This is a genomic window from Microbacterium sp. Z10_103, assembly GCF_058310455.1.
In genome coordinates this window covers 2,867,494-2,923,803 of sequence record NZ_JBZEGK010000001.1, presented here as the reverse complement: position 1 = coordinate 2,923,803, position 56,310 = coordinate 2,867,494, and the positions used below count along the sequence as shown (strand labels likewise).

51 protein-coding genes (2 of these 51 cut by a window edge) are annotated in these 56,310 nt (G+C 70.7%); 27 read left to right on the top strand and 24 right to left on the bottom strand.

Features of this window, described 5'->3' with window-relative positions; translation table 11 throughout:
* From AC4FS2_RS14175 to AC4FS2_RS14100, 16 genes are all read left to right on the top strand, one after another.
* On the top strand, positions 1-648 hold the 3' portion of the coding sequence (locus tag AC4FS2_RS14175; RefSeq protein WP_491155936.1) for a LacI family DNA-binding transcriptional regulator. 459 nt of this gene lie to the left of the window's left edge; 648 of the gene's 1,107 nt are visible here — the last part of the coding sequence; its start codon lies off the left edge, out of view; its stop codon occupies positions 646-648.
* On the top strand, positions 645-1,691 hold the full coding sequence (locus AC4FS2_RS14170) for a class I mannose-6-phosphate isomerase (RefSeq protein WP_491155938.1): 1,047 nt from the start codon (positions 645-647) through the stop codon (positions 1,689-1,691). Before AC4FS2_RS14175 ends, AC4FS2_RS14170 begins: the two co-directional genes overlap by 4 nt.
* Complete coding sequence (locus AC4FS2_RS14165) at positions 1,688-3,121, top strand: FGGY-family carbohydrate kinase (protein ID WP_491155939.1); 1,434 nt, start codon at positions 1,688-1,690, stop codon at positions 3,119-3,121. Before AC4FS2_RS14170 ends, AC4FS2_RS14165 begins: the two co-directional genes overlap by 4 nt.
* A 54-nt stretch (positions 3,122-3,175) precedes the next feature.
* Positions 3,176-3,940, top strand: a complete 765-nt coding sequence (locus AC4FS2_RS14160) for an ATP-binding cassette domain-containing protein (protein ID WP_491155941.1) — start codon at positions 3,176-3,178, stop codon at positions 3,938-3,940.
* The gene (locus AC4FS2_RS14155) at positions 3,937-5,016 is read left to right on the top strand and encodes an ABC transporter permease (RefSeq protein WP_491155943.1); all 1,080 of its coding nucleotides are present in this window, start codon (positions 3,937-3,939) and stop codon (positions 5,014-5,016) included. The genes AC4FS2_RS14160 and AC4FS2_RS14155 overlap by 4 nt, the downstream gene beginning before the upstream one ends.
* 46 nt (positions 5,017-5,062) lie before the next feature.
* Positions 5,063-6,058 carry an ABC transporter substrate-binding protein gene (locus AC4FS2_RS14150; RefSeq protein ID WP_491155946.1) on the top strand — a complete coding sequence of 332 codons (996 nt, stop codon included), beginning with the start codon at positions 5,063-5,065 and terminating at the stop codon, positions 6,056-6,058.
* 7 nt (positions 6,059-6,065) lie between these two features.
* The gene (locus AC4FS2_RS14145) at positions 6,066-6,902 is read left to right on the top strand and encodes an SDR family oxidoreductase (RefSeq protein ID WP_491155948.1); all 837 of its coding nucleotides are present in this window, start codon (positions 6,066-6,068) and stop codon (positions 6,900-6,902) included.
* A 2-nt stretch (positions 6,903-6,904) separates the two neighbouring features.
* Positions 6,905-8,422 carry a rhamnulokinase gene (locus AC4FS2_RS14140; protein WP_491155950.1) on the top strand — a complete coding sequence of 506 codons (1,518 nt, stop codon included), beginning with the start codon at positions 6,905-6,907 and terminating at the stop codon, positions 8,420-8,422.
* Entirely contained in the window at positions 8,419-9,180 is a 762-nt protein-coding gene (locus tag AC4FS2_RS14135) for a class II aldolase/adducin family protein (RefSeq protein ID WP_491155952.1), read from the top strand. The genes AC4FS2_RS14140 and AC4FS2_RS14135 overlap by 4 nt, the downstream gene beginning before the upstream one ends.
* The gene (locus tag AC4FS2_RS14130) at positions 9,177-9,905 is read left to right on the top strand and encodes an SDR family oxidoreductase (protein WP_491155954.1); all 729 of its coding nucleotides are present in this window, start codon (positions 9,177-9,179) and stop codon (positions 9,903-9,905) included. Before AC4FS2_RS14135 ends, AC4FS2_RS14130 begins: the two co-directional genes overlap by 4 nt.
* Entirely contained in the window at positions 9,905-10,996 is a 1,092-nt protein-coding gene (locus AC4FS2_RS14125; protein WP_491155956.1) for a zinc-dependent alcohol dehydrogenase, read from the top strand. Before AC4FS2_RS14130 ends, AC4FS2_RS14125 begins: the two co-directional genes overlap by 1 nt.
* Positions 10,993-11,640, top strand: coding sequence for a nucleoside/nucleotide kinase family protein (locus tag AC4FS2_RS14120; protein ID WP_491155957.1), 648 nt, complete (start codon positions 10,993-10,995; stop codon positions 11,638-11,640). The genes AC4FS2_RS14125 and AC4FS2_RS14120 overlap by 4 nt, the downstream gene beginning before the upstream one ends.
* Positions 11,637-12,485: a class II fructose-bisphosphate aldolase gene (locus tag AC4FS2_RS14115; protein ID WP_491155959.1), complete on the top strand. Its 849-nt coding sequence runs from the start codon at positions 11,637-11,639 to the stop codon at positions 12,483-12,485. The genes AC4FS2_RS14120 and AC4FS2_RS14115 overlap by 4 nt, the downstream gene beginning before the upstream one ends.
* Positions 12,482-13,462, top strand: coding sequence for a 1-phosphofructokinase family hexose kinase (locus AC4FS2_RS14110; protein WP_491155961.1), 981 nt, complete (start codon positions 12,482-12,484; stop codon positions 13,460-13,462). Before AC4FS2_RS14115 ends, AC4FS2_RS14110 begins: the two co-directional genes overlap by 4 nt.
* 173 nt (positions 13,463-13,635) lie before the next feature.
* Complete coding sequence (locus AC4FS2_RS14105; protein WP_491155963.1) at positions 13,636-14,523, top strand: hypothetical protein; 888 nt, start codon at positions 13,636-13,638, stop codon at positions 14,521-14,523.
* Positions 14,524-14,634: 111 nt separating this feature from the next.
* Positions 14,635-15,606, top strand: a complete 972-nt coding sequence (locus AC4FS2_RS14100; RefSeq protein ID WP_491156771.1) for a LacI family DNA-binding transcriptional regulator — start codon at positions 14,635-14,637, stop codon at positions 15,604-15,606.
* Positions 15,607-15,715: 109 nt separating this feature from the next.
* On the opposite strand, the gene AC4FS2_RS14095 is transcribed toward AC4FS2_RS14100, so the two are convergent.
* The 6 genes from AC4FS2_RS14095 to AC4FS2_RS14070 all read right to left on the bottom strand — a co-directional run bounded on the left by AC4FS2_RS14095 (position 15,716) and on the right by AC4FS2_RS14070 (position 22,793).
* Positions 15,716-17,158 carry an aldehyde dehydrogenase (NADP(+)) gene (locus tag AC4FS2_RS14095; protein WP_491155965.1) on the bottom strand — a complete coding sequence of 481 codons (1,443 nt, stop codon included), beginning with the start codon at positions 17,156-17,158 and terminating at the stop codon, positions 15,716-15,718.
* Complete coding sequence (locus AC4FS2_RS14090) at positions 17,155-18,237, bottom strand: mandelate racemase/muconate lactonizing enzyme family protein (RefSeq protein ID WP_491155967.1); 1,083 nt, start codon at positions 18,235-18,237, stop codon at positions 17,155-17,157. The genes AC4FS2_RS14095 and AC4FS2_RS14090 overlap by 4 nt, the downstream gene beginning before the upstream one ends.
* Positions 18,234-19,133 carry a 5-dehydro-4-deoxyglucarate dehydratase gene (locus tag AC4FS2_RS14085; RefSeq protein WP_491155968.1) on the bottom strand — a complete coding sequence of 300 codons (900 nt, stop codon included), beginning with the start codon at positions 19,131-19,133 and terminating at the stop codon, positions 18,234-18,236. The genes AC4FS2_RS14090 and AC4FS2_RS14085 overlap by 4 nt, the downstream gene beginning before the upstream one ends.
* The gene (locus AC4FS2_RS14080; RefSeq protein WP_491155969.1) at positions 19,100-20,071 is read right to left on the bottom strand and encodes an NAD-dependent epimerase/dehydratase family protein; all 972 of its coding nucleotides are present in this window, start codon (positions 20,069-20,071) and stop codon (positions 19,100-19,102) included. The genes AC4FS2_RS14085 and AC4FS2_RS14080 overlap by 34 nt, the downstream gene beginning before the upstream one ends.
* Positions 20,068-21,405 (bottom strand): Gfo/Idh/MocA family protein, encoded by a 1,338-nt coding sequence (locus tag AC4FS2_RS14075; protein ID WP_491155971.1) that lies wholly within the window; start codon positions 21,403-21,405, stop codon positions 20,068-20,070. The genes AC4FS2_RS14080 and AC4FS2_RS14075 overlap by 4 nt, the downstream gene beginning before the upstream one ends.
* Before the next feature lie 383 nt (positions 21,406-21,788).
* Positions 21,789-22,793 (bottom strand): LacI family DNA-binding transcriptional regulator, encoded by a 1,005-nt coding sequence (locus AC4FS2_RS14070; RefSeq protein WP_491155973.1) that lies wholly within the window; start codon positions 22,791-22,793, stop codon positions 21,789-21,791.
* 138 nt (positions 22,794-22,931) lie between these two features.
* On the opposite strand from AC4FS2_RS14070, the gene AC4FS2_RS14065 reads away from it, so the two are divergent.
* Entirely contained in the window at positions 22,932-24,005 is a 1,074-nt protein-coding gene (locus tag AC4FS2_RS14065) for a M24 family metallopeptidase (protein ID WP_491155975.1), read from the top strand.
* Between the two features lie 396 nt (positions 24,006-24,401).
* On the opposite strand, the gene AC4FS2_RS14060 is transcribed toward AC4FS2_RS14065, so the two are convergent.
* From AC4FS2_RS14060 to AC4FS2_RS14045, 4 genes are all read right to left on the bottom strand, one after another.
* A complete protein-coding gene (locus tag AC4FS2_RS14060) occupies positions 24,402-25,811 on the bottom strand; it encodes a rhamnulokinase (RefSeq protein WP_491155978.1) in 1,410 nt (469 codons plus the stop codon).
* A gap of 214 nt (positions 25,812-26,025) precedes the next feature.
* Entirely contained in the window at positions 26,026-28,062 is a 2,037-nt protein-coding gene (locus AC4FS2_RS14055) for a bifunctional aldolase/short-chain dehydrogenase (RefSeq protein WP_491155981.1), read from the bottom strand.
* A gap of 111 nt (positions 28,063-28,173) precedes the next feature.
* Positions 28,174-29,340, bottom strand: a complete 1,167-nt coding sequence (gene rhaI / locus AC4FS2_RS14050; RefSeq protein WP_491155983.1) for an L-rhamnose isomerase — start codon at positions 29,338-29,340, stop codon at positions 28,174-28,176.
* Entirely contained in the window at positions 29,337-29,753 is a 417-nt protein-coding gene (locus AC4FS2_RS14045; RefSeq protein ID WP_491155984.1) for an L-rhamnose mutarotase, read from the bottom strand. Before AC4FS2_RS14045 ends, rhaI begins: the two co-directional genes overlap by 4 nt.
* 157 nt (positions 29,754-29,910) lie before the next feature.
* Here AC4FS2_RS14045 and AC4FS2_RS14040 point away from each other — a divergent pair, with 157 nt between their 5' ends.
* Positions 29,911-30,918, top strand: a complete 1,008-nt coding sequence (locus AC4FS2_RS14040) for a LacI family DNA-binding transcriptional regulator (protein WP_491155986.1) — start codon at positions 29,911-29,913, stop codon at positions 30,916-30,918.
* A 108-nt stretch (positions 30,919-31,026) separates the two neighbouring features.
* Here AC4FS2_RS14040 and AC4FS2_RS14035 read toward each other — a convergent pair whose 3' ends face one another.
* From AC4FS2_RS14035 to AC4FS2_RS14015, 5 genes are all read right to left on the bottom strand, one after another.
* Positions 31,027-32,640, bottom strand: a complete 1,614-nt coding sequence (locus AC4FS2_RS14035; RefSeq protein ID WP_491155988.1) for a DHA2 family efflux MFS transporter permease subunit — start codon at positions 32,638-32,640, stop codon at positions 31,027-31,029.
* 187 nt (positions 32,641-32,827) lie between these two features.
* On the bottom strand, positions 32,828-33,880 hold the full coding sequence (gene rhaS, locus AC4FS2_RS14030) for a rhamnose ABC transporter substrate-binding protein (RefSeq protein ID WP_491155991.1): 1,053 nt from the start codon (positions 33,878-33,880) through the stop codon (positions 32,828-32,830).
* Between the two features lie 30 nt (positions 33,881-33,910).
* The gene (locus AC4FS2_RS14025) at positions 33,911-34,987 is read right to left on the bottom strand and encodes an ABC transporter permease (protein WP_491155993.1); all 1,077 of its coding nucleotides are present in this window, start codon (positions 34,985-34,987) and stop codon (positions 33,911-33,913) included.
* Positions 34,984-36,033, bottom strand: a complete 1,050-nt coding sequence (locus tag AC4FS2_RS14020) for an ABC transporter permease (RefSeq protein WP_491155995.1) — start codon at positions 36,031-36,033, stop codon at positions 34,984-34,986. Before AC4FS2_RS14020 ends, AC4FS2_RS14025 begins: the two co-directional genes overlap by 4 nt.
* A complete protein-coding gene (locus AC4FS2_RS14015) occupies positions 36,030-37,559 on the bottom strand; it encodes a sugar ABC transporter ATP-binding protein (protein ID WP_491155997.1) in 1,530 nt (509 codons plus the stop codon). The genes AC4FS2_RS14020 and AC4FS2_RS14015 overlap by 4 nt, the downstream gene beginning before the upstream one ends.
* Before the next feature lie 135 nt (positions 37,560-37,694).
* On the opposite strand from AC4FS2_RS14015, the gene AC4FS2_RS14010 reads away from it, so the two are divergent.
* Positions 37,695-38,708, top strand: coding sequence for a LacI family DNA-binding transcriptional regulator (locus tag AC4FS2_RS14010; protein WP_491155999.1), 1,014 nt, complete (start codon positions 37,695-37,697; stop codon positions 38,706-38,708).
* 36 nt (positions 38,709-38,744) lie between these two features.
* On the opposite strand, the gene AC4FS2_RS14005 is transcribed toward AC4FS2_RS14010, so the two are convergent.
* A complete protein-coding gene (locus AC4FS2_RS14005; RefSeq protein ID WP_491156000.1) occupies positions 38,745-40,118 on the bottom strand; it encodes an MFS transporter in 1,374 nt (457 codons plus the stop codon).
* Positions 40,115-40,573, bottom strand: a complete 459-nt coding sequence (locus tag AC4FS2_RS14000; protein ID WP_491156003.1) for a MarR family winged helix-turn-helix transcriptional regulator — start codon at positions 40,571-40,573, stop codon at positions 40,115-40,117. The genes AC4FS2_RS14005 and AC4FS2_RS14000 overlap by 4 nt, the downstream gene beginning before the upstream one ends.
* 59 nt (positions 40,574-40,632) lie before the next feature.
* On the opposite strand from AC4FS2_RS14000, the gene AC4FS2_RS13995 reads away from it, so the two are divergent.
* The 4 genes from AC4FS2_RS13995 (at position 40,633) to AC4FS2_RS13980 (ending at position 44,750) form a co-directional block, all read left to right on the top strand.
* Positions 40,633-41,481: an alpha/beta fold hydrolase gene (locus tag AC4FS2_RS13995; RefSeq protein ID WP_491156005.1), complete on the top strand. Its 849-nt coding sequence runs from the start codon at positions 40,633-40,635 to the stop codon at positions 41,479-41,481.
* Between the two features lie 120 nt (positions 41,482-41,601).
* Positions 41,602-42,651 (top strand): lipoate-protein ligase LplAB, encoded by a 1,050-nt coding sequence (gene lplAB / locus AC4FS2_RS13990; protein WP_491156007.1) that lies wholly within the window; start codon positions 41,602-41,604, stop codon positions 42,649-42,651.
* The gene (locus tag AC4FS2_RS13985; protein ID WP_491177607.1) at positions 42,648-43,700 is read left to right on the top strand and encodes a DNA-methyltransferase; all 1,053 of its coding nucleotides are present in this window, start codon (positions 42,648-42,650) and stop codon (positions 43,698-43,700) included. The genes lplAB and AC4FS2_RS13985 overlap by 4 nt, the downstream gene beginning before the upstream one ends.
* 63 nt (positions 43,701-43,763) lie before the next feature.
* Positions 43,764-44,750, top strand: coding sequence for an LLM class F420-dependent oxidoreductase (locus AC4FS2_RS13980; RefSeq protein ID WP_491156010.1), 987 nt, complete (start codon positions 43,764-43,766; stop codon positions 44,748-44,750).
* An 81-nt stretch (positions 44,751-44,831) separates the two neighbouring features.
* Here the strand turns inward: AC4FS2_RS13980 and AC4FS2_RS13975 are convergent, their stop codons facing one another.
* The 5 genes from AC4FS2_RS13975 to AC4FS2_RS13955 all read right to left on the bottom strand — a co-directional run bounded on the left by AC4FS2_RS13975 (position 44,832) and on the right by AC4FS2_RS13955 (position 50,308).
* Entirely contained in the window at positions 44,832-45,674 is an 843-nt protein-coding gene (locus AC4FS2_RS13975) for an NAD-dependent epimerase/dehydratase family protein (protein WP_491177605.1), read from the bottom strand.
* Between the two features lie 16 nt (positions 45,675-45,690).
* Positions 45,691-46,665 (bottom strand): squalene cyclase, encoded by a 975-nt coding sequence (locus tag AC4FS2_RS13970; protein ID WP_491177602.1) that lies wholly within the window; start codon positions 46,663-46,665, stop codon positions 45,691-45,693.
* Positions 46,666-46,705: 40 nt separating this feature from the next.
* The gene (locus AC4FS2_RS13965; RefSeq protein ID WP_491156014.1) at positions 46,706-47,470 is read right to left on the bottom strand and encodes an SDR family NAD(P)-dependent oxidoreductase; all 765 of its coding nucleotides are present in this window, start codon (positions 47,468-47,470) and stop codon (positions 46,706-46,708) included.
* Between the two features lie 172 nt (positions 47,471-47,642).
* A complete protein-coding gene (locus AC4FS2_RS13960) occupies positions 47,643-49,115 on the bottom strand; it encodes a carboxylesterase/lipase family protein (protein WP_491156015.1) in 1,473 nt (490 codons plus the stop codon).
* A gap of 89 nt (positions 49,116-49,204) precedes the next feature.
* Complete coding sequence (locus tag AC4FS2_RS13955) at positions 49,205-50,308, bottom strand: SDR family NAD(P)-dependent oxidoreductase (RefSeq protein WP_491156017.1); 1,104 nt, start codon at positions 50,306-50,308, stop codon at positions 49,205-49,207.
* A 49-nt stretch (positions 50,309-50,357) separates the two neighbouring features.
* On the opposite strand from AC4FS2_RS13955, the gene AC4FS2_RS13950 reads away from it, so the two are divergent.
* Positions 50,358-50,924: a TetR family transcriptional regulator gene (locus tag AC4FS2_RS13950; RefSeq protein WP_491156018.1), complete on the top strand. Its 567-nt coding sequence runs from the start codon at positions 50,358-50,360 to the stop codon at positions 50,922-50,924.
* Positions 50,925-50,981: 57 nt separating this feature from the next.
* On the opposite strand, the gene AC4FS2_RS13945 is transcribed toward AC4FS2_RS13950, so the two are convergent.
* Positions 50,982-52,421, bottom strand: coding sequence for an amidohydrolase family protein (locus tag AC4FS2_RS13945; RefSeq protein WP_491156020.1), 1,440 nt, complete (start codon positions 52,419-52,421; stop codon positions 50,982-50,984).
* A gap of 272 nt (positions 52,422-52,693) precedes the next feature.
* Between AC4FS2_RS13945 and AC4FS2_RS13940 the strand changes: the two genes are divergently transcribed.
* Positions 52,694-53,926 (top strand): acyl-CoA dehydrogenase family protein, encoded by a 1,233-nt coding sequence (locus tag AC4FS2_RS13940; protein WP_491156022.1) that lies wholly within the window; start codon positions 52,694-52,696, stop codon positions 53,924-53,926.
* Between the two features lies 1 nt (position 53,927).
* Complete coding sequence (locus AC4FS2_RS13935) at positions 53,928-54,923, top strand: alpha/beta fold hydrolase (protein WP_491156024.1); 996 nt, start codon at positions 53,928-53,930, stop codon at positions 54,921-54,923.
* A gap of 48 nt (positions 54,924-54,971) precedes the next feature.
* On the opposite strand, the gene AC4FS2_RS13930 is transcribed toward AC4FS2_RS13935, so the two are convergent.
* Entirely contained in the window at positions 54,972-55,868 is an 897-nt protein-coding gene (locus AC4FS2_RS13930; RefSeq protein ID WP_491156026.1) for a helix-turn-helix transcriptional regulator, read from the bottom strand.
* Between the two features lie 91 nt (positions 55,869-55,959).
* Between AC4FS2_RS13930 and AC4FS2_RS13925 the strand changes: the two genes are divergently transcribed.
* Positions 55,960-56,310: the 5' portion of an SDR family NAD(P)-dependent oxidoreductase gene (locus AC4FS2_RS13925; protein ID WP_491156028.1), read on the top strand. 333 nt of this gene lie beyond the right edge of the window; the window shows 351 of its 684 coding nt (coding positions 1-351); the start codon lies at positions 55,960-55,962; its stop codon lies off the right edge, out of view.

Below are 56,310 nucleotides of genomic sequence, written 5' to 3'. Positions count from 1 at the left end.
GTGACGGCCGACGAGCTGCAGCTGCTCCGCCGGCGGTTCCCCATCGTCAGCGTCGACCGCGCCCGTGACGGCATCGACTCGGTGCTCGTCGATGACTTCGGCGCCGCGCGCGATGCGACCCGGCAGCTCGTGGCGAACGGACACCGCCGCATCGGTTTCATCGGCGAAGATCCCGAGTATCCGACGAACACCGCGCGGATGCAGGGGTTCCGCGCAGCGCTGGCCGAGGCCGGGATCCCCGTGGACGAGTCGCTCGTCGTTCACCACGCCCGCACCCGCGCCGCGATGGCTTCGGCCTCCGCCACGTTGCTGGCGCGACCGGATGCCCCGACCGCCGTGTTGTGCGCCACCTCGCGCGCGTCCATCGCGACCATCGACGCGATCCGCGCGGCCGGCATCGAAGGGCTGGCCATCATCTCCTTCGGCGATTTCGAGCTGGCCGACCTGTTCACCCCTGCCATCACCGTCGTCGACCACACCCCCCGTCCGATCGCCACGGCCGCTTTCCAGCGGCTGCTCGAGCTCATCGACGACCCGTCGTCCGAGCCGCAGCAGATCGTCCTGCCCACCTCGCTCGTCCTGCGGGGATCCGGCGAACTCCCGCCGCGCATCCCGCTTGCCGCAACCCTCTCCGGAGCCGAATCATGAAGCCCGTCCTCCTCCCGCCGAACCCCGTGCAGCACTTCTATCTCGGCGGTGACCGCATCGCCGCCCTCCGGGGAATCGTCCCCGAGACGGATCGTCAGCCCGAGGAGTGGCTCGGTTCCACGGTGACCCGTTTCGGCGACGCCGAGATCGGTCTCGCCATCACCTCCGACGGTGACTACCTGCGCGATCTCGTCGCCGCGGACCCCGCGGCATGGATCGGCCAGGGCGCCGGTCGCAACGCCTCCGACGTCGGCATCCTCGTGAAGCTCCTCGACGCGCGCCAGCGTCTCCCCGTCCATGTTCACCCGCAGCGGGGCTTCGCCGCCGCGCACCTGGACTGCCCGTACGGCAAGACGGAGGCGTGGTACGTGCTCGACACCGAGCCGGGCTGCGCCGTGTACGTCGGATGGAAGGAAGCCGTCGACCGCGACGAGCTCGACCGCCGCCGCGACGCACAGGACAGCGAATGGATGCTGGATCACCTCAACCGCATCGAGGTGCGGGAGGGCATGGGCGTGCTCGTGCCCGCCGGCACGGCCCACGCCATCGACGGGGGCATCTTCGTGGCCGAGGTCCAGGAACCCACGGACTTCTCGATCCTGCTGGAGTGGTCGGTCACGACCTCCACGCGCGAGGAATCGCACCTCGACCTGGGGTTCGACACGGTCATGCCCGCCGTCAGCACCGCCGCGCTCGGCGCCGAGGAGCTCGCCTCGCTCATCACGACCGCGGGTGCCGCGCGCCCGGGGCGCGACATCCGCAGCGTGCTGCCCGCTGCGGCTGACCCGTACTTCCGCCTGGCCGTGGCCACCGGCGCGGGCTCCGCATCCGACCCGGTGGATGCCGGGTTCGCGGTCGTGCTCGTCACCGACGGCTCCGGCGCCCTGGTGTCGGGCACGGAGACGCTGGCACTGGAGCGCGGTCAGGCCGTCGCGGTCCCGCACGCGTTCGGCGCATGGCACATCGAGGGCGACGCTGTCGTGCTGGTGTCCCGGCCCGGCGCGGGCTGGCCCGCCACCCTCTCCCGAGGGGAACTGCCGTGAGCGAATACGTCGTCGGCATCGACGTGGGGTCGACGAGCATCAAGATGCTCGTCGCCACTCCCGACGGGCGTGAGGTTCTCGTCGTCAGTCGCCGCTCGCCGTGGATCAGCCTCGACCACGGTCAGGCCGAGATGCCCGCCGAGCGGGTGCTCGGAGTCGTGCACGACCTGGCCTCCGAGGTGGACGCGGCCCTGTCGCCCGAAGGGTCATACCGGATCACCGCGCTCGCGGTCTCGGGCATGGCCGAAGCGGGCGTGCTGCTGGATGCTGCCGACGTGCCGGCCGCGCCGATCATGGCGTGGTTCGACCCCCGCGGCGGCGAGCAGATCCTGAACACGCCGCCGGAGTTCCGCGCCGAATTCCTGGGCCGCACCGGCCTGCCCGTCGGGCCGCTCGCGACCATTTCGAAGCTGCTGTACCTCCGTGACGCGGGGGTCGCGCTGCGCGGCCGCACCTTCCTCAACGTTCCCGAGTACGTCGTCCGCTCCCTCGGTGGCCCACGCGTGGCCGAGTACTCGCTCGTCTCCCGCACCGGCATGATCGACCAGGACGACAGCCGCCCGTGGGACGCCGCGCTGGAGGTCCTCGGCGTGGGTCCGGAGGTCCTCGCCGAACGCGTCGGCGCCGGAACTCCGGTCGGGGTCCTCTCCGACGAGCGGATGCCGCGGGCCTTCGCCGGGGCGGCACTCACCGTCGCCGGGCACGATCACCTCGTCTCGGCGGTCGCTGCGGGGGCCACGGCGAGCGACGAGCTCTACGACTCGATGGGAACCGCCGAGGCGCTCGTGCGGGTCCTCGACGCCGCGCTCCCCTTCGACGCCCGCGAACGCCTGGCCGTCGCCGGGATCAACACCGTCCGTCACGTTCTCCCCGGCAAATACGTGCTGCTGGCCGGCACCAAGTCGGGCCTGCTGATGAGGCGGGTCCTGCAGCTGCTCGGTGTGACCGACGAGCGCGGTCGCGGCGACCTCGACGCGCGAGTCATGACGCTGCCGGTGCGTGGTGCACTCTCCGACGGGGGGCTGGCCGTGAGCGGCGCACGCAACGACGACGGCGTTCTGAAGGTCGTCGCCAACAGTGATGGGCTCTCGCCCGAGGAGCTGTTCATCGCGGCACTTCTCCACGGCAACGACATGTGCGCCGAGGTCATGGAGGTCATGGACCGTGAAGTGCCGGCTCCCACGGCGACGCTCCTGACCGGCGGCTGGTCGAAGATGGCCAGCGTCGTCCGCGCCCGCGAGCTCGTCCTCCCCGGTGTCTCCCTGTCCACGCACGACGAGGGGACGGCCTACGGCGCCGCCCTGTTCGCGGCCTACGCCGCATCCGGCGCGACCGACGACTTCGCCGAGTTCGCCGCATCCTTCCTCGCCGCCTACTCCCCCCGCACGTACTCCGCTTCCGCCGCCGGGCCGGCGGGGCGGCTCGAATGAACGGAGCGATCGTGAACAACCAGCACATCACCCACCGCAGAGAAAGGAGCTGAGATGCCCACCCCAGTACTCGAGGCACGGGGACTGTCCCGCCAGTTCGGACACGTCCGCGCGCTCAACGAGGCCGATTTCGAGGTGTACCCCGGCGAAGTCACCGCACTGATCGGTGACAACGGCGCCGGAAAGTCCACCCTCGTCAAGGCCCTCTCCGGCAACCTCGCCGTGGACAGCGGCACGATCAAGTTCGACGGCGAACCGATCGAACTCACCTCCCCCTCCCAGGCCAGCGCGCTGGGGATCGAGACGGTGTACCAGGACCTCGCCCTCGCCCCCCACCTCGACCCCGTGCAGAACATGTACCTGGGCCGCGAGCTGCCGGCGTCGGGCATCGGCGGCGCCTTCGGCTTCATGAAGACCAAAGAGATGCGCGATCAGTCCCGCGCGGCCTTCGCCGATCTCGGGGCGACCGTCCGCTCGCTCACCTCGCCCGTCGGCGAGATGTCGGGCGGGCAGCGTCAGGCGATCGCGATCGCTCGCGCGGTGCACTGGGCCAACCGCCTGGTGTTCCTCGACGAGCCGACCGCGGCGCTGGGCGTGCGCCAGACCCAGAACGTGCTCGACACCATCCGTCGTGTCCGCGACAAGGGCATCGCCGTCGTGCTCATCAGCCACTCGATGCCGCACGTCATGGAGGTCGCCGACCGCATTCAGGTGCTCCGACTGGGCACCCGCGCCGCGGTCCTGGATGCCAAGAGCACATCAATGGAGGAGCTCGTCGGTCTCATGACCGGCGCGATCACGAAGGAGGGGAACCGATGAGCACGTCCAGTCCGCCGACGGAGACCATGGCCATCGGCACCGCCGAACCGAAGGAGAGCTTCCTCAAGCACCTCCTCAAGGCGCAGGCGTTCCAGATTCTGCTGGTGCTCCTGGTGATCGTCGCCATCTTCAGCGCCCTCGCGCCGGACACGTTCGCGCAGTGGTCGAACTTCCGCCTCATCATCCAGAACGCCTCCATCCTGGCCGTGCTGGGAATCGGGATGACCTTCGTCATCATCACGTCCGGCATCGACCTCTCGGTCGGTTCGGTCCTGGTGTTCTCCGGGGTCGTGTCGGCCATGGTCATGCGTGCCATGGGCGGGCAGGGATGGGGCGTCGCGATCGTGGGCATCCTCGTCGCGATCGCCTCGGGGGTCGCGTGGGGACTGTTCAACGGCTTCCTCATCGCCAAGGGCAAGATCCCGCCGCTGATCGTCACGCTGGGATCCCTCGGGATGGCGCTGGGCTTCTCGCAGATCCTCACCGGCGGTGTCGACATCCGCCAGGTGCCGACGGTCCTGACGACCTCGATCGGCTACGGGAACATCCTGGGCACCATTCCCACGATCTCCGTCATCGCACTCGTGCTCATCATCATCGGCGCGATCATCCTGCACTACACCCGCTTCGGCCTCCACACCTTCGCGGTGGGCTCGAGCGAGATCGCGGCACGGCGCGTGGGTGTGAAGGTCGACCGCCAGCTCATCGCCATCTACACCCTCTCGGGCGGCCTCGCCGGCTTCGCGGGCATCCTGTCGCTCTCGCAGTTCTCCACCACGGCGATCGCAGGACAGTCGCAGACCAACCTGAACGTCATCGCCGCGGTCGTCATCGGTGGCACGTCGCTGTTCGGCGGCATCGGCACGATCTTCGGCACGGTCGTGGGTCTGTTCATCCCCGCCGTGCTGCAGAACGGATTCGTCATCACCGGCGTGCAGCCCTTCTGGCAGCAGGTCGCCGTCGGCGCCGTCCTCATCACGGCGGTCTACATCGACCAGGCCCGCCGCTCCGCAGCGATGCGGGGCAACACCCAAAGCCTCTGGCGCAAGTTCGTCAGCGGAGGTCGACGCGGGTGACCGCGGCGACTGACACCACCCACCACAAGAGAAACGGTTGATCACAATGAAGTGGAGTAAGAAAGGTCTCGGCATCGCTGTCTTCGGCGCATCCGCCGCGCTCATGCTCGCGGGATGTTCGTCAGGCGGCGGAAACGCCGGCGGCTCCGGCGGAGGCGACTCGGACGAGGGCTACAGCATCGCCTTCGTTCAGGGCGTCGCCGGCGACGAGTTCTACATCTCGATGGAGTGCGGCATCAAGGAGGCGGCCGAGGCCGCCGGTGCCACCGTCACCGTGCAGGGCCCGGAGAAGTTCGACCCGACGCTGCAGAAGCCGCTCGTGGACTCCGTCGTGGCCTCCAAGCCCGACGCGCTGCTGGTCGCGCCCACCGACGTGACCGCGATGGCAGCGCCCATCCAGGCCGCCGCCGACGCCGGCATCAAGGTCGTCCTCGTCGACACCACGCTCGAGGACCCCTCGATGGCGGTATCGCAGATCTCCAGCGACAACGTCGGCGGTGGAGCTGCCGCTTTCGACGCCATCAAGGAGGCGCACCCCGAGGGTGGCAAGGTGCTCGTCGTCTCGATCGACCCGGGCATCTCGACGTCCGACGCTCGCGCGGAAGGCTTCGAGCAGGCGGTCGCGGAAGACGAGAACTTCGAGTTCCTCGGCATCCAGTACAGCCACAACGAGCCGGCCACCGCGGCAGAGATCGTGACGGCGGCGCTGCAGAAGGACCCCGACATCGTCGGCATCTTCGCGGCCAACCTGTTCGCCGCCGAGGGCACCGCCACCGGTGTGCAGCAGGCCGGCAAGACCGGTGACGTCACCATCGTCGGCTTCGACGCTGGTCCCGCCCAGGTCGAGCAGCTCCGGGGTGGCATCGTGCAGGCGCTCGTCGCGCAGGAGCCCGCCACCATCGGCAAGGACGGCGTCGAGCAGGCGATCGCGGCTCTGGACGGTGAGGAGACCGAGGAGAAGATCGAGACGGGCTTCACCATCATCACCGAGGACAACATCGACGGCGAGGGCGGCGAAGCCGCTTACGTTTCCTCCTGCTGATCCGGTCGTGGCGGCCGGAGCCTTCCGCTCCGGCCGCCACGGCATCTTCTGCGCGCAGCACCACCTACGGAGCAACATGAACTTCCCCGACCTGGCCGGACGCACGGCTGTCATCACCGGCGGCGCCCGAGGCATCGGCTACTCGCTCGCCTCCGCCCTCGCGCGCCAGGGCGTGCACATCGGCCTGCTCGATCTCCTGCCCGAGGTCGCGGACTCGGCCGAACAGCTCGCCGACGACTACGCGGTGCAGACGGCGTCGGCCGTCGTCGACGTCACCGACGCGGCGTCGGTGGATGCAGCGTTCGCCCGCGTGCAGGAGCGCCTGGGTGTCGCCGACATCCTCATCACCGCCGCCGGCATCACGATCTGGGGCGACTCGGCCGAGGTCGAGCCGGCCACCTGGCGGAAGGTGATCGACGTCAACCTCAGCGGCACGTTCTACAGCACCCAGGCCTTCGCTCGTCCGCTGCTGGCCGAAGGCCGGGAGGGATCGGCCATCCTCATCTCCTCCATGTCGGGCCGCATCGTCAACGTCCCGCAGCGCCAGGCGTCGTACAACGCCTCCAAGGCTGCGGTCGACCAGCTCACCAAGTCGCTCGCCGTGGAGTGGGCGCCGGCGCTGCGCGTCAACGCGATCGCGCCGGGCTACATCCTGTCCGACATGACGCGTCAGTTCACCGAGGCGAACCCCGACCTGGCAGCCCAGTGGGTCTCCGCGATCCCCGCCGGCCGCATGGGCGAGCCCGCGGACCTCGACGGCCTCGTTCTCCTTCTCGCCTCGTCGGCCTCGTCGTATCTCACCGGGCAGACGCTCGTGATCGACGGCGGCTACACCGCCATCTGAGCATGTCTGCGACGACGTCCGCCGCCTTTCTCGCCGTCGATCTGGGTTCGTCCAGCGGGCGGGTGATGCTCGGCGTCCTCGATGGGGAACACCGGCGGATGGCGGTCAGCGAGGTCGCCCGATTCGCCAACCGTCCCGCGGCGTTCCCCGAGGGCCTCGGCTGGGACCTCGAGGCCCTCCGCGAGGGCGTCCTCGATGGACTCGCCGACGGCTGCCGGGCTGCCGCATCCCTCGGCGCCGAGATCCGGGGCATCGGCATCGATTCGTGGGGCGTGGACTACATCCGCGTGCGCCCGGACGGCACGGTCCGGCCCTTCTCCCGCCATCACCGCGACGTCGATGCGGCGTTCGCGGCGGGGGGATCCGCAGAGCGCGACGTCGCGGCGGATTACGCCGTGACCGGCGTCCTGGACCAGGCGATCAACACCGCGCATCAGCTGCGCCAGGATGCCCGCGACGGCATCGGGGCGCCGGAGGACACGATCCTCCTCGTCGCCGACGCCTTCGTCTTCTTCCTCACCGGCACGGTCGCCGCCGAGCGTTCTCTGGCCTCCACCACGGCGCTGGTCGCTCGCACCCCGGACGATTGGTCGGCCGGGCTCGCTGCGGGCCTTCCCGCCACACTGCCCCCGCTGGTGACCGCCGGGCAATCGGCGGGGCACACGACCGCCGAGGTCACGACGCGGATCGGCGCTCCCGAGCCCGTCCCGGTGTGGCACGTCACGGCGCACGATACCGCGGCGGCCTTCGCTGCCGTGGTCTCCCCGGACGACGGCGCAGACCTCACCGGTGTGGTGGCGTGCGGCAGCTGGGCGGTGGCGGGCGTCGCGCTGCCCGCACCGGTGCTCACCGAGGCGGCGCGGACACGCGGGTTCACGCAGGAGACCGGCGCGGAAGGGGCGACGCTTCTCGTTCGAAACCTCAGCGGCATGTGGCTCCTGCAGCAGGTCACGCGGGAGTGGGCGGAGCAGGATGGTGCAGGCGACGCGCCCCTCCCGCACCTGGACCGGCTGCTCGCAGACGCCGCCGATTCCGATTACGCCGGATGCTTCGATCCCGCCGACACCGCTCTGCAGGCGCCGGGCGGGCTCATCGGTCGCCTGACGGCGCGGTGCGCTGCAGATGCCGGAGCGCCCCCGTCTACGCGGGCCGACCTCGTTCGCGCCATCCTCGTGAGTCTCGCCCGCGCGTATGCGAGCACCATGACCGACATCGCCCAGGTCACCGGTCGCCCCGTGACCGCCCTGCGCCTTGTCGGAGGGGGTTCCCGCGGTGAGCTGCTGGGCTCGTTGACGGCCAGCGCCGCGGGCCTGCCGGTGACCGCGGGACCCGCGGAGGCGTCCGTGCGGGGGCTGCTGCTGCAGCTCGCTGTCGCCGCCGGAATCGTGCCCGACCTCACTGCCGCGCGCCGTATGGACGTGGACGACGGCGAGCCGTCGCCACGTCTCTTCCCCGCTACCCGCCGATCGGCCGCGACGGCCGTCGCGTCATCCGCGTTCCCGTCCCAAGGAGATTCATGACCGACCACGCCCGCGAAACCGTCGTCGACCTGTCGCGCCGGCTGGGGGATCCTGCGGCCGACGCCGCCCTGCTGGGCGAGGGCAACACCTCCGTCCGCGTGGGTGAGAGCATGCTCGTCAAGGCGAGCGGCGCTGTCCTCGGCGACGCGAAAGCGGAGGACTTCGTGCGCATGGATTTCGCCGAGGCTCTCGCCGTCATCGGCGACGACCGTGCCGGCGACGCCGAGGTCGACGCGCTGTTCACCGCCATCGCCGCCCGGGAGGGTCGGCGGCCCTCGGTCGAGGCGCTCCTGCACGTCGTCGCGTACGACGCCACCGACGCGCAGGTCGTCGCGCACAGCCACCCGACGAGCGTGAACGCGCTGCTGTGCTCGCGCTCGGCCGAGCTGCTCGTGGACGGCGCGCTCTTCCCCGACCAGATCGTGGTGCTCGGTGCCACTCCGCTCCTCGTGCCGTACATCGACCCGGGTGTGCGGCTGGCCCGCGAAGTCCGCGCGCTCCTGCGCCGGCATCGGGACGTGCACGGGGAGCCACCGAAGGCGATCTACCTCCGCAATCACGGGATGTTCGCGCTGGGTGCCACCGGCGCCGAGGTGCTCGGCATCACCGCGATGGCGCAGAAGTGCGCGCGCGTGATCCTCGGGGCAGGGGCCGTCGGGGGCGTGCACTTCATGCCGCCCGAGGAGGTCGCACGCATCGACAGCCGACCCGACGAGAAATACCGGCGAGCATTGCTCGCGGGGAAGGAGATCCGATGACGACGCTGCAGGACAAGGTGGTGCTCCTCACGGGCGCGAGCTCGGGGATCGGACTGGCCACCGCGCACGCCCTCGTGGCCGAGGGCGCTGACGTCGTCGCCATCGCGCGCTCGGAGGACAAGCTCGCCGATCTCGCGGCCGACCTCGGTGATCGCGTGACGACTCTGGTGGCGGATGTGGCCGACCCCACCACCGCGGATCGCGTCGTGGCAGCGACCCTCCAGCGGCACGGGCGCCTGGACATCGTGCTGCCGAACGCCGGCATCTACGTCGGCGGCGACCTCGTCGACGCCGCCCAGGACGACATCGCGGCGCTGGTGGCCACCAATGTCACCGGCGTGATGACGCTCGTGCGGGCGGCGCTCCCGCACCTGATCGCGCAGGGCTCCGGCGACATCCTCGTGACGAGCTCCGTGTCGGGCCATCAGGACATCGAGTGGGAGCCGGTGTACTCCGCCAGCAAGCACGCCGTGCAGTCGTTCGTCCACACCGTGCGTCGCCAGACGGCGGCCACCGGCGTGCGGATCGGAGCCATCGCGCCCGGTGTCGTGCTCAACCCGCTGTGGGGGTTCGCCCACGACTCGCCGGAGGAGGCGGAGCGCATCGCGGCCGGCACCGGCATCCGGTCCTCCGATGTGGCCGAGGCGATCGTGTTCATGCTCACCCGCCCCGCCCACGTCGTCGTCCGCGACCTCGTCCTCCTTCCGACCGGTCAGGACATCTGATGGCGTGGCCGACTGGCGGCATGGCGGCTCTCGTCTTCGCGGCGCCCGGTGTCGCGGAATGGCGACAGGTGCCGATCCCGCCGGAACGGGAGGGCGCCGTGCTCGTCCGTGTGGAGCGCGCAGGCATCTGCGGCACGGACCTGGCCCTCCTGGACGGATCGATGGGCTACGTGGAGTCGGGCCTGACCCGCTACCCGATGCGTCCGGGCCATGAGTGGTCCGGCACCGTGGTCGCCGTCACGGATGACGTGACCGACGTCCGGGTCGGTGATCGCGTGGTCGGCGAGCCCTTCCTCAGCTGCGGGCGCTGCGCGCTGTGCCGAGCCGGGCGGCGCGACCAGTGCCCGACGCGCGACGAGATGGGGGTGCGCGGCGATGCGCCGGGAGCCCTGGCGGAGTACGTCGCGGTCCCGGTCGAGAATGTCGCGGTCGTCCCCGCGGGCGTCGACCCGTCCGCCGCCGTGCTTGCCGAACCGCTGGTCACCGTGCTCCACGCCCTCTCGTCGCTGCGGCTGGAGGCGGGCGAATCACTCGGGGTCATCGGTGCAGGAACGCTCGGGATGCTGGCTGCCCAGGTCGCCCGCGCGACCGGTGCGCGCGTGACGATGTACGCGCGCGGTGACCGGGCCGAGCGCGCGCGGGACTGCGACGCCGATTTCGTCCGCACCGCCGATGCGGAAGAGGACCGCCACGACGCCGTGATCGAAGCGTCCGGCGGCGACGGATCGCTCGGTCTGGCGGTGCGACTCGCCCGTCCGGCAGGGCGCGTGGCGCTCGTGGGCGTCCCCGGTCGCCCCGAGGGCTTCGACGCGATGCCCGTCGTGGTCAAGGGCCTCCAGCTCACCGGCATCCTCGGCGGGATCCCCTTCCTCGCGCGGGCCGTGCGGCTTCTCGCCGACGGTGTGGTGCGTCCCGACACGATCATCGACGCCGTGCTGCCGGCCGACCGTGCGGCCGAGGCGCTCGAGATCCTGGCCGGCGGGCGGACGAGCCGTCCGAAGATCGTGCTCGACCTCAGCGACGTGCCGCCGGTCGCACCGGGCGCGGCGGCCGCCGCGGCGGCGCCGGACTCGGCCGGGGGCCCCGCATGAGCGTGCCGACCGTCGCGATCGACGATCTCGTGGCCCGGGTGCGCGCGCTCGCCGCCGGCACCGAGCGGATCGTGCTCGGCATCACCGGTGCCCCCGGCGCGGGCAAGAGCGTGCTCTCCGACGCCCTGCTGAGCGCCCTGGGCAGGGACGCGGTGCTCGTCGGAATGGATGCGTTCCACCTCGCCGACGCGGAGCTGGCTCGCCTGGGCCGCAGTGGCCGCAAGGGCGCGCCCGACACGTTCGACGTGGACGGCTACGTCGCCACCCTCGACCGCATCCGCGCGCGCGACCGCCCCGTCTACGTGCCGGTGTTCGATCGTGGGCTCGAGGCGGCGATTGCCGGTTCCGTCCGTGTGGATCCCGAAGTGCCGGTCGTGATCACCGAGGGCAACTACCTCCTGCTTTCCGACGGGGGATGGGAGCGGGTGCGCCCCTGTCTCGACGAGGTCTGGTTCGTCCAGCCCGACGAGGCCGAGCGGCAGCGGTGGCTGATCGCCCGTCACGAAAGCTACGGCCGCGACCCCGACGCCGCTCGCGCGTGGGCCCTCGGCACCGATCAGCGCAACGCCGAACTGGTGCAGACCACCGCGCACCGCGCCGACCGCGTCTTCGCGGTCGATTATCGAAGGGACGTCCGCGCATGACGCTGACGAACATGTCCGCGCTCCTCGAGGATCACCGCGCCGTCGGCGCCTTCAACTTCGTGCAGCTGGAACTCGCGGAGGCGATCGTCGCCGGCGCCGAGCGGGCGGGCGTGGGCGTCGTGCTGCAGCTGTCGGAGAACGCCGTGCGTTTCCACGGCGGACTCGTGCCCGCAGCATCCGCGGCGCTGCAGCTGGCGGCATCCGCCCGTGTCCCCGTGCTCGTGCACCTGGACCACGCCACCGACGAGGAGCTCGTGGATGCGGCGCTCGCCGTCGGGGTGCGCTCGGTGATGTTCGACGGCGCGCACCTGACCGACGCGGAGAACGTCACCCGCACCCGTGCGGTCGCCGAGCGCGCGCATGCCGCCGGCGCATGGGTCGAGGCCGAGCTGGGGGAGATCGGCGGCAAAGGCGGTGCGCACACGCCCGGTGTGCGTACGGATGTCGAGGATGCGGTGGCCTTCGTCTCCGCGACCGGGGTCGACGCCCTCGCGGTGGCCGTCGGCAGCAGCCATGCCATGACCGAGCGCGCCGCGACGCTGGACGAGGGGCTGATCGCCCGCCTGGCCGCGCGCCTTCCGGTACCACTGGTGCTGCATGGATCGAGCGGGGTGCCCGACGCGGGCATCGACGGCGCCATCCGGGCGGGAATGCGCAAGATCAACATCGGCACGCACCTGAACGTCGTCTTCACGGGTGCCGTCCGAGCGGCGCTCGCCGCCGACCCGTCCGTCGTCGACCCGCGCACGTACGTCCGGCCCGCGCGGGATGCGGTCGCCGGGGAAGTCGCCCGGATGCTGCGCCTCATCACGCACGGCGATCCGTCGGCGGGGGCCGAATCGTGACGGCATCCCGGGTCGTGACGCTCACCCCCGCCGGGGCCATCGACGCCACCTACGTGGTCGCCGGCTTCGAGCGGGGCGACTTGGTGCGCGCCTCCGGGTACACCCGCGAAGTCAGCGGGAAGGGCGTGAACCTCTCGGCCGCGATCGACCTCGCCGGCGTTCCCACGTCCGCCGTCGTCGTGCTCGGAGAGGATGACCTCGCCTTCGCCGGCCGGTCGCCGCAGGCCCCGCTCCTGCGTATCGTGCCCATCCCCGGGGCGACGCGCGTCAACACCGCGATCCTCGACTCCACGGGTGCCACGACCAAGGTCAACGCTCCCGCTCCGCCGTTGCCGGCCGACGCGTGGGAGCGGGCGGTCGACACCGCCGTGGCCGAAGGCCGCGCGGGCGACTGGCTGGTGCTCTGCGGAACGCTGCCCGGCCTCGCCGGTGTGGATGACGACCCCGTCGACCCCGCCTCGCTGTTCGCCCGTGCCCGGGAGCGTGGCATCCGCGTGGCCGTCGACACCAGCGGTGCGGGCCTGGCACGCCTCCTCGAGCGCACGCCCGACCTCGATCTGATCAAGCCGAACACCGCCGAGCTCGCCGAACTCACCGGCCGCGCGCTGTCGACCATCGGCGACGTCGTCGCCGCCGCACGGGAGCTCCTCGGGCGCGGCTTGCGGCTGGCGTACATCAGCATGGGCGCCGACGGTGCGCTCGCCGTCTCGCCCGACCAGGTCGTGCACGCGATCGCGAGACCCGTCCGTCTGGGCAATACCGCCGGCGCAGGGGATGCCTCGCTCGCCGGCTTTCTCGTCGGTCTCGGCGAGGGCGGGTCGGACCCACTCGCGTCGGCCGTGGCACGCGCGGCATCCTGGGGTGCGCACGCCGTCGCGCAGAACAGCACGATCCTCCCCGGGATCGATGGCGCTCCCACGCCGACGGTGACGCCGACCCCCGATCCGGCCACACCGCTGTCCGAGCCCGCGTCCTGACCCGCCGGCCGCGGATGGTGGCAACGCTCCGGACCCCACGCCCGCGGCCGCCGAGCACCTCCCGCATTGACACGGGGGCTCCGGAGAGGCACCATAGGGGGAGCGCAAGTCACCGGTGTCATGGCTGAATTTCCGGGGTTTGTCGTTTTGACTTCACCGAAAAGGAAACGCGCATGAACGCACTGACCACACCCGAGCGACGTGGCATGCAGGCGATCTCGACGCCCGACGGCCACATGTTGATCGTGGCGGCCGACCAGCGGAACGGGATGAAGGCTGCGATCCTCGATGCCCCGAACGGGTCGTCGGCGATCACGAAGGCCGAACTGGCCGAGGTCAAGGCCGACCTCGTCCGTCACCTCGCCAACCACGCGCCCGCCATCCTGCTCGATCCCGAGGTCGCCCTTCCCGCGATCGTGGACGACGGCGTGCTCGCGCGAGACACGGCGCTCGTGGTCGGGCTCGACGCATCCGGTTTCGAGGAGGTCGACGGCCTTCGCTTCACCAAGTTCGTCGACGGCGCCACGGCGGTGACCGTCCGTGATCTCGGCGGGAACGTCGCGAAGATGCTCTGGTACGTGCGCCCCGATCGACAGGATGCGGATTCCCGCGTCGCGGACGAGATCCGCGACCTCGTTGCCGCGTGCGAGGCCGAAGGGGTGCTGCTCATCGTCGAGCTGCTGACCTACCAGCTCGAGGGGGAGAGCGACGAGGAGTACGCCGCCGCGTTCCCGAGCCTGGTCGCCGACGGTGCCGCGCTGGCCGTGGCCTGCGGGGCGAAGGTGCTCAAGCTCCAGTACCCCGGCAGTGCCGAGGGGTGCGCAGCGGTCACCGCCGCCGCCCTGGGTGTGCCGTGGGCCGTGCTCTCCGCCGGAGTCGACCATGAGACCTTCATCGGCCAGGTCCGCACCGCCATGGCCGGCGGCGCTGCCGGAGCGATGGCCGGCCGCTCACTGTGGAAAGACAGCCTGTCGTACTCGGCAGAGACCCGCGAGGAGCTTCTCACCTCGCGCGCTCTGGTGCGCCTTCGCGAACTGGCCGACGTGGTCGACGGACGCTGAGCACACCCGATCACGCCGGCCCGGCGCTTCGGCGGCGGGCGGTGAGCGCGGCCCTGTGCAGGGCGCGCCGCAGGGTCGCTCGCGGGATGGCAGGATGACGGCGTGACGACCATGCGAGAAGTGGCCGCGCGTGCCGGGGTCAGCGCCAAGACCGTTTCGCGCGTCTTCAACGACGATCCCCATGTGCTTCCCGCCACGCGGGAGCGCGTGCAGGCAGTGATGCGCGAGCTGAACTACGTGCCCAACGTTCTGGCGACGACGTTCCGGGCCGGGCGCTCGTCGGTGATCGGGGTGGCCGTCCCCGACATCGTGGACCCGTTCTTCGCCGCCATCGCCCGGGCGGTGGATGCGGTGGCCCGGCAGGCCGGGATGTCCACGCTCGTCACGAGCCTCGGCGATGACCCCGCGGATGAACGGGCCACGATCGAGTCGCTCCTCGGCCGGAAGCTCTCCGGGCTCATCGTCGCGCCCGTGGCCGACGACCAGTCGTACCTCGACCGCTGGCAGGAGTCCACGCCGATCGTGTGCGTGGACCGCGCACCTCGTGGCCTCCGCACCGACACGTTCACCGCCGACGACGAGGGCGGCGCCCGCATGGCGACCGCTCACCTCGTCGAGCATGGGCACCGCCGCATCGCGTACCTCGGTGACGTGCTGGAGCGCTCGACCGAACAGGCGCGCCTGGCCGGATGGCGCTCCGCACTCCGCGATGCGGGGATCGAGGTCGACGAGGAGCTCGTCGCCGGGAGCGTCGCGACCGCCACGGACGCCGAGAGTGCCGTCGCGCGCGTGTTCGGGCTCGCCGACCCGGCCACCGCGGTCTTCTCGGCCAATGCTCGGACGACGATGGCGCTCGCCCGGGGGCAGCGCGAGCATCCTCTGCCCCTGGTGGGCTTCGGCGACTTCCCGCTCGCGGATCTGCTCCTGCCCGCCATCACGGTGATCGATCAGAACCCCGAGCGGCTGGGCCGTCTCGCCGCGGAGCGCGTCCTGTCGCGCCTCTCCGCGCCCGACGCCGAGGCGCTCCCCGCGGTCGTGGACGTCAGGCTCATCGAGCGCGACTCCTGCCTTCCCCCCGCCTGACCCGCCCTCCCTCGCGCCACTGCGCGAGAAACGACATTCCGGACGAGACAGGACGCGTCGCGCCGTTTCTCGTCCGGAACGTGGTTTCTCGGGGAGGGTGCGGGGAAGGTCAGGCGCGGAGGACGCCGTTGCGGCGGTGCGGCAGCGCGGCGAGGGCATCGTCGCGCAGCACGGGCGGCAGGAGCCGCTCCGGAGCATCCTGGAAGACCAGGGGGCGGAGGAACCGGCGGATGGCGGTGGCGCCCACCGACGTGTGGAGGGACGTGGTCGCCGGCCACGGGCCGCCGTGCTGCTGCGACCAGGTCACGGCGACTCCCGTCGGCCATCCGGCGAAGAGCACGCGGCCGGCGCGCTGCTGCAGGATCTCGAGCACGGCGTCCACGTCGTCGCCGGGCTCGCTGTGCAGCGTCGCCGTCAGCGCGCCCTCGACGGCTTCGAGGGCGCGGCGCAGGTCGTCGTCGCCGTCGTAGCGGATCAGGAGCGTCACCGGCCCGAAGCATTCCTCGAGCAGGGTGTCGGGGCGCTCGGCAACCGCCTCAGCGGTCGTCGCCAGCACGACGGGCGTGGCGATGGATGCTCCCTCCTCGGCCTGCCCGAAGAGCACCTCGACCGATGGATCCGATGACAGGTGCGCCACCCCCGCGGGGAAGGCGGCGGTGATGCGGTCGGTCAGGAGCGGGCCGCCCGAGGCGTCCGCGGCGCCGCGGGCCACCGCATCCTCGAATCCCGTGCTCCGCGGAATGAAGACCACGCCGGGCTTGGTGCAGAACTGCCCGACGCCCAGGGTGAAGGATGCGGCGAGGCCGCGGGCGAGCTCGTCGCCCCGCGCGGCGATCGCGGCGGAGGTGATGACGACCGGATTGACGCTGCCGAGCTCGCCGTAGAACGGGATGGGGTCGGGCCGTCCGGATGCGAGGTCCAACAGCGCCCGCCCGCCCGAGAGCGATCCGGTGAACCCTGCGGCGCGGATGACGGGATGCTGCACGAGCGCGTTGCCCGCCTCCCGGCCTTCCACGAGGGCGATCGAACCCTCCGGCGCGCCGGCGGCGGTGAGGGCCTGCGCGAGGATCTCGGCGGTGCGCGCCGACAGGCGGGGGTGTCCGGAGTGGGCCTTGACGATCACGGGGCAGCCGGCGGCCAGGGCCGAGGCGGTGTCGCCCCCGGCGACGGAGAACGCGAACGGGAAGTTCGACGCCGAGAACACGGCGACTGGCCCCACCGGCACGAGCATCCGGCGGAGCTCCGGACGCGGCGGCGTGGCCGAGGGGTCGGCGTCATCGACGGTCAGTTCGAGGTACGACCCCTCCTCCACCACCGACGCGAACAGGCGCAGCTGTCCCGTCGTGCGGGCCACCTCGCCGCTCAGCCGTCCGGCCCCGAGCCGCGTCTCCTCGTCGGCGATCGCGACGATCTCGTCGTGCGCGGCATCCAGCGCGTCGGCGGCGGCGCGGAGCCACGACGCGCGCTCGGATGCGGTGGACGTACGCCAGACCGGCGCTGCCGCGGCGGCGGCGGATGCGACGCGCTCGAGCTGTTCCGTGGTGGTGGTCATGAGGGGTCCTCTCCAGGGGGAAGGAAACGGAGGCCGAGGCCGACATGCTCGACCTCGGTGAACTCGCCGTCGGCGATGCGGCCGGGGCTGATGCCATCGAGCGCCCCGAGTGCACCGAAATCGGCGTCCTCGACATCCTCGACCAGCGGGTCTCCGGGAAGGGTGAGGGCCAGCTGGCCGGACAGCTCGGGAAGAAGGTGCGGATGCAGCGCCGCGCCGTGCTCCTCGGCGATGCGGGCGATGCGCAGGAACGGCGTGATGCCTCCCACCCGCACGATGTTCGGCTGCACGATGTGCGCCGCTCCGGCGTCGAGGAACTCCGCGAAACGGTAGGCGGTGTGCAGGTTCTCGCCGACCGCGATCGGCACGGGGATGCGCGCGGCCAGTTCGGCGTGACCGGGGAGGTCGTCGGCGCGCAGCGGCTCCTCGATCCAGGCGGGGTGGAAGGCGGCGAGGGCCTCCATCGCGGTGGTGGCACGGTCGAGGTCCCACCGCTGGTTCGCGTCGATCATGAGGGCGCGGCCCGGCCCGAGAAGGCCGCGCACCGCGGCCACGCGGTCGACGTCTTCGGCGAGGTCGGGTTTTCCCACTTTGACCTTGACCGCGTCGAACCCGGCGGCGATCCACCGCTCCACCTGCGCGCACAGGTCGGTGGCGGAATAGTGCAGGTTCACGCCGCTGCCGTAGGCGCGCAGCCGGTCGCGCCGTCGCCCGATCAGCGCCGACACCGACCGACCGCGCGCCCGGGACTCGGCATCCCACAGCGCGAGGTCGAGCCCCGCCAGGGCGATGGTGGTGACCCCGCCGCCGCCCGCTTCGTGGAGGTGCTCCCACATTCCCTGCCACGCGGCGCCGGGCTCGGCATCCCGCCCCGGGGCCGCTCGGGCGATGTCGTGCTGCAGCAGCGCGGTGACCGCCTCGAGACCGATCTGCGGCGTCCACGAGAAGCCCCACCCCTCGGCGCCGTCATCGCGTACGACGTGCGTCGCGACGACGCCGATGCTCGTCACATCGGTGCCCCAGGGGCGGCGGAGCGGGATGCGCATCGGGTGCGCCTCGAAGCGGACGATCGCGGTCACAGCAGTGCGCGCCCCGCTTCCAGGATCGCCCCGAGGCGCTCCTCCTGGTCGGGGGTCGGGTCGACCAGCGGCGGCCGGACGCCGCCGACGGGCAGCCCGGAAAGCCGAAGCCCCGCCTTGATGAGCGAGACGCCGAAACCGGGAGTCTCATCGCGCAGCCGCACGAGGGGGGTGTAGAAACCGTCGAGCAACGCGAGCCTCCGCGCCTCGTCGCCGTCGACGTAGGCACGGTAGTAGGCGTTGGCGATGTCGGGGGCCATCGCGAACGCGGCGGACGAGTACAGCGGGATGCCGATACCCCGGTACGCGGCCTGGGTGAGTTCGGCGGTGAGCAGGCCGTTGAAGAACGCGAAGTCGGTGCGTCCGGCGTCGGCGACGGCCCGGACGATCTGCTGTGCCACACCGATGTCGCCGGTGCCGTCCTTGAACCCGACCACCCGCGGGTCCTCCGCGAGGGCACGAACGGTGTCGGCGGTGTACTGGGCGGTCGCACGGTGGTAGACGATGACGGGGAGGTGCGCCGCATCCGCGATGGCCTGCACATACGCGACGAGACCGGCCTGGGTGCCCGCGACGAGGTACGGCGGCAGCACGAGGAGGGCGTCGGCGCCGGCCTCGGCCGCGGCCCGGGCCACCTCGAGGGCGTGGCCGAGCGGACCCCCGGCTCCGGCGACGACGGGGACGCGGCCGTCGACGGCACGGGTGGTGGTGGCGACCACCTGCGCGGCCTCGGTCGCCGACAGCGCGTGGAACTCGCCGGTGCCGCAGGCGGGGAAGACGCCGCCGGGGCCGTGCTCCAGCGTCGTGGCGACGTGCTGTGCCAGCAGGTCGGTGTCGACTCGTCCCTGCGCGTCGAACGGGGTTACGGGGAAGAAGAGGATGCCGTCGAAGTCCATGTGGCGTCGTCCTTTCGAGCGTGTCGGGGGGCATCGACGGTGGCGCCGGCCAGTTCGGTGCGCCAGTCGTGCTGGGGACGCCAGCCGAGGAGCCGGCGCGCCTTGGCGGTGGAGAAAGCCGGTGCTGTGCCGGTGAGGCCCGCGGCGAGCTCTTCCGTGCCGGGGTAGAACCGCGGCACGAGGTCGGCGAGAGGCTCGCGCGCGAGTGCGTCGTCCGCGCCGACGAAGAACACCTCGGCATTGGGGATCTCGGGGAGGGCCGACAGGAGCGTGTTCACGAAGTCCGCGGCATCCCGGGCGTCGACGTAGTTGAAGATCGCGGGCGCCGACAGCGCCGGGTCGTCCAATCGCTCGCGCACCGTGTGTCCCTGCTGGGTCGGGGCGCCGTCCCACTCCTCGGGGGCGATGACGTAGCAGGGGCGGAACGCGGCGAACCTGGTGCCGTCGCCGGTCTGACGGCGCAGCATCCGCAGTGCCTGCTCGATGAGGTGCTTCGACAGCGCGTACGCGTTCCAGGGGAGGGCGGGGAGGTCCTCATCCAGGGGCAACCGCTCGGGCGTCCAGCCGGTGGGTGCCCCGTACCCGAGGACGGTGGGGCTGGATGCGGCGACGATACGGGTGACGCCGGCGCCGACGGCCCCGCCGAGCACGGACGCTGCCAGTTGCGCGTTGGTGCGGAGGATGACGTCTTCGGGTGCGCTGAAGGGCACCGCGATGGCGGCGAGGTGGACGAGGGCGTCGGGGCGTGCGGCGGCGATGGCGGCGTGCGTGGCGTCCGCGTCGGTGAGATCGATCGCCACCTGCTCGGCGTCGGCGAATTCCGCCGCGTCCGAGCGCACGCGGTCGAAGGAGACCACCTCATGCCCGGTGGCGCCCAGGCCCGCGACGATGCTGCGCCCGAGCCGCCCGGCACCGCCGGTGACGACGACCCGGCTCATGCGCGTGCGGCCGAGAGGAGCGCGATGCCGAGGTCGGAGACCTGCACGGGCAGGCCCGTCTCGAGCGAGCGGTTTCCGGCGATGCCCACGGCGATCGACCGCATTCCGTCGCGCCAGTCCGCGGGGCGGCCGAGCGGGTCGTCGCCGGGACCGACGAACACGTCCGAGAGCAGGAGCGCGTCGCCCCCGCCGTGTCCACCCGCTCCGCTCTCGATCGGAACCTCCACGGCGTCGGTCCAATGGCGCTGCAGCAGGAGACGCTCGCCCTCCGGGCGGAGCGATCCGGAGGCGCCCGCGTCGACGGCGCTGGGGTCGAGCACGGGGTGGAGGCCTTCGTCCGCGAGCACCGCGCCGCGTTCGACGACCTCGAGCTCGACGCGACCGAGCGTGCCGTTGACCGCGACGCGGTAGCCCTCCCACGGGGCGTGCGCGTTCAGCGAGTAGCTCATCGTCGCGCCGGAGTCGTAGTCGACCACGAGCGCGAGGTTGTCTTCGATGGTGATGCCGGGACCGAACACATCACGGTCGCGGAGGTAGCCGTCGTGCTGCTCGGCATCGAGGTACAGCGCCTTGAGGCGGGGATCGTCGCGCAGGTCGAGCTCGAACCCGTCGTGCTCGCCGTCGCGGGTGCCGCGCTCGGGGCGCGGTCCGATGCCGCGCGCAGCAGCGTTGTCCGCCCCGTAGAACCGCAGACCGCCGGAGGCGAAGACGCGGCGCGGAGCGGCGCCGATCCACCAGTTGACGAGATCGAAGTGGTGGCTGGCCTTGTGGACGAGAAGTCCCCCGGAGTGCTCCTTCTCGCGGTGCCAACGGCGGAAGTAGTCCGCGCCGTGCTTGGTGTCCAGCATCCAGGAGAAGTCCACCGACGTGACCTCGCCGATGAGGCCGTCGCGGATGACCTGGCGCAGCGCGCTGTTGCGGGGGGAGTAGCGGTAGTTGAAAGTCAGGACGACGTCGCGCCCCGTGCGCTCGACGGCGTCCTCGATGCGCGCGGCGCTTGCGGCGTCGATGGTGAGCGGCTTCTCGACCACCACGTCGACGCCCGCCTCCAGCGAACGGACGATCAGTTCGGCGTGCAGGTCGTCGCGGGCGGTGATGATGACGCGGTCGATGCGTTCGGCGGTGATCATCTCCTCGAGCCGGTCGGGACTCCAGATGCTCGGCGCCGCAGCGCCGCGGCCCACGACTTCGTCGGCGTAGAACTGCGCCCGGCCGGGGTTCGGCTCGCAGATCGCGGCGAGCACCGCGCGATCGGCGTAGGTGGTGGTAATGGCGTCGATGTACATCTGTGCGCGATGCCCGGCCCCGACGACGGCGTACCGGCGATGGCTCATGTCACTCCTCAGGAAACGTTTTCTCAGCGTAGCACGCAGGCCCCCGGGGGCCTCAAGAGGGCCACGCATCTTGGTCGTGACGACCCCCTCGGCGAGCCCGCGCCCCGACATGCGCGAGCCCGCGCCCTGGCGTGCGCGAGCATGTGGTCACGGCGGGGCGGCGCCCGTGTGCCGGCCCGACTCTCCGCCATGGCTCGCGCGTAACTCAGGCCGGATGGTAGGGCGCGCGGAAGGATTCGCGTGATGACGCGGGACCCGTGCGGCTCGCCCATGTTTGGGCCTGAGTTGGGAACGCGGCCGGGATGTGAAGCGGGCCGGCCGGCGGCAAGCGCGGCGGGCGGGCGGCACAGACGCGAGCGGCAGGGCCCGAAGATGCGCCCGCCTCAGGCCGGCGCGGGGCCGGTCGAACCCCGCACGACCAGATCCGCCTGCAGCACCCGGCGCTCGGGGGCGGATGCTCCGCCGAGCAGCGCGCTCATCGCCTCCCACGCGCCGGCGCCCAGGTCGGCGGCGGGAACGGCTGCCGTCGTCAGGGGTGGCGTGGTGAACCGCGCGAAAGGGATGTCGTCGAAGCCGGTGACCGAGATGTCTTCCGGCACCCGGACACCGCGCTCCGACAGCGCGCTGAGGAGCCCCATCGCCACGAGGTCGTTGAACCCGACGGCGGCGCTCGCACCGCTGGCGAGCACGGCGTCGGCCGCGTCAAAGCCTGCGTCGAAGTCGACGCCCGTCTGGCGGATGGCGATGTGGGTATCGGGATGCGCCGTCGTGAACTCCTCGATAGCCGCCACACGAGCGGCGTTGGACGCGCTCACGACGATGCCGGAGAGGAACAGCATCCGGCGGTGCCCCTGCCTGTACAGCTCGTCGAGGATCGCGCGGAGGGCCGCCCGGTAGTCGGCAGCGATCGTGGGCACACCGTCGTACGCCTCGCGGTTGACCAGTACGACCGGTGCGTTCTCCGCCACCAGCTCGGCCAGTTCGGGCGCCGGGGTGCGCGGCGCCACGAGGATGAGGCCATCGGTGCGGCGGCGCGTCTCCACGGCCAGCACACGCTCCTCGCTGACCTGTTCGGCCGTATCCGCGATGAGGATGTGGTGACCGTCGGCGGCCGCGGCCCGGCTGAGGCCGCGCAGCACCGCCTGGAACGTGGGGTTGGCGAGATCGGGCACGATGACCGACACCGTCTGCGTCTTTCCGAGAACGAGGCTCCGCGCCAGGGGACTCGCGCGGTAGTTCAGGTCCGCGGCGGCCGCACGCACGCGTTCGCTCATCGCGGCATCCACCTGGGTGTTGCCGTTCATGACCCGCGAAACGGTCGCGAGCGAGACGCCCGCCTGACGTGCGACGTCGGCGATCGTGGCTGACTTGACGGGTGAGCGGACCATCCCGCCTCCGATCTGTGCTTGCTGGGCTGGACCCATTATGTCCAGGGGCGACCGGGGTTCTGCCAGACTGACCGGCACAATGGTGCCGAACGTGAGAAAACGCTTCACGAGTGGATGGACGGCGACGGAGGGAGTGCGGTGACCGGATCGGCCGAGGATCGCGCGCAAAAGCGGGAGCGGATGCAGCGGATGCTGCGCGAGCGGGACGCGGATGCGGTGGTGCTGACCTCGCACGAGGCGCTTTCCTGGTACCTCGAGGGCGCGCGCACCCACGTGTCGCTCGCCGGCCCGCCCGTACTCGCCGTCCGAGCGGGCCGTCACGGCGATGAGCTGTACGTCGCCGCGAACGAGGCCGACCGCCTCGCCGCCGAGGAGCTGCTGCCCGAGGACGCAGCCCGCATCAAGCGCGTGCCCTGGGACGAACCCGTCGCGGAGGCCGTGGAGGGCGCGCGGGAGTCGGCCTTCGCGGCCCAGTTGCGCAGCATCCGGGCGAGCCTCCTGCCCGCCGAACTGCAGCGGTATCGCGAGCTCGGTTCGGCGACGGCCGGCGTTCTCACGACCGTGCTGTCACGCGCCGACCCGGCTCAGAGTGAGCAGGCGCTGGCGGCGGATGCGGCGGGCATGCTGCGCGGGGAGGGCATCGACCCGCTCGTGGTGCTCGTCGCCGGGGTGGAGCGTCTGGGATTCCGACACCCGCTTCCGACAGCGGGGCGCCTCGGTGACCGCGCCATGCTCGTCGTATGCGGAAAACGGCATGGACTGATTGCGAACGCGACTCGTTGGATAGCGACGGAGGATGAGGCGGCTGCGGCCGACGAAGGTGACCGCCGCATCCGGGACGTGGAGGCGGCATTCTTCGCCGCCACCGTCCCCGGTGCGGCGCTCGATGAGGTCTTCGCACGTGGAACGGCGGGGTATGCCGCGGCGGGCTTCGCGGCCGATGAGTGGCGCAACCACCATCAGGGTGGTCCGACGGGATACGCCGGTCGCGACCCGCGGGCCACTCCGCGCACGCGGGACCGCGTGCAGGAGACCCATGCCTTCGCCTGGAACCCCTCGGCGCCGGGCGCCAAGATCGAAGACACCGTGGTGGTGAGCACCGGCGGCATCGAGGTGCTTACGCGCGACGAGGGGTGGCCGACCGTGGATGTTGCCGGCCTGCCGAGACCCCGCAGCGGAGTGTTCGGACGTCAGCCGATCCCTGGTCGCTGACCCCCGGTCCCCCCGTCTCGCTCCGTCCCTTCCGTATCCCGGCCGCGCCCTGCCCGTCGGAGTCGCCCGTCCAGGGTCGCGGTTCCGCGTCCGTGCGCTCAGAGTCCGGGTTCGGGGGCGGCCCGCTCCGTGTCGGGGTTCGGGGCGGCCCGCTGAGCGTCGCGGCCGGTGGCACAACGGCTGGGTGGTCAGCATCCGTGTCCCAGGATCGGGCGGCGCTCGGCCGCGAAATCGAGGAGATCTCGCGGATCGAGGACGCCTATGGCCGTTCCGATCCTCGATTCGCGGGATCCCCTCGGAATCCGGTGCGCTGCGAGACTCGCCGGCGCCGCGGACCTCCGGGACCTCCGGGGCCTCCAGAGCCGAAGCCGGCGGTGTCGGCCCCGCGCGCGAAGATCAGCGCGGGTCGTACCGGCGGAGGCGGAACGCGCCGGCGACCGCCGCGCGCAACGTTTCGAGCGGAGCATCCGAGCCGAACCAGCCATGCGCGCGTGCCTGGACCAGGACGTTGCCGAGGGCGGTCGCCTCGACCGGGCCGGCGAGCACCGGAACGCCGGCGCGATCAGCCGTGGCCTGGCAGAGGAGCTCGTTGAGCGACCCGCCGCCGACCATGTGGATGACGTCGACCTCCCGGTCGGCCAGACGAGCGGCCGTCCGCACGGCGTCGGCGAAGGCCGCCGCGATGCTCTCGACGATCACGCGGGCGAACGCCGCGCGCCCCTCGGGCACCCGGCCGCCAGCCATACGCAGCACCGATCCGATGCGGCTCGGCATCTCGCCCGGAGCTGACAGCGACGGGTCGTTGGCGTCGAACAGCGTGGGCGGAGCACCCTCCCGTGCCGCCGCAGCGAGGAGCGCCGGCAGGTCGATGGATGCCCCGTCCTCCTGTTCCCACGCCCGCACGGTCTCGCTCAGCAGCCACAGCCCCGTCACGTTGTGCAGGAACCGCACGCGGTCGTCGACGCCGCCTTCGTTGGTGAAGTTCGCCTCGCGGGCGGCCTCCGTCACGATAGGGGCGTCGAGTTCCAGCCCCACGAGCCCCCACGTGCCGCAGGAGATGTACGCGGCGTTCGGCATCGACAGGGGGACTGCCACCACGGCGGAGGCGGTGTCGTGCGATCCGACGGCGATCACGTCGAGCGGCGCGCCGATCCGTTCCGCGAGCGCGGGAGTGAGCGAATCCACGACCGCGCCGGGGTCGATCAGGGGCGGGAGCAGGGCAGCGGGGATGCTGAGGCGCTGCGCGAGGGCGAAGTCCCACTCGCGCGTGCGCACGTCCAGAAGGCCGGTCGTGGAGGCGTTCGTCCGCTCGGCCACGGCCCGCCCCGTCAGCAGGTAGGCAAAGAGGTCCGGAATGAGAAGGCTCGTCTCCGCCTCGGACAGGCGCGCCTCGACCGCGTACTGGTAGAGCGTGTTGAAGGGCAGGTGCTGCAGGCCGTTCCGGCGGTACAGGTCCGCGAACGGCACCCGGGCATGCACCGCCGCCACGCCGGCCGCTGTGCGTCCGTCGCGATAGTGGAACGGCTCGGCCAGGAGCTGCGTGCCGCGCAGCAATCCGTAGTCCACCGCCCACGAGTCGATGCCGACGCTGGCCACGCCCGGCTCGGTGCGCACGGCATCCGCCAGCCCAGCCACGACATGACCGAAGAGAGAGTCGAAGTCCCAGTGCCACCCGTCCGGGCGCTCGACGGGTCCGTTCGGGAAGCGCGCGACCGCCTCGAGGGTGAGGACTCCCGGGCCGACCCGGCCGATCATGACGCGCCCGCTGGTGGCTCCGAGGTCCACCGCGGCGACGGCGCCTGTCACGTGGCGACTCCGCGCCGGTCGCTGAGCGTGTCGAGGGGTCCGGTGCCGGTCGCGGGCCCTTCGACACGCTCGGGGACCGCTCCTGCCGCACGGACCGCGGCTGCCGCAGCGGCGGCCCGGCCCGCCGAATGCACGACGTCGCGCCGAGTGCACGGCATGCTGGCGTCGGCACGTCGTGCGTTCGGCGGCAAGCCGTACACCCGAGGCCGATCGCTCATCGCAGGAACGCGGCGGCGACGCCGGAGTCGACCGGCACGTGCAGTCCCGTCGTGCGGGACAGCTCGGGTCCCGTCAGCACGTACACGGCGTCGGCGACGTTCTCGGGCACGACCTCGCGCTTGAGGATGGTGCGGTTCGCGTAGTACTGCCCGAGGTCTTCTTCCTTCACGCCGTACGTCGCGGCGCGGTTGGCGCCCCAGCCGGAGGCGAAGATGCCCGAACCGCGCACGACACCGTCGGGATTGATGCCGTTCACCCGCACGCCGTACTCACCGAGCTCGACCGCCAGCAGCCGCACCTGGTGCGCCTGGTCGGCCTTGGTCGCGGAGTACGCGATGTTGTTCGGACCGGCGAAGACGGAGTTCTTCGAAGAGATGTAGATGATGTCGCCGCCCATGCTCTGCGCGATGAGCGCGCGAGCCGCGGCCTTCGACACGAAGAACGAGCCCTTCGCCATGACGTCGTGCTGCAGATCCCAGTCGTTCTCGGTGGTCTCCAGGAGCGGCTTCGACAGGGAGAGTCCCGCGTTGTTGACGACGAGGTCGATGCCGCCGAACGCCAGCAGAGTCGCGTCGATCGCTGCCTGCACGGCATCGGCGTCTGCGACGTTCGCGGCGATGCCGATCGCGACATCCGTGTTCCCGAGCTCGGCCGCCGCGGCCTGTGCCTTCTCGAGGTCCAGGTCGGCGACCACGACGCACGCGCCTTCGGCCGCCAGGCGGGTGGCGATGGCCTTGCCGATTCCGGATGCGGCGCCGGTGACGAACGCGACGCGGCCCTGGTGCGACTTCGGTTTCGGCATCCGCTGCAGTTTCGCCTCCTCCAGCGCCCAGTACTCGATGCGGAACTTCTCCGCGTCCGAGATCGGCGTGTAGGTCGACAGCGCCTCGGCGCCGCGCATCACGTGGATGGCGTTGACGTAGAACTCTCCCGCCACCCGGGCGGTCTGCTTGTTCGCGCCGTACGAGAACATCCCGACACCGGGGATCAGGACGATGAGCGGGTCGGCTCCGCGCATGGCGGGGGAGTCCGCATCCGCGTGCGCGTCGTAGTACGCCTGGTAGTCGGCGCGATACTGCTCGCGCAGTTCCTTCAGGCGGGCGATGGATTCCTCGACGGTCGCCGCGGCGGGCAGGTCGAGCAGCATCGGCTTGACCTTGGTGCGCAGGAAATGGTCGGGGCAGCTCGTGCCGAGGGCGGCCAGCGCCGGGGCCTTCTCCGCGGCGAGGAACTCCAGCACGTCCGCCGAATCGGTGAAGTGCCCGACCATCGGCTTGTCGGTCGACGCGAGCCCACGGATGGTGGGGGCGAGGGCCGCGGCCTTTGCCCGCCGCTCGGTCTCGGGCAGCGCCTCGAAGCCGGCGCGCACCCCGCCGAAGGGATCGGGCCGGCCGTGCTCGGCGATGTAGGCCTCCGCGGTGCGGATGATCCACAGCGAATTCGCCTCCGCCTCATCCGACGTGTCACCCCACGCCGTGATGCCGTGACCGCCCAGGATGCACCCGATCGCCTGCGGGTTCTGCGCCTTGATGGCGGCGATGTCCAGGCCGAGCTGGAAGCCGGGCCGACGCCACGGCACCCACACGACCTTCTCACCGAAGATCTGCGTCGTGCGCGCCTCGCCGTCGGCGGCGGTGGCGATCGCGATGCCGGAATCGGGATGCAGATGGTCGACGTGCGCAGCATCCACCAGGCCGTGCATCGCGGTGTCGATGGAGGGGGCGGCGCCGCCCTTGCCGTGCAGGCAGTAGTCGAACGCCGCGACCATCTCGTCCTCGCGCTCGATGCCCGGGTAGACGTCGACGAGCGCGCGCATGCGGTCCAGCCGCAGCACCGCGAGGCCCTTCTCGGTGAGCGTCCCGAGGTCTCCGCCGGAGCCCTTCACCCACAGCAGTTCCACCGGCTCGCCCGTGACGGGGTCGGTCTCGGTGCCTTTCGCGGAGGTGTTACCGCCGGCGTAGTTCGTGTTCTTGGGGTCGGCGCCCAGGCGGTTGCTCCGCGCGATCAGCTCGGCGGCGGTGGGGTTCGTCATTCGGGGATCCTTCGAGTCAGGAGGCGGGCAGAGAGGCGGGTTCGGCGGGGAGGTCCGTTCCCGCGCGGAGGTGCGACTTCGGGCGGGCAAGACCCGCCGCGTGAGCGGACCTCACGCCCCCCAGCCTGCCTGGGTTCCGCCGACGCGCTCCGCTTCGATGCGTTCCTGGTATCCGGATGCGGCGTAGGCGGCCATCGGATCGGCAGGCAGCCCGCGCGACTCGCGCCACTCGGCCAGGGCCGGACGCACGTCGGTATAGAAGGCATCCATCACCACCGCGTTGGCGGCCAGGACGTCGTTGGCATCCTGCGCGGCGCTGAGCGCGTCGCGGTCCAGCAGCAGCGCTCGCGCAGTCATCTCCTGCACGTTCAGTACCGAGCGGATCTGGCCGGGGATCTTCTTCTCGATGTTGTGGCACTGATCGAGCATGAACGCCACGTCCGGATTGTTGAGGCCTCCGCCGCGGACGACCTCGACCAGGATGCGGAAGAGCTGGAAGGGGTCGGCGGCACCGACGATCAGGTCGTCATCGGCATAGAAACGCGAGTTGAAGTCGAACGACCCCAGCTTTCCCAGACGCAGCAGCTGCATCACGATGAACTCGATGTTGGTGCCGGGGGCGTGGTGTCCCGTGTCGAGGCACACGACAGCCCGCTCGCCGAGGGCGGCGACCTGCACGTAGGACGTCCCCCAGTCGGGAACATCGGTGTGGTAGAACGACGGCTCGAAGAACTTGTACTCGAGTACGAGGCGCTGGTCGCCCGAGAGGCGCGCGTAGATCTCGCTGAGGGACTCGGAAAGGCGATCCTGTCTGGCCCGCATATCGTTCTGGCCGGGGTAGTTCGACCCCTCCGCCAGCCAGATCTTCAGGTCGCGCGAGCCGGTCTCGCCCATGATGTCGATGCACTCGAGGTGGTGATCGATGGCCTTCCGGCGGATCGTGTCGTCGGCGTGGGTGAGCGCGCCGAACTTGTAGTCGTCGTCCTGGAAGGTGTTGGAGTTGATCGTGCCGAGCGTCACACCCAGGTCTTCGGCGTGCCGGCGGAGGGCGGCGTAGTCCTCGACCTTGTCCCACGGAATGTGCAGCGCGACGCTCGGGGCGAGGGCCGTGAAGCGGTTCACCTCTGCGGCGTCGGCGATCTTCTCGAACGGGTCGCGCGGGGTCCCGGGGGTCGTGAACACCTTGAAGCGCGTGCCGGAATTGCCGAAAGCCCAGGACGGCAGCTCGATCTTCTGGGCTTCGAGAGTGGAGAAGATCTCGGGGGAGAGAGAGTTCATGCGTGGTCGCTTTCGGTGGAGGTGGATGCAGTGACTGCGGGAGGCGCGGATGCCGGGGGCGCCGCATCCGCGAGCTGGTCTTCGAGGTGGAACACCTCGGCCAGCGGCGTGGCCGCCTGGTCGGGCCGACCGTCGAGCCCCACGAAGAAGGGGGCCATGTCCTCTTCCCAGCGGGCGGCGACCGCGGATGCTGCCAGGTACGCCTGCGCGGCCGCGTCGTCGTCCGTTTCGTAGTAGCCGATGAGGCGGCCACCCTCGCCGAGGAAGAGCGAGTAGTTGCGCCGTCCGGCAGCCGCGATCTCGGCGAGCATTTCGGGCCACACGGGCGCGTGGCGCGCGAGGTACTCGTCCAGTTTCTCCGGCCGCACCTGCAGCGTGAAGCACACACGGGCCGGACGAGCGGGAGAGGACATGGGCGGGTCTCTTCGGTGAGGGGCGGGCGTCTTTGCGCGGGTGAATCGTTTCATACCAGAGTAGACGGGTGGCTTCGCTCCGTCAATCAGGCCATCCTCGGCGGAGAGCGGCTGCGGTACAGTCAAGCCACCCCGAGCCCGAAAGGTCCGCGCCCGCATGACCGCCACCATCCGAGACGTCGCCGCGCGCGCGGGCGTCTCGGTCGGCACGGTCTCCAACGTGCTGAACGCCCGGACGCAGGTGGCCCCCGACGCCGTCGAGCGCGTGCGAGCGGCGATCGCCGAGCTCGGGTACGTCCGCAACGATGCTGCGCGGCAACTCCGGGCCGGCCGCAGCCGGGGCATCGGCCTCGTGGTGCCCGATGTCGGGAACCCGTTCTTCGCGGCCGTCGCACGCGGTGCCGAGAGCCGCGCCGCCGAGGACGGGCTCGTGGTGCTGCTCGGGAGCAGCGAGCAATCCGCGGGGCGTGAGGCCTCCTACCTCGACCTTTTCCGCGAGCAGCGCGTGAACGGGGTGCTCGTCTCGCCCGTATCCGAGGATCTCTCCGCGCTGGCGCGGCTGACCGCATCCGGAATTCCCGTCACCCTCGTCGACCGGGAGGCGCCGGGATCGGGGCTCGCGTCGGTGGCGGTCGACGACGAGGAGGGCGGGTACCTCGCCGCGGCGCACCTGCTCTCCCTCGGCCGTCGGCGGCTGGTGTACCTCGGCGGACCATCGGACACGCGCCAGGTCGCCGACCGGCTCGCCGGCGCCCGGCGCGCGGTGGCCGCGGTCGGAGGCGCCGTGCTCGAGGTGGTCGAGTGCGCGGGGATGACCGTCCTCCACGGACGTACCGCGGGGGAGCAGCTGCGTGAGCGGGCTGCGACCGACCGCCCCGACGCGGTCTTCGCCGCCAACGACCTGCTCGCCATGGGTGTGCTTCAGGCCCTGTCCATGCTGGCTCAGGTGCGGGTTCCGGATGACATCGCGCTCGTCGGCTACGACGACATCGACTTCGCGGCGGCCGCGGTGGTGCCGCTCACCTCGGTGCGCCAGCCTGCGGAACTGATCGGATGGACGGCGGTCGACCTCGCCCTGCGGCAAGCCGCCGGGGTGCTGGCGCCGGCCGAGTCGACCGTGCGCTTCCGCCCCGAGCTCGTCGTGCGAGCCTCCACCTCCGGCTGACGGCGTGCGTGGGCCGGGGCGGTCGGACGCGTCGAGCCGGCGGCGTGCCGCGGGCCGGCGGGCACGTCAAGCCGAGGTGTGCCGCATGAACCCGGAGGCGCGGCGGAGTCAGGGGGCGGGGGCGGCGCTGGCTGGTTCCTCCTCCGGACGTGGACGGGATGCCGCGCTGCCGAGCGAAAGCGTCGACAGCAGGCCCAGGGCGAGGAAACCCGCCGCTGTGAAGCCCGCAGCGCGGGTGCCCTCGGAGAAGGCGGCTCTCGCGTCCTCGGCGAGGTCGGCGGTCTCGGGGGATGCGGCGAGCCCGGCGATCGCGCCGCCCGCGCTGTCGACCACGGCCGAGACCGTCTGCTCCCTCTGGGTGTCGGGGATGCCCCGATCCGCGAGCTTCGCGTCCAGGATGCCGGCGGTGCTTGAGAACAACACTGTCCCGAGCACGGCGACACCGAGTGCCGCCCCCAGTTGCCGCGACGTCGACTGCGTACCCGACGCCTGCCCTCCCTCGGCCGGAGGAACGTCTGCGAGCACGACGCCGGTCAGCTGTGCGGTGGCCAGCCCCACACCGAACCCGTATACGAAGAGGAAGGGCAGCAGCGGACCCCAGGACGAGTCGGGGCCGATGGCGAACGCCACCCCGCCGACGCCGATGACCTCCGCGAGCAATCCGACCCGCACCACCCACACGGGGGCGACGCGGTTCGCCAGAGCGGCAGCCACCCCGCTCGCGACGAACGAGCCGACGGCCAGGGCGAGGAGCACGAGCCCGGTCTGCAGGGCATCGAAGCCCAGGACGAATTGCAGCCACAGCGGCAGGGCCAGGATGATGCCGAACTCACCGAGCGAGACCACCATCGCGGCGATGTTGCCGTTGCGGAACGACGCGATGCGGAACAGGCCGAGGGCGAGCAGCGTGGATTCTCCGCGCCGCTGACGACGGAGCCCCCAGGCGATGAACGCGATCAAGCCGGCCAGCGAGATTCCGAAGGCGATCGGCACGGGAGAGAGCTCCCAGGGCCACGTCCACCCGCCGATCTGCGGCTGGGTGTCGGTGCGCCACCAGCCATAGGTGCGCCCTTCGATGAGTCCGAAGACGAGCGTGGCCATCGTGATCACGGACAGGAGTGCTCCGACGACGTCCGTGCGCTGCGTGCGTTCGCCGCGCGACTCCGTCACGGTGAGGAGCACGCCGATGAAGATGATGAGCCCGAGTGGGATGTTGATGCCGAAGGCCCAGCGCCAGGAGAACGCCGTGGTCAGCCAGCCGCCGAGGAGCGGCCCGAGCGCCGCCATCCCACCGATCGTCGAGCCCCACACGGCGAACGCGATGCCCCGCTCGCGTCCGCGGAATGTCGCATTGATGATCGAGAGCGTCGTCGGCAGGATCATCGAACCGCCCACGCCCTGGATCAGGCGCGAGAAGATGAGCAGCTCTCCGGTGGGAGCGAGGGCGGCGGCCACGGATGCCACCGCGAAGATCACGACGCCGATCAGCAGCATCCACCGTCGCCCGAACCTGTCGGCAAGGCTGCCGAAGACCAGCAGCAGCGAGGCGAACACGAGCGTGTACGACTCCTGCACCCACTGAACCTCGGTGGAGGTGATGCCGAGCTCGTCCACGATGGAGGGGATCGCGACGTTGACGATCGTCGAGTCGACGATGATCAGCGAAACGGCGATGCTGATGAAGACGAGTCCGAGCCAGCGGCGACGCGACGAGTGCGGCATATCGCTAGCTTATCTAGCTATCGGCCGGATGGCCGATTTCGTTGCCGTCAAAACCCAGGAGATCCGCAAGCGGGCGGCGTCGCCCCGCGAACGCGAAGGCTCCCGGCCCGCGAAGCGACCGGGAGTGTGGCCGAGGACGCCGAAGCCCCGGCCGTCCGAAGACGACCGGGGCTCCGAGGCGGATGGATCAGAAGTCGAACTCGGCGATGTTCTCCGCGTCGAAGACGAAGGGGTCGCCGAGCAGCACGACGCCGTCCTCGCCCACCTCGTACTCGCCGAGCTTGCCGGCTTCGAAGGTGTCGCCGGCCTCGCCGGTGATGTCGCCGTCGATGAGCGACTTCGTCGCGAAGGCGGCCAGGTAGCCGAGGTCGGCCGGGTTCCACAGGGCGAACGCGGTGACGGTGCCGTCCTCGACGTACTCCCGCATCTGGTTCGGCGTGCCGAGCCCGGTCAGCGCGACCTTGCCCTTGTACTCCGAGGTGGAGAGGTAGCGCGCCGCTGCAGCGATACCGACCGTGGTGGGCGAGACGATGCCCTTGAGCTCGGGGTAGGTCTGCAGGAGTGCCGCCGTGCGGTCGAACGAGGTCTGGTCGTCGTCGTCACCGTAGACGACATCCACGAGCTCGATGTCGGGGTGGTTCGCGGCCAGCTCTTCCTGCATGAGCTCGATCCAGGCGTTCTGGTTCGTGGCGTTGGCCGCCGCCGACAGGATCGCGACCTGACCGGCGTCGCCGATCTGCTCCGCGATCAGGTCGACCTGTGCCTTGGCGATACCCTCGGCCGAGGCCTGGTTGATGAACAGGTCGCGGCACTCGGGGTTGGTGTCGGAGTCGAACGTGACCACCTTCACACCCGCCGAGCGCGCCTCATCCAAGGCGTCACAGATGGCCTCGGGATCGTTCGCCGAGATGACGAGGCCGCCGACGCCCTGCTGGGCGGCGGTCTGGATGAAGCTCACCTGCGACGTCGGGGTCGCCTCGCTGGGTCCGACCTCCTCGAATGTGCCACCGAACTCTTCGATCGCTTCCTCGCCGCCCGAGTTGGAGGTGTCGAAGTAGGGGTTGCCGAGGTTCTTCGGCAGGAACGTGATCGACAGGTCGCCGCCCTCGCCACCTCCGTCGCCTCCGTTGCTCCCGCCGCTGCCGCTGCCGCCCGAGCAGCCCGTCGCGACGAGCGTCACGGCAAGCGCGAGCGCGGCCGCGGCGGTGCCGACGCGGGCCTTTCGCTGAAGTCCGAACATCATTGTTTCCTTCCGTGGTGCGGGTGGGGTCTAAGGGAGAGACGCGCCCGACGCCTCCGCGTCGCGCCGAGCTCTCCCGTTCCTCTTGCCGAGGGCTGCCGACCTCCGGGCCTGCAGCCAGGCGAGGAGGCTGGCGGACACCACCGAGAGCACCAGAAGCACTCCGGTGATGACGTTGATGATGTCGCTCGTCACGCCGGCCAGGCGCAGCGCGCTGCCGAGGGTGCCGATGAGGAGGACGCCGGCGATCACGCCGTGGATGGCCCCGCGGCCGCCGAAGATCGACACCCCGCCCAGCAGCACCGCGGCGATGATCTGCAGCTCGAGTCCCATGGCGTTCTCACCTCGCGCGTTGCCGTACAGCAGCGTGAAGTACACCCCCGCGAACCCGGACACCGCGCCGCTGAGCACGAAGAGCGTGAACTTCGTCCGCCCGACGTCGACGCCCGAGAACTGTGCCGCCTCCTTATTGAGTCCGATGGCATACAACGACCGCCCGAACGGCGTGAGGTGCAGCAGCACGGCGAACGCGATCGCCAGGATCACGAACGGGATCATGATGACGGGAACAGGCGTGCCGGGGATGTTGGCTTTGGCCAGGTCGGTCCAGTACTCGGGGAAGTCGGTGATGGCTTCGGTGCCCAGCATCCCGACCGCGATGCCGCGGAAGAGGGCGAGCGTCCCGATCGTGACCGCGAGCGAAGGGAGCCCCACCACCGTCACGAGGAACCCGTTGAGGGCCCCCGCCGACACGCCCACCACGATCGCGAGGAGAGCGGCGATCTCGAAGGGCCAGCCGCCCGCGGTGAGGACACCGGTGACCACGCTGGTGAGCCCGACGATGCTGGCGACGGAGAGGTCGATCTCCTCGGTGATGATGATGAGGGTCATCGGCAGAGCGATCAACAGGATCGGTGCGACGTCGCGCAGCAGGTACGTGACGGTCAGCGGGCTGTCGAAATTGCGCACGGTCGCCAGCGACACGATGATCACCAGGAGCAGCAGGGCGATCACCGCGGTCTCCCGCGTGAGCAGGATGCGGCGCCACAGCGGTCGCGCGTGGGTGCGGTAGGTGCGTGCCGGGGTCACGACGGCCGGGGCGCTCATCGGCCGGCCTCCCTCTGTGCGGTGAGTCTTCGGGATTGCCGGACGGCGAGGACACGGTCGAGCACGATGGCGCCGAGGATGAGCGCGCCCACGACGGCGCGCTGCCAGAAGTCGTCGATCCCGAGGATCGGCAGGGCGCGGTTGATCGTCAGCAGGAGGAACGCGCCGATCGCCGCGCCCCACACGGTGCCCACGCCGCCCGAGATGGCGACGCCGCCGATGACCGCCGCACCGATCGCCTGCAGTTCCCACCCGAATCCGGCGCCCGAGCTGACCGTGCCGTAGCGGGCGGCGTAAAGAACACCGGCGAGGCCGGCGAGGGCACCGCTCACGACGAATGCTCCGACGACGCGTCGCGTGACCTTGAGCCCGTAGAGGTGGGCGGCCGAGGGATCGGAGCCGATCGCGTAGAGCTCCCGTCCGCTGCGGAGGTTGCGCAGGTACCACGCCGCCAGAACCAGCACGACGACAGCGATGATCGTGAGGATCGGGATGCCGAGGAGCTGCCCCGTGCCGAGGCCCCGGAAGTCGCGAGGGAGGTCAGACGCGTTGATGCGGTCGCTGCCGGCCCACGCCACGTTGATGCCCCGGTAGATGTACATCGTCCCGAGCGTGATCACCAGGGCGGGCACCTTGGCGTAGGCCACCAGTGCGCCGTTGATGAGGCCCAGGACCGCGCCCAGTATGAGGCCGCCGAGGAACACGCCGATCAGCGGGATGCCCGGGATGTCGACGAACAACCGGCCGGTGAGGTACGCGGTGAGCCCGACGACCGAGCCCACCGACAGGTCGACGTTGCGGGTGATGATGACGATCGCCTGGCCGACGGCCACGAGCAGCAGCAGCGACGGAGTGAGGAGCAGGTCCCGGAATCCGTCGGAGGAGAAGACGAACGACGGGTTGCGGGTCGTGGCGATGACGACGATGAGCACGAGCGCCACGACGATGCCGGTTTCGCGGGCCGTTGCGACGTGCGAGACGAACTTCGTCGCGGAGCTTGATCCGGGGCGGACGGGCGGGGCAGACGTCGTCAGCGGAGCGCTCACCGGAGTGCCTCCGCATCCGCCGTCGCGGCGAACATGATCGCCTCGGGAGTCGCAGCAGCGCGGTCGAACTCGCCGGTGAGGCGTCCCTCCCGCATCACGAGGACTCGATCGGCCATTCCCAGTACCTCCGGCAGTTCGGACGAGATCATGAGGATCGCCATGCCCTGCTGAGCGAGCTCGGACAGCAAGCGGTGCACCTCGGCCTTCGTCCCCACATCGATGCCGCGGGTGGGCTCGTCCACGATGAGAACGCGGGGCTCCGTGGCGAGCCACTTGCCGAGCACGACCTTCTGCTGATTACCGCCGCTGAGGGTGCCGGCCTCGGCGTCGAGGGCGGCGGTCTTCACTTCCAGCCGGCTCGCCCACACCTGGGCCGCGCGGTTCTCGGCGGCGCCCCACAGGAGGCCCCATTTGGCGAGCTTCCCGCGGATGGCGAGGGTCATGTTGCGGCTGACGCTCTCGTCCAGCACAAGACCCTGCTTGCGGCGGTCTTCGGGGACGAGGGCGATCCCGCGGGCCGTCGCCGCGCGGGGGTTGCCCTTGGGGAGCGGGGTGCCACGGAGACGGACGGTCCCCGATTCGTACGGGTCGACGCCGAAGACGGCACGCGCGACCTCGCTGCGGCCGGCACCCACGAGGCCGGCGAGTCCGACGATCTCGCCGGAGCGGAGCGTGAAGGAGACGTTGCGGAACACCCCGGTGCGGGTGAGGCCCTCGACCTCGAGGACGACCTCTCCCACGGTGGAGGGAAGCTTCGGAAAGAGTTCCGTCACGTCGCGACCCACCATCTGCCGAACCAGATCGTCGACGGTGGTCTCGGCAATGAGCGTCGTGTCGACGTACGTGCCGTCGCGCATCACGGTGACCGTGTCGCACAGCGCGAAGACCTCGTCGAAGCGGTGGGAGATGAACAGAAGCGCGCGGCCCTCGTCGCGGAGGCTCCGGGCGACGGCGAACAGACGCTCCACCTCAACGCCGCTCAGGGCCGCGGTGGGCTCATCCATGATCAGCACCTGCGCGTCGAGCGAGATGGCCTTGGCGATCTCGATGATCTGCTGATCGGCGATCGAGAGGCCCTCGGTGATGCGGTCGGGATCCAGCGCGACGCCGAGCCGCTGGAAGATCTCGGATGCTTCGCGCCGCATGGCCTTCCGGTCGATGCGGCGGATCGCGCCGACGGGCTGGCGACCCATGAAGATGTTCTCCGTCACCGACAAGTCAGGGAAGAGCGTCGGTTCCTGGTAGATGACGGCGATACCGGCGGCCTTGGACTGCGCGGTCGTCGTGAAGTCGACGGATTCGCCGTCGAGGAGGAAGTCTCCCGCATCCCGGCGGTACAACCCCGCGATGATCTTGACGAGCGTCGACTTTCCGGCGCCGTTCTCGCCGACGAGCGCGTGGATCGACCCGCGGTCCAGGGTCAGCGTGCCCGATCGCAGCGCGATGACGGGGCCGAACGACTTCACCACGCGGCGCAGCTCGAGGGCGTGGGCGGGGAGCGCAGGGGCGTCCGCTGCGACTGCCATTCGGCCTCCTCGTTGAGGATGAAAAGTACCTGAATCGATTCAGGTGGGTTTCAGATACTCTAAGGAGCGCACCAGAGCGGGTCAAGTCGCAGAGCGAACGAGACCCGATCGTGATTCGACGGAGAGGGCGGCACGATGGCGGCGAGCATCCGGGATGTCGCCCAGCGCGCGGGCGTCTCGGTGGGCACCGTCTCGAACGTGCTGAACCGTCCTTCCGAAGTCTCCGTCGACTCCGTCGAGCGCGTGAACCGTGCCATCGAGGAGCTCGGATACGTCCGCAACGACGCGGCCCGGAAACTTCGCGCGGGTGTGAGCAGCACGGTCGGATTCGTCGTCCTGGACGGGCAGAACCCTTTCTATACCGATGTCGTGCGCGGAGCCGAGGACGAGGCCATCCGCCACGGGATGGCGCTCCTTCACGGCAACACCGACGAGGACCACGCGCGGGAGCGCCTGTACATCGACCTGTTCGAGGAGCAGCAGGTGCGCGGGCTCCTCATCGCCCCCTACGGGGATGTGACGGGGCGGCTGCACCGTCTCCGCGACCGCGGGATCGCCGCTGTGCTCGTCGACCGGTTCAGCGGAGACGGCCGCTTCTCGTCGGTGTCGGTCGACAGCGTCGCGGGGGGCCGGCTCGCCGTGGAGCACCTGTTGTCGAGCGGACGCCGGCGGGTGGCGTTCGTGGGGGGGCCCTTCGATATCCGGCAGGTCACGGACCGCCTCGCCGGCGGGCGGGCCGCTGTCGAAAACGGCGATGTGGATGCGGAGCTCGAGGTCATCGTCACGGAGGCGATGACGGTCGAGGAAGGTGCCCGCGCGGGCGCGCGCATCCTGGCGCGGCCGCCGAAAGAGCGCCCCGACGCGATCTTCGCCGCCAATGACCTGCTCGCTCTCGGTCTCCTGCAATCGCTGGTCGTCGACGGGCGGATGCTGGTGCCCGACACGATCGCGGTCATCGGCTTCGATGACATCCCGTTCGCCGCCGCGGCTGCCGTGCCGCTGTCGTCGGTGCGTCAGCCCAGCCGCATGATCGGACGGACGGCCTTGCGGATCCTCCTGGAGGAAGCCGCCGATCCGACGAGCATCCCGCGGCAGACGGTGTTCCAGCCCGAGCTCGTGGCACGCGCCTCCACGTCGCCGCGCCGCTGACCGGCCCGTGGGATCCCGCGGGCCGGCCCGAGGCCTTTACGCCGAGCGCTCACGCGCGTCGCGGAGAGCGCGGGCCGAGGCCGACTGGGGAAGCGGGATCGGCGTGGTACCGGCGACCTCGTCGCTGAACTCCTCCGGAACCGCGGCGGGGATGGTGCCGATGGGCCGCGTCTCGTCGAGGGTGAGCCGGAACCGCCGCGACTCGTGCCGGCGCAGGCGTCCGGATGCGAGCGTCCACGCCACGCCGATGCCGCAGGCCACCAGCGCCATGATCGCCGCGACGAAGATCGCCACGCGCGTGCCGAACTGGTCCACCATCCATCCCACGACGGGTGCGCCGATCGGCGTGCCGCCGAGGAGGATCGCCATGTACAGGGCGAGCACGCGCCCGCGGAGAGCGGGGTCGGTCGTGGTCTGCACATAACCGTTCGCGGTCGTGAGCATCGTGACGACCGCGAAGCCGGTGAACACCAGGGTGATCGCGTAGGTGAGGTAGGTCGGCGCGAGGGATGAGGCGATCATCGCCAGCCCGAATCCGCCGGCGGCGAGGGTGACCACGCGCATGCGGGCACGGTCTCGCCGGGCGGCCAGCAGCGCGCCGGCGAGCGACCCGATCGCGAGGATGGAGCTGAGCAGGCCGAATCCGTCGGCGCCCTGACCGAACTCCAGCGCCATGGTGGACGCGAAGATCGGGAAGTTCATCCCGAACGCACCCAGCAGGAACACCATCGTGAAGATCACGAGGAGATCGGGCCGCTTTCCGACGTAGCGGAACCCGTCGGCGAGACGCGAGCGGCCGGATCCGGTGGCCCGCGGGATGAGTTCGTGCACGCGGATGAGTGCGAGAGCGATGATCATCGCGGTGAAGGTCGTGGCGTTGACCAGGAACACCCATCCACTGCCGATCAGCACGATCATGATGCCCGCGGCGGCCGGGCCGACGAGGCGAGCGGTGTTGAAGGACGCCGCGTTCAGTGCGACGGCGTTGGAGGCGTTCTCGCGCGCCACCAGGTCGGACACGAAGGCCTGACGTGCCGGGTTGTCGAACGCCGTGATGATGCCGAGCCCGAAGGCGAAGCAGTACATCAGGGGGAGGGTCATCGCCCCGGAGAGCACCAGGATGCCGAGTGCCACGGCGAGCAGCAGCATCAGCGTCTGGGTGAGCATGATGAGTTTGCGGCGGTCGAACCGGTCGGCGACCCAGCCGGTGACACCCACGAGAAGCAGCGGAGGGGCGAACTGCAGGGCCATCGTGACGCCCATGGCGCCGGCGTCGTTGTTCGTCAGCTCGGTGAGGACCACCCAGCTCTGCGCGGTGGACTGCATCCACGCTCCGACGTTGGACACCAGGGCTCCGATGAACCACAGCCGGTAATTGAAGACGGCGAACGAGCGGAACATCGCGGTCATCGCTCGGCCAGCTTCCGCATGACTTCCGCGGCGCCGGCGAGCAGGTCGCGCTCGTCGCCGGTGAGTTCGCCGAGCGCGGATTCCAGCCACGCGTCACGGCGGCGGACGGTCTCCTCGACCACATTCCGGCCGGCGTCGGTGAGATCGACGAGCACCTTGCGGCGATCGTCATCGACGGGGGCGCGGGTGATGTAGCCCGACTCCTGCAGGGAATTCACCGTGCGATTCATGGAGGGCGAGGTCACGCGCTCGCGGTCGGCGAGCGCGCTGAGGGTGTGCGGACCGTGCACCGTGAGTGCCGCGAGCACCGCGAACTGTCCGTCACTCATGGAGTCGACGGCGCGTTCGGCGCGAAGGCGACGGGCGAGGCGGAAGGTCGCCATCCGCACGTCGGATGCTGCGGCACGGAGGTCGGGGGAGGGTGTGTTCGACTCTGTCATGCCGGTCATTAGCATAGCTCATTAGCCTTGCTAAGGGAAATTGCGCGGGGTCGGTCGGACCCTAGACTCGGCGCATGCCGGAGTTCACCGACGCGCACGGGATCGCGATCGTCTACGACGTCGCCGAGGCCGCGCACCCCCGGGCAGTCGTCCAATTGCTGCACGGAGTGGGTGAGCACGCCGGCCGATACGGCGCCCTCGTCGCGGCGCTCACCGACGCGGGCTACACCGTCTACGCCGATGATCACCGCGGGCACGGGCGCACCGGCCTCCGCCAGCACCGGGGTGACGCGAGCAGGTTGGGCCGGCTCGGTCCGGGCGGACACCGCGCGGCCGTCGGAGCGGTGTGGATGCTGACGCAGCGCATCCGTGCGCAGCATCCCGGCCTCCCCCTCATCCTGCTCGGGCACTCGTGGGGATCGTTCCTGGCGCAGATCCTCCTCGACCGGCACCCGGACGCCTATGACGCGCTCGTGCTGAGCGGATCGGGGCTGCGCACCCCGGTCTCGCTCAACGCCGGCGACCTCAACAAGCCGTGGAAGAGCGCCAAGGGCCACGGGATGCAGTGGCTGTCGTCCGACGACGCCGTCGGCGCCGCGTTCGTGGAAGACCCGCTGACCACCTCCGTGCCGATCGCCCGCCTGTTCGGTGTGGCCGAGGGCGTCCGGCTGTACGGCCGACCGCGGCGCGACCTCGGCCGCGACATCCCGGTGCTGCTGATGGTGGGTGGTGACGACACTGTGGGCGGTCCGCGCAGCGTGCACCGCCTCGCCGACGCGTACCGCAGCCGCTCGAAGCTCACCGACGTGACGACGCTCGTCTACCCCGGCGCCCGGCACGAGATCTTCAACGAGGTGATGCAGGCCGACGTGCGCGCCGACCTCCTGGCCTGGCTCGATCCCCGCTTCCCGTCCCGCGCCTGACCCTCGCCTGACCCCCGCGAGAAACGACGATCCGGGCGAGACACGACGCGATGCGTGCCGTCTCGCCCGGGATGTCGTTTCTCGGGTGAACGCGCCGCTCGCCGCCGTAGGCTGAGGGGCATGCACGGCGAATACAAAGTGCCCGGGGGCAAGCTCGTGGTGGTCGACCTGGAAGACCGGGACGGGCGGATCGCAGGGTTCCACCTCGCGGGCGACTTCTTCCTCGAGCCGGACTCGGCGCTCGCCGACATCGACGCGGCGGTCAACGGGCTTCCCGTCGAATCGGATGTCACGACGATCGCCGCGGCCATCCGCGCCGCGCTCCCCGAGGGCGCTCAGCTGCTGGGCTTCACGCCCGAGGCCGTCGGCACGGCGGTGCGCCGCGCGCTCATTACAGCACCGGGATGGCGCGACTTCTCGTGGGAGGTCGTGCACGACCGTCCCGTCTCCCCGCGGATGAACCTGGCACTGGACGAGGTGCTCACCACCCGGGTCGGCGACGGGCGGCGCAACCCGACTCTCCGGCTGTGGGAATGGAACGAGAACGCCGTCGTGATCGGCTCCTTCCAGTCCGTGCGCAACGAGGTCGATCCCGAGGCCGCGGAGCGGCACGGATTCGAGGTCGTGCGCCGCATCTCGGGCGGCGGGGCGATGCTCATGGCGGCGAACTCGATCGTCACGTACTCCCTCTATGTCCCGGCATCCCTCGTGGCGGGCATGACCTTCGCCGACTCCTACGCCTTCCTCGACGACTGGGTGCTGCAGGCGCTCCGCTCCATCGGCATCGACGCGACGTACCAGCCGCTCAATGACATCGCCGGTCCGCACGGCAAGATCGGCGGTGCTGCGCAGAAGCGCCTCGCCAACGGCGGGGTGCTCCACCACGCCACGCTGAGCTACGACATGGATGGGCGAGTGCTCACCGACGTGCTCCGCATCGGGCGGGAGAAGCTGAGCGACAAGGGCACGGTCTCGGCCGCCAAGCGGGTCGATCCGCTGCGCAGCCAGACGGGGCTGTCTCGCGAGGCGATCATCGAGCGCTTCATCGACACGTTCACGCAGCTGTACGGCGCGGTCCCGGGGCATATCACCGAAGAGGAATACGCCGAGGCCGAGGCGCTGGTGGAGTCGAAGTTCGCCACCGACGCGTGGCTCCAGCGGGTGCCGTGAGCGCAGGCGAGCCCGGCTTCGCGTCGCCGGCCGGGGCCGTCCGCATCCATCAGGGCGACAATCTCGAGGTCGCCCGCGGACTGGCGGATTCGTCGTTCACGCTCATCTATCTCGACCCGCCGTTCAACACCGGGCGCTCCCGCGAACGCGCGGTCGAGACGATGCGTCCGCGCGACCGTACTCAGGCCCCGTCGCACGCGGCGTCGGACCAGGCCGCGGAAACATCCGGTTCGGCGGCGGGTCCGGCACCGCTCAGCCTGAGTACGGCTGTGGGGGTGCCGCAGCCCGCGTCCGCGGGCGAAGAACCGTCCATCCCGATGGGACCGCGGTTCGGCTTCCGCGGTCGCGAGTACGACAAGCTGCGCGGCGATCTGCGCATCTACGACGACCGCTTCGATGACTACTGGGGTTTTCTCGAGCCGCGGCTGCTGGAGACGTGGCGCCTCCTCGCGCCCGACGGCACGCTCTACGTGCACCTGGATTATCGCGAGGCGCACTACGCGAAGGTGCTCCTGGATGCGCTGTTCGGTCGGGAGCGGTTCCTCAACGAGATCGTGTGGGCGTACGACTACGGCGCCAAGTCACGGCGCCGCTGGCCGACCAAACACGACACGATCCTCGTGTACGTCAAGGACCCGCAGCAGTACTGGTTCGATTCGGATGCGGTGGACCGCGAGCCGTACATGGCGCCAGGGCTCGTCACCCCCGAGAAGGCGGCGCGCGGCAAGCTCCCCACCGATGTGTGGTGGCACACGATCGTCCCCACGTCGGGACGCGAGAAGACCGGGTACCCCACGCAGAAGCCCGAGGGGATCCTCCGCCGCATCGTGCAGGCGTCCAGCCGCCCCGGAGACCGGGTGCTGGACCTCTTCGCGGGCAGCGGGACGACCGGCGCAGTGGCGAGCGCCCTCGGGCGCGACGCGGTGCTGGTGGACGACAATCCGGAGGCCGTGGCGGTCATGCGGGCGCGGATGCCGCATGCCACGCTCATCCCTTTGCCTGATGTCCCACTTCCGCAGGTTTCCGAGCCCCAGAAGCTGCAGAAGTGAGACATGATCTGCGTCATGTCCAGCCCAGCGGCCAAAATTGCCACGAATCCCTAGGGTGAGGGCATGAGATTCGGACTCTTCATTCCCCAAGGCTGGCGCTTCGACCTCGTCGGCATCGACCCGGCCCGGCATTGGGCGACCATGCGCGACCTGGCTCAGCAGGCCGACGCCGGCCCGTGGGAGTCGCTGTGGGTCTACGACCACTTCCACACCACCCCCGTCGCCAGCGAGGAGGCCACCCACGAGGCGTGGACGCTCATGGCGGCCTTCGCCGCATCCACCGACCGCATCCGCCTCGGCCAGATGTGCACGTGCATGAGTTACCGCAACCCGGCGTATCTGGCGAAGGTGGCCGCGACCGTCGATGCCGTTTCCGGGGGGCGCACGGAGATGGGTATCGGCGGCGGATGGTACGAGCACGAGTGGCGTGCCTACGGTTACGGATTCCCGCCGATCGCCGAGCGACTCGGACGCCTGCGCGAAGGCGTGGAGATCATGCACCAGGCGTGGACGACCGGATCCGCGACGCTCGACGGGAAGTACTACACCGTGGATGGCGCCATCGTGCGGCCGTTGCCGCTGCAGGACGGGGGCATCCCGCTGTGGATCGCCGGCGGCGGCGAGAAGGTCACGCTGAAGATCGCGGCGCAGTATGCGTCGTACACGAACTTCGCCGGGTCCCTCGAGGAGTTCGACCACAAGTCGGACGTACTGCGCGGTCACTGCGACGCCCTCGGGCGCGACTTCGACTCCATCACGCGCTCGTCGAACTTCAACACGATCATCGCCTCCAGCGAGGCGGAGGTCGAAGAGCGACTGACCGCGGTCATCGCTCGCCTGGCCCCCTTCGTCGGACCGGAGCGCGCCGACGTCATCGAGCGCGAGTACCGGGCTTCCCCCGGGGTGGGGACCCCGGAGCAGATCGCGGAGCGCCTCGCCGAGCGCGCGGCCCGCGGTCTCGGTTACGCCATCCACTATTTCCCCGAGGCGGCGTACGACCGCTCGGGCATCGAGCTGTTCGAGCGCGAGGTGGTTCCTCAGCTCGGCTGACCCCGGCGGGGCCCTCTGTGGGTGTCCACGACCCGCGGATGCGGCGGCGTCGCCGTGTGCACGGCGTGGACACTCACCGGATCAGGAGTCGCGCCAGGAGTGCTGCGGGTCGTACCCGAGCAGGCGCCGCGCCTTGTCGATCGACAGGAGCGTGTCGTTCGTGCCGAGGTCGCCGTGCACCGGCACGTCCGGAAACACCTCGGCGACGAGCTCGGCGTTGGGGCGGCTCATCACGGTGTCGGCGGCGGCGATGATGAAGCGGTCGAACCCCGCGGGCGCCGCGTCGAGCGCGCGCTGGACGGCCTGCGCGCCGTCGCGCGCATCGATGTAGCCCCACAGGTTCCACTTCCGCAGCCGCGCATCGGCGTCGAAGGAGGGGAACTCCGCGTAATCCTCCGGCACCATGACGTTCGAGAACCGTAGCGCCGTGATCGAGAGGTCGGGATGCCACCGCACCAGCTCGGTCGCGAGCTGCTCCTCGAGGTGCTTCACGAGCGAGTACACCGACTCCGGGCGCGCGGCGTAGTCCTCGTCGACCGGGATGTAGGGCGGCGGTACGTCGAACGGGAGCCCGAGCACGGTCTCGCTCGACGCGTAGACGATCCGCCGGACGCCGGAGCGCACGGCCGCCCAGAAAACGTTGAACGTCGCCGTCATGTTGTTGTGGAAAGTCGCGACATCGGGCCGGAGGCCCGGAGCGGGGATCGCCGCGAGGTGCACGACCGCGTCAAGTTCGCCCCGGTCATCGCCGACACCGCCGAACGTGTCGATCACCTGGCCGTAGTCGGTGAGGTCGACGTGTACGAACCCGTCGCGGCGCGGGCCGACCGCATCCAGTGCGATCACGTCGTGCCCGGCGGTACGGAGCTCGCGCTCGACGACGGTGCCTAGTTTTCCGGACGAGCCGGTCAGTGCGATGCGCATGGTCCAGGGTCGCACGTCACGCGACGGGAACGGGCCGGTGTGCCGCATCCCACCAGTCGAGAACGCGCAGGGCGTGGAACGTCAGCCAGCGCGAGGGTTCGCCGGGCGGGGCATCCACGTCGAACCAGGTTCGTCCCTCGTGGCGGAGCTGCTGATGCCACGTTCCGTCGGCGTCCCGGGCATCGCGCACGAGCGCGATCGCGTCGGACATCCGCTCGTCGGGCGGCGTACCGTCGTGGAGCGACGCCGCGCGGAAGTAGTCGACGGCCTTCAGCACGCTGTAGAACCACCGGTACGGATACGCGAAGTGGGTCGCCCACGGGGCGTGGACCTCGCCGGTGGAGAGTCGCCGCATGAGGCCGCGTTCGAGGAGGTACTCCTCCGCCGCCCGGCGTGCCGCCGCCAGCTCCGGCGTGCCGCCGGCGCGTTGTTCGTATTCGAGGATTCCGATGAGGGCGTTCAGCGTCGAATGGAACGACGAGTGGGTGGCGCCTTCGACCCAGTCGCAGTTCCAGCCGCCGTCGCTCATGCGGTGCTCGACGAACCATGTCGCGATCGCGGTCACGTCGGCGCCGAGCCACGCGCCGTTGGCGAGCGTGTAGCCGTTGATGCACGCGTCGACTTCGCCTCCCCAGTATGGAAGGTCGTCGTACTCCCACCGCGCGTTGCGTGCGAGCAGAACCGCGGTATCGGGACGCAGCGCGTCCGGGGGGACGCCCCACTCCCGCAGGGAGTTGAGCGACCATGTCGTCGCCGTCCATGGCTGCCCCGGCTCATCGCGACGCGCGTCGGCGGGGAAGTAGGCGCCCCCCGCCCACAGGCCGTCATCCGCCTGCTTCGTCAGCAGCGCCGCGCCGTGTCCCTCCGTCGTGACCCGCTCGCGGGTCCGCTGCCACACCGCGTCGGGGGCGTGGCCCAGGTCGCGCTCGACCTGCCAGCGGAGACTGGGATCGGCGCCGCGCAGCCACGCGATGACCTCGTCGCCGTTCATGCGAGGACGATACCGCCGGCTCCCGACATCGCGCGCCCGCTCAGACGGCCGTGTAGCCGCCGTCGACCGCGTGCTGGGAGCCGTTGATGAACGAGGCGCGGTCGCTGAGGAGGAAGACGACGAGGTGCGAGACCTCCTCCGCGGTGCCGAGGCGTCCGATCGGGTGCTTCTGCACGAGGGCGTCGTACGCCTCCGGCGGCAGCCCGTCGAGCAGGGGGGTGGCGATGTATCCCGGATGCACCGAGTTGATCCGCACGCCCTGGGCGGCATAGGCGGCACCGGCCGACTTGGTCATGCCCGCCACGCCGTGCTTCGCCGCCGCATACGGCGCGGCCGTCGCCTCGCCGACGAGGCCGAGGATGGAGGACGTGTTCACGATCGCACCGCCGCCCGCGGCGATGATCGCCGGGATCTCGTACCGCATGCCGTAGTACACGGAGTTGAGGTTGATGTCGATGAGGCGCTGGTATGCCGCGAAGTCGTCGCTGTCGTCGTAGTCGCCGAGGAGGCCCTGCGGTCCGCCGATGCCGGCGTTGTTGAACGCGAGGTGCAGGCCGCCGAAGGCCTCCACGGCGCTGTCCACCGCCGCCTTCACCTGCCGGGCGTCGGAGACGTCGGCGGCCACCGGGCGCGCCTCGCCGCCGGCGGCGACGATCTCGTCGACCACCTTCTGCGCCCCATCCTCCTGGAGGTCGACCGCGACGACCTTCGCGCCGAGGCCGGCGAGGTCGAGCGCGACGGCCCGGCCGATCCCCGAGGCGGCTCCGGTGATGAGAGCGACCTTGCCGTCGAATGATTCCGTCATGTGCGTGTCCTGCCTTCCGATTGGAGCGCCCGGATTGGCGTCGGCGACTTCGATCATCGCCCGGCGTGCGTGCGCGGGGAGGCCCCTTGACGCGATCGCGCGGTGCGTCGCCTGCCCCGACTGCGCGCCTGAAAGCGTGCAGGCGGACGCCGGCGGGGGTGCGCCGAGGACCTCAGTGCAGTGCGGTCACCGAGGCATAACCGTCGCGCACCACCTCGGGTGCGGATGCCGGCCCGCCGAAGACGCGCGTCGTGCCCGGTACCGCCGACCACGCCCCCCATCCCGGCATCCCCTCGCGCACGAATGCGACGGCGCTGGAGTGCAGTGCGTCGGCCAGGCTCCGCGGCGGTGCGTCGCCGGCGATGTCGGCCACCCCCGGGGCATCCAGGCAGTCGAACCAGAACGGCACGTCCAGGCAGTGGCACGCCCACCCGATCACCGGCGAGGGCCACGCGAACCGGTACACCCACGTCGGGGCATCCCCGCGGGCCGTGGCGACCCGGGGGATGTCGGCGCGGAACACCCGGTCGGTGGCGTAACGCCCGAGGAGTGCCGCGTTGCCCTTCCGCCGCTGAGCGCGGTTGGCCTGCAGGTATGCGCGCTGGGCGGTCCCGCGGAGGCCGAGCCGTGCCAGCACCAGTCCGAGGGGAAGGAACCGCAGCAGCCGACGGGCCCCGTGGGTCGCCATGGTGAACTCGTCATCGGTCGAGCCGAGGACGAGCGGGATGCCGCTGCCCTCGCCCCGGGCCAGTGCGTCCACGACGGGCGCGGGTATCAGGTCACCGTCGACCACCGGCCCCCACGGCAGGCCTTCGGACAGGAGCGAGGTGAGCACGTCGAGCCGATTGCGGGTCTCGGGTTCTCCGGCCTTGTCCTGCAACTCTCGCAGCCGTTCCTCGGGGATGCTCGCGAAATCCGCCCGCGTCGCGGGCACCCCGGCTGCTGTTGCGAGGCGCCCGGCCGCGGCGCCGGCGCGCTCGCGGTCGATATCGCTGAGCGCGGGGGAGATCGCGAGGGCCGAGCGGAAGAGCCCTCGCGCGGCAGGCATCGACAGGAGGGTGAGGACGGCGCCGCCGCCGGCGCTCTGACCGACGAGCGTCACCTTCGCAGGGTCGCCTCCGAACGCCCGGATCTCCTCCTGCACCCACGCGAGCCCCGCGAGCCAATCCCGCACGGCTCGGTTGGACGGCGCCCCGTCGATGACGCCGAACCCGTCGAAGCCCAGGCGGTACGAGAGTGTCACGGTCACGACGCCGTCGCGCGCGAACGCCGCGCCGTCGTACCACGGGCTGGCCGGCGACCCCGAGACGTAGGCGCCGCCGTGGAGATAGACGAGCACGGGGAGCGCCGCGTCCTCATCCCCCGGCCGCGGCGTGAAGACGTTGACGTTGAGCGTCGCCTCGCCCGGGATGCTCGGCTCGGGGATGAGCGTGACCCCGGTGTCTCCGCGTTGGGGTGTGGGGCCGTAGGCGGTGGCATCGCGGACCCCCTCCCATGGATCCGGCGGCACGGGGGCCGCGAAACGCAGCGCGCCCACCGGCGCCTGGGCGAACGGAATGCCGAGGAACGCCGCCGAGCCCTCGCGCGCGAGCCCGCGCACCGACCCCTTACGGGTACGGACCACGGGGCCGGGGGATGCCGTCATCCCGGCATTCTCCGTCGAGTCGCCACAATCCGTTCGGTTTTCCGCCGAATTCGGACGTTTTGTGGCGAGTCGACGGAGTGGGGCAGCGGTCAGGCGGCGGACCAGCCTCCGTCGCTGGCGAGGATCTGGCCGTTGACGTTCACTCCGTCATCGCTCAGCAGGAACGTGATGGATGCGGCGACGGCCTCCGCTTCGGCCGGATCGGGCATGACGGCCATGGCGGTCTGCACGCGTTCCGCGCCGAGGGGCGATGCGAACGACGCCTCGATGTTGGTGATCGTCGCGCCCGGCGCGACGGCGTTCACCCGGAGGCCCGACGGGCCGTACATGAACGCCGAGCTCTTCGTCAGCCCGGCCACCGCGTGCTTGGACGCGGTGTAGGCAGCGCCGGCGGCGGAGCCGCGCAGTGCGGCCTCGGAGGCGGTGTTGACGATGGAGCCGCCGCCCTGAGCGAGCATGGCCGGGATGACGGCGCGCATGAGCTTCATCGTGCCGTCGACGTTCACCCGGAACACCCGCTGCCAGACCGCGTCGCTCACATCGCCGACGGGGGTCATGTCGTCCATGATCCCGGCGATGTTCGCCAGGCCGTCGATCGTGTCGCCGGCTGTCGCGACGATCCGGGCGACCCCGTCGTCGTCGGTGATGTCGGCCACGATCGCGTCGATCGCGGCTCCCGCGTGGTCGGCGACGAGCTCGTCCAGGCGCTCCTGCGAGATGTCGACGGCGATGACGTGACCGCCTTCACGCGCGACGCGCGATGCGACGGCGCGGCCGATACCGGAGCCTGCGCCGGTGACGATCACCGTACGGTCGGCGAAGCGGCCCCCGTCGATCCGCTCGGACCATTCCCGCAGCGGCGCGGATTCTCCCGCGGTCGGCGAGGCCGCGACGGAGCCATCCTCGGACGGGGCGGGGGTGGCGGACGGAGCTGCCGCATCGGGGGCGGCGGCGCCGGATGGCACGTCGCCCGCGGCGGCGCGGCGCACGAGGTCGTCGAGCATCTCCTGCGTGAACGCGCCCCGGCTCATCTTCACGAGTCGCTTGATCGCCAGCCGGCGCACCGGCTTGAAGACTTCCGCGCTCTGACCGCCTTGCGCCAGCAGATCGCGGAGGATCGCCCCGCCTACCGGGTCGTCGAGCCAGGTTGCGATGGATGAGTCGCCGCTGAGCGGTGCTCCGTTGGATGCCATGGGTGGCTCCTCTCTACCGGACAAGTTTGTCCGGTACTAGGCTGCCCCCGTGCCGCGTTCAGAGGAAGAGGTCGTCAAGGCCAATCGCGGACCGGCCGCCGGTCCCGCCAATCGCCGCGCGATCCTCGACGCCGCGCGGGAGGTCTATCGCGAGCGCGGGCTCGGGGCGCCCTTCAGTGCGGTGGCGCGCCACGCCGGCGTGGGGCAGGGGAGCCTGTATCGCCACTTCCCGACGCCCGTGGCGCTGGCCGCCGCCGTGTTCGAGGAGAACGTGGCCGAACTCGAGCGCCTCGCCGACCGGCCCGACGCCCGGCTGTCCGATCTCTTCGATTCGATCGTCGATCAGGCGGCCCCCGCGACCGCCTTCATCGAACTGACCACGTCCGCTCGGCACGACCCCGCCGTCCTGCGCCTGGGCGAGCGCTTTCGTGAGGTCGTCGCGCACCTGGTCGCCCGCGAGAGTGCCGCGGCACGCATCGGCGCCCACGTTCAGACCGATGATGTTCTCCTCGCGGTGTCCATGCTGGCCTCCGAACTCGCCCGCACCGGGCCCGCCGACCGGGACGACGTCGCCGTGCGGGCGCGGGCGATCTTCCGCCGCTCCTTCGCCGCCTGACCTGCATGCGGAACGGCCCGCCCCCCGACAGGGAGCGGGCCGTTCACGGAACGAGCGTCAGTGCGAGGGCTCGGTCTCGCGCCGGTACTGGTAGGGGTTGGTGAGGATCTCCTTCTCGGGGATCTCCGGGTTCATCCCCGACTTCCAGGTCTCCTCGCCGAGCTCCGAACGCAGGTACTCCACGGTGTCCTCGATCTTCGCGCGGACGCCCTGCAGGTCGCCGGCCACGAGCTTGCCGTCGAACTTGACCGCTTCGCCGCCGACGAGCACGGTGTGCACGTCGCCACGCTGTGCCTGGTACACCACGTGGCTGTACGGGTTGAGGATCGGGAACATCGTGGGGGAGTTGTCGTTCTTGATGACGACGATGTCGGCCAGTTTTCCGGCCTCGAGGCTGCCCACCTGATCCCACTTGCCCAGCGCCTTCGCGCCGCCGCGGGTCGCCCAGTCGACGACCTCCTCGACGCGGATGGTGGCGTGCGTGATGGTCTCATCCGTCTGGTGCGCGATGTAGTGCTCGAGCGACCGGTCGGCGCCGATCGTCGTGCGCATGGCCGAGAACATGTCGGCGCTGAACCACACACTCGTGTCGACGGAGAGGGATGCTCCGATTCCGTGCCGGCGCAGCGCATGTGCGGGCGGGTAGCCCTGACCGCAGGTCTGCTCGCTCTCGGTGGAGAGCGACACGGTGCCGCCCGTCGCGGCGATCTTCATGTACGAGTCGTCGCTGAGCGTCGCGGCGTGCACGTAGACGTTGCCCGGCTGCATGGCGTCGTTGTCGTACATGAGGCGGATGCCGTTGTCGTTCGTGGCGCCCCACACCCCGGCGTGGGTGGTCACCGAGACGCCCAGGTCGCGCGCGGCCTTGAAGGCCGCAGCCTCCGGGAAGCTCTCGTCGCCGGGAACGTCGAAGGCGACCTGTGCGCCGAACATGCGCGAGTCGTCGCGTGCCTTCTCGATCACGCGGCGGACCGCGGGGTCCTGGGTCCACTCCCACGGACCGGCGTGGATGTTGCCGTAGGCGAGGATGAAGCGCCCCGGTGAGGTGGTGAGCGCCTCGAGAGCCGCCTCGCCGTGCTCGGGGGTGCGGAGGCCGTGCGACCAGTCGACGCTGGTCGTGACGCCGGATTCCACCGCATCCAGTGCCGACAGGAGGTTGCCGGAGGCGATGTCCTGCGGGCGGAACTTCATGCCGTGCTCGAGGTAGTACCAGACGAAGTACTGCGTCAGCGTCCAGTCGCCACCGTAGGCGCGCATGGCGGTCTGCCACATGTGGCGGTGGGTGTCGATCATGCCGGGCAGGACGATGCCGCCCTTGGCGTCGATCTCGAACGCGCCGTCTGGTGCGGCGAGGTCGACACCGACCTCGGCGATCTTCCCGTCGACGACGAGAACGTCGCCCTCGGGGATCACGGTGTGCGCGTCGTCCATCGTGAGCACGATGGCGTCGCGGATCACGATGGGCTGGCCTGGCTGCGGTGCCGGGGTACCGGTCATGAGACGTTCATCCTCCTTGATTGCCGTCGGGTGGCCCCGCTCGGGCGGCGCGACGGCGCGCCGTCGCTTGACTTGCGTCGTGCGGGTCGACTTGACTCAAATTAAGCACTGCTGAACATGGTTGTCCAGTGTCACTTGGCTTGCGAAGGACCGCTGACGCGGCCACTCGTTGTGCACTCTATAACTAGATTGTATGATGAACCGACGCGAGACGCACCGAGTGTGAATCGGCCCACGGGTCGCGCCCTTCCAACGATGAAAGGACACCGTCGATGACCGACACCTCCGTGACGGCGCCGCCTCACCTCGATGCCGCGCTGGACCCCGAAGAGGCTCTCGTCCAGACGGCCCGTGCGATGCGCGACGAGATCATCTCGTACTCCGAAGAGGGGCAGCAGGCGACCCACATCCCCGAGGGGTTGCACCGCCGCTTCGAGGAGGTGGGCTTCTACCGGATGTTCATCCCGAAGGCCCACGGCGGTCTCGAGGTGTCGCCCACCACGTTCTTCCGTGTCGTGATGGAGGTCGCGCGCGCCGACATGGGCATCGCGTGGTGCCTCTGCCTCTCGTCCAACCACGCCCTGATGCTGGCGAACTGGTTCCCCGCGGAGATCCACGAGGAGGTGTACGACGGGGGCAACTTCCGTGCCGCATCGATGTACGCCCCGACGGTGACCGCGACTCCCGTCGATGGCGGATACGAGATCGACGGTGTCGTGAACTACTGCTCGGGCATCCCCTGGAGCACGTTCTTCCTCGGACAGGCGCGCCTGCCCAAGGGCGAGGACGGCACGCCGCGCGTGGGGCTGTACATCGCCCCCGCCGGTTCGTACGAGATCCTGGATGATTGGGGCAACATGATGGGCCTGAACTCCTCGGGCTCCAACAGCATCCGCTTCGACAAGGCGTTCCTCCCGGCGCGATTCATGGTCGAGGACGCCGACCTCATGGACTACGCGTTCAGCGGTGACAGCCCCGGTTCGGCCGCGTACGGCAACACCATGTACTCGGCCCGTCACGGCAGCTCCTTCGCTCTCGCGCTGGGCGTCCTCTGCGTCGGTGGTGCGTACGGTGCGCTGGACGAGTACGCCGACGGGATGACCGCGCGGAAGATCACGATCCCGCCGTTCGTGCTGCGCGCCGAGGACCCCGACTTCCAGCGCTACTACGGCGGCGCGATCGTGAAGCTCGCGACGGCCGAGGCCGCGGTGTTCCACGCTCTCGGCACGTGGGAGAAGGCGGCCAGCGACAACGTCGCGGGGGTCGCAGAATTCAGCGGAGCGATGGACAACCTCCTCGGCGGCATCGGCCGCGAGGTGATGCTCCAGGCATGGGAGGTCGTGGAGAAAGACCTCTACCGCACCATCGGTGCCTCCGCGTCGAAGAAGGGCGAGCGCTTCGAACGGATCTTCCGCGACATGGCGCAGGCCGCCGGCCACCGCAACCCGCAGCTGCGGGATGTCGCGTTCAAGATGGTCGCACTCGACGCTCTGAAGGGCGCCTGACATGGCGGCGCAGCTTCCCGACGCCTTCGCGAAGTACCCGCTGCGGACGGTCCGGCGCGGGCACTTCTGGATCGCGGGTGAACGGATTCCGGGTGAGCGCGGCACGGTGCAGCGCGCGCCGATGTTCGTGGAGTGGGAGGCACCCGAGGAGATCACGCGGCCGTACCCGCTGATCCTCGTGCACGGTGGCGGCGGGCAGATCACGGATTGGACCGGAACGCCCGATGGGCGGCCCGGCTGGTCGGACCTCTTCGTGGATGCGGGGTACCTCGTCTACCGCGTGGACCGCCCGGGCCATGGCCGCTCGTGGGCGCACCCCGATGTGCTCGGCGAGCCGGGGGCGCAGTTCAGCTACGAGATGGCGATGGGGCTGTTCGACACCCCGATCCCCGGTCACGACCAGTCCACGTGGAGCGGAGGCATCGGCGACCCGATGCTGGACCAGCTGATCGCCGGGATGGGGTTCCTGCCGGCCGATCTGGCGGAGTCGCACCGCATGGACCAGGATCGCATCGCGCGCCTTCTGGACCGCACGGGGCCGGCCATCGTCGTGACGCATTCGGCGGGCGGGCCCACCGGATGGCTCGCCGCCGACGCGCGACCGGACGCCGTGCGGGCGATCGTGGCCATCGAGCCGATGGGCCCGCCGTTCTTCGAATTCGGTCCGGGCTCTCGCCTGGACTGGGGCCTCACGGCATCCCCCGTGAAATGGGAGCCCGCCGTGTCCGATCCCGCCGAGCTCGAGGCGGCAGCGCCCGGGACGTATCGGCTGCCGTCCCTCGATGGCATCCCCGTCGTGGTCGTGGTGGGGGAGACCTCGCCGTTCACCGAGTGGGAGCCGCAGGTGGTCGAGTTCCTCCGGGCCGCCGGATCCGACGCGGAGTTCCTGAACCTCGGTGAAGCCGGGGTTCCCGGCAACGGCCACGCGATGATGCTCGAGGCCAACTCCGACGCATCCATCGGCCCGATCCTGGACTGGATCGCCCGCATCGACTGACGGCCCGCCGCGGAGGACCGCCGGGAGTCGTCCCCGCGGCGGGCGCGCTCAGGCCTCGGAGGCGCGCGCTGCGAGCCCCGGGGAGGCGAGGAACGCGAGCTTCTCGGCCTCGCCGGAGCCGGGATCCGGGTGGTACACGACGAGCATCATTCCCTCGGCGCCGCCGATGCTCAATCGCTCCCGGTTGAGGGTCATCGCCCCGACGTCGGGATGATTGAGGCGGATCGGTGCGCCGTGCTGTCCTCTCACCTCGTGCCGGGCCCAGAGCGTGCGGAACCGGGGAGCGGCCTGCGCGAGTTCCACCACCAGGGCGACGAATCGGGGATCGTCCAGGTCGCCTCCCACCGACTGTCGGAGGTTCGCGACGAGGCACTCCGTCACGTTCTCCCACGCCGGATACAACGCCTGCGCGGCGGGGTCGAGGAACATATCGCGCAGCTGGTTCCGGCCGACGACGAGGCGGGGGTCGATCCTCGCCGCGAGAGCGTTGGCGGCGAGCACGTCGAAGGAGCGGCTCTCGATGAAGGCGGGCTGCGCGAGGGATTCCAAGAGCTTCAGCGCACCGGCGGGGACGGCCGCGGCGGGCGGGCGGTGTGACCCCGGGTGCGGAGCCGCATCGACCAGAATCCGCAGGTGCGCGGCGTGGGCCTCGTCGAGCCGCAGGACGCGGGTGAGGGCGTCGATCACCTGGCGCGACGGATTGCGGTGGCGGCCACGCTCGAGCCCCAGATAGTAGTCCGCGCTGATGCCGGCCAGAACCGCGACCTCCTCCCGGCGCAGCCCCGGAACCCGTCGCCCCGCCTCGCCGCGGATCCCGGCCTGCTGCGGCGTCACGAGTCCTCGCCGCGCCCGCAGGAACGCACCCAGGGGGTTGGTGAATTCCTGCGCGGATCTCCGGTGCACCTCGACCGGACGCCCCTGCCGGGACGCGGGGGGTAGTTTCATTCCCCGGTCACGCGGCGGTACTGGTTCACGCAGAGAGGCACGCATAGCGTGCGTAACGGCCCGCTCGGGTCGTCTATTTCGAAGGAGACGCATGACAGTCACATTGATCACCGGAGGGAACAAGGGCATCGGTTTCGCGACGGCGCGACAGCTCGTGGAACAGGGGCACATCGTCTACCTCGGAGCTCGCGACGCCGAGCGGGGCGCGCAGGCGGCGGCATCCCTGGGCGCCCGATCCGTGCAGCTGGATGTGACGGACGACGCGTCGGTGGCCCGGGCGCTTTCCGTGATCGATGAGGCCGAAGGGGTGATCGACGTGCTCGTGCACAATGCGGGCATCCTGGAGCTGCAGATGGACGGCCCCACCGCCCTGCGCATGTTCGACACGAACGCCGTGGGGATCGTGCGGGTGACGGAGGCGGCCCTCCCCCTGCTTCGGGCG

Excerpts from the sequence above, each read along its gene's own strand:
- AC4FS2_RS14170 (WP_491155938.1), top strand. The coding sequence starts at position 645 with ATGAAGCCCGTCCTCCTCCCGCCGAACCCCGTGCAGCACTTCTATCTC.
- AC4FS2_RS14160 (WP_491155941.1), top strand. The coding sequence starts at position 3,176 with ATGCCCACCCCAGTACTCGAGGCACGGGGACTGTCCCGCCAGTTCGGA.
- AC4FS2_RS14155 (WP_491155943.1), top strand. The coding sequence starts at position 3,937 with ATGAGCACGTCCAGTCCGCCGACGGAGACCATGGCCATCGGCACCGCC.
- AC4FS2_RS14150 (WP_491155946.1), top strand. The coding sequence starts at position 5,063 with ATGAAGTGGAGTAAGAAAGGTCTCGGCATCGCTGTCTTCGGCGCATCC.
- AC4FS2_RS14140 (WP_491155950.1), top strand. The coding sequence starts at position 6,905 with ATGTCTGCGACGACGTCCGCCGCCTTTCTCGCCGTCGATCTGGGTTCG.
- AC4FS2_RS14135 (WP_491155952.1), top strand. The coding sequence starts at position 8,419 with ATGACCGACCACGCCCGCGAAACCGTCGTCGACCTGTCGCGCCGGCTG.
- AC4FS2_RS14130 (WP_491155954.1), top strand. The coding sequence starts at position 9,177 with ATGACGACGCTGCAGGACAAGGTGGTGCTCCTCACGGGCGCGAGCTCG.
- AC4FS2_RS14125 (WP_491155956.1), top strand. The coding sequence starts at position 9,905 with ATGGCGTGGCCGACTGGCGGCATGGCGGCTCTCGTCTTCGCGGCGCCC.
- AC4FS2_RS14120 (WP_491155957.1), top strand. The coding sequence starts at position 10,993 with ATGAGCGTGCCGACCGTCGCGATCGACGATCTCGTGGCCCGGGTGCGC.
- AC4FS2_RS14115 (WP_491155959.1), top strand. The coding sequence starts at position 11,637 with ATGACGCTGACGAACATGTCCGCGCTCCTCGAGGATCACCGCGCCGTC.
- AC4FS2_RS14105 (WP_491155963.1), top strand. The coding sequence starts at position 13,636 with ATGAACGCACTGACCACACCCGAGCGACGTGGCATGCAGGCGATCTCG.
- AC4FS2_RS14100 (WP_491156771.1), top strand. The coding sequence starts at position 14,635 with ATGCGAGAAGTGGCCGCGCGTGCCGGGGTCAGCGCCAAGACCGTTTCG.
- AC4FS2_RS14095 (WP_491155965.1), bottom strand. The coding sequence starts at position 17,158 with ATGACCACCACCACGGAACAGCTCGAGCGCGTCGCATCCGCCGCCGCC.
- AC4FS2_RS14085 (WP_491155968.1), bottom strand. The coding sequence starts at position 19,133 with ATGGACTTCGACGGCATCCTCTTCTTCCCCGTAACCCCGTTCGACGCG.
- AC4FS2_RS14080 (WP_491155969.1), bottom strand. The coding sequence starts at position 20,071 with ATGAGCCGGGTCGTCGTCACCGGCGGTGCCGGGCGGCTCGGGCGCAGC.
- AC4FS2_RS14075 (WP_491155971.1), bottom strand. The coding sequence starts at position 21,405 with ATGAGCCATCGCCGGTACGCCGTCGTCGGGGCCGGGCATCGCGCACAG.
- AC4FS2_RS14070 (WP_491155973.1), bottom strand. The coding sequence starts at position 22,793 with ATGGTCCGCTCACCCGTCAAGTCAGCCACGATCGCCGACGTCGCACGT.
- AC4FS2_RS14055 (WP_491155981.1), bottom strand. The coding sequence starts at position 28,062 with ATGACGAACCCCACCGCCGCCGAGCTGATCGCGCGGAGCAACCGCCTG.
- rhaI (WP_491155983.1), bottom strand. The coding sequence starts at position 29,340 with ATGAACTCTCTCTCCCCCGAGATCTTCTCCACTCTCGAAGCCCAGAAG.
- AC4FS2_RS14045 (WP_491155984.1), bottom strand. The coding sequence starts at position 29,753 with ATGTCCTCTCCCGCTCGTCCGGCCCGTGTGTGCTTCACGCTGCAGGTG.
- AC4FS2_RS14040 (WP_491155986.1), top strand. The coding sequence starts at position 29,911 with ATGACCGCCACCATCCGAGACGTCGCCGCGCGCGCGGGCGTCTCGGTC.
- AC4FS2_RS14035 (WP_491155988.1), bottom strand. The coding sequence starts at position 32,640 with ATGCCGCACTCGTCGCGTCGCCGCTGGCTCGGACTCGTCTTCATCAGC.
- rhaS (WP_491155991.1), bottom strand. The coding sequence starts at position 33,880 with ATGTTCGGACTTCAGCGAAAGGCCCGCGTCGGCACCGCCGCGGCCGCG.
- AC4FS2_RS14025 (WP_491155993.1), bottom strand. The coding sequence starts at position 34,987 with ATGAGCGCCCCGGCCGTCGTGACCCCGGCACGCACCTACCGCACCCAC.
- AC4FS2_RS14015 (WP_491155997.1), bottom strand. The coding sequence starts at position 37,559 with ATGGCAGTCGCAGCGGACGCCCCTGCGCTCCCCGCCCACGCCCTCGAG.
- AC4FS2_RS14010 (WP_491155999.1), top strand. The coding sequence starts at position 37,695 with ATGGCGGCGAGCATCCGGGATGTCGCCCAGCGCGCGGGCGTCTCGGTG.
- AC4FS2_RS14005 (WP_491156000.1), bottom strand. The coding sequence starts at position 40,118 with ATGACCGCGATGTTCCGCTCGTTCGCCGTCTTCAATTACCGGCTGTGG.
- AC4FS2_RS14000 (WP_491156003.1), bottom strand. The coding sequence starts at position 40,573 with ATGCTAATGACCGGCATGACAGAGTCGAACACACCCTCCCCCGACCTC.
- AC4FS2_RS13995 (WP_491156005.1), top strand. The coding sequence starts at position 40,633 with ATGCCGGAGTTCACCGACGCGCACGGGATCGCGATCGTCTACGACGTC.
- lplAB (WP_491156007.1), top strand. The coding sequence starts at position 41,602 with ATGCACGGCGAATACAAAGTGCCCGGGGGCAAGCTCGTGGTGGTCGAC.
- AC4FS2_RS13980 (WP_491156010.1), top strand. The coding sequence starts at position 43,764 with ATGAGATTCGGACTCTTCATTCCCCAAGGCTGGCGCTTCGACCTCGTC.
- AC4FS2_RS13975 (WP_491177605.1), bottom strand. The coding sequence starts at position 45,674 with ATGCGCATCGCACTGACCGGCTCGTCCGGAAAACTAGGCACCGTCGTC.
- AC4FS2_RS13970 (WP_491177602.1), bottom strand. The coding sequence starts at position 46,665 with ATGAACGGCGACGAGGTCATCGCGTGGCTGCGCGGCGCCGATCCCAGT.
- AC4FS2_RS13965 (WP_491156014.1), bottom strand. The coding sequence starts at position 47,470 with ATGACGGAATCATTCGACGGCAAGGTCGCTCTCATCACCGGAGCCGCC.
- AC4FS2_RS13960 (WP_491156015.1), bottom strand. The coding sequence starts at position 49,115 with ATGACGGCATCCCCCGGCCCCGTGGTCCGTACCCGTAAGGGGTCGGTG.
- AC4FS2_RS13955 (WP_491156017.1), bottom strand. The coding sequence starts at position 50,308 with ATGGCATCCAACGGAGCACCGCTCAGCGGCGACTCATCCATCGCAACC.
- AC4FS2_RS13945 (WP_491156020.1), bottom strand. The coding sequence starts at position 52,421 with ATGACCGGTACCCCGGCACCGCAGCCAGGCCAGCCCATCGTGATCCGC.
- AC4FS2_RS13940 (WP_491156022.1), top strand. The coding sequence starts at position 52,694 with ATGACCGACACCTCCGTGACGGCGCCGCCTCACCTCGATGCCGCGCTG.
- AC4FS2_RS13935 (WP_491156024.1), top strand. The coding sequence starts at position 53,928 with ATGGCGGCGCAGCTTCCCGACGCCTTCGCGAAGTACCCGCTGCGGACG.
- AC4FS2_RS13930 (WP_491156026.1), bottom strand. The coding sequence starts at position 55,868 with ATGAAACTACCCCCCGCGTCCCGGCAGGGGCGTCCGGTCGAGGTGCAC.